This window comes from Pseudoalteromonas sp. CNAT2-18.1 (assembly GCF_022347865.1).
Classification (GTDB): domain Bacteria; phylum Pseudomonadota; class Gammaproteobacteria; order Enterobacterales; family Alteromonadaceae; genus Pseudoalteromonas; species Pseudoalteromonas ruthenica.
Genome location: NZ_JAKRFR010000002.1, coordinates 1 through 57,671, shown reverse-complemented (window position 1 = coordinate 57,671; position 57,671 = coordinate 1). Strand labels below are relative to the sequence as shown.

The window sequence follows — 57,671 nt, the reverse complement described above, 5'->3', positions numbered from 1 at the left end:
TTTCGCCCGGTATTTTTTGAGTATTACCGCGACCCTTTTCAAAATATCGATAATAAATACACCCTGGGTGCTGGTTTTGGCTACTACTTAATAGACACAGATAAACTGGAATGGGATATCGGTGCGGGGCCAGCCTATCAACGAACCGAGTTTAGTGATGTTGCTGCGGGGCAAGATACCAGTAATTCCTCCACCTCTTTTTATTTTGAGTCAAATTTGGATTACGAATGGCGCACCAATGTAGATTTAAAGTTTGACTATCGCTTCACCTTTGCCGAGAACGCCTCAGGTGGTAATGCTCAACATGCTCTTGCTGGCGCTTCTATTGATATAACTAACGACATAGATTTGGACTTATCATTGGTGTGGGATCATCTTGCCTCCCCCGTGGCTAATGCCGATGGCAGTATTCCCAAGCAGGATGACTACAAGATGATTGTTTCTTTAGGTGTTGAACTTTAGGAGAGCCAATGAAATTTCTGCCATTTAATGTTGTCACCGCAGCGCTCTTGTCTGCGCTGTGTTACAGCGCCAATAGTCATGCACAAAGTATAGAGCAGCGTCTCAGTGCGCTTGAACAGCGCCTCAGCGAGCTAGAAAAGCAGTTGGCTGCTAAAGATAAAAAAATCGCTGCATTGGAGCGCGAACAAAAACGCACCCAAGTAGTGGCCAATAATGCCAAGGTCTCCGCAATAGAGGCGCAGCAAGTGCTCTTTAATGACACCACCCGACCGAGTCACCGGTTTGCCGCCCCCGCCAAAAGTATTCGCTTAAGCGACTCAACGACGACGTTGCAACTAGGTGGACAAATTTGGCTTGATGCTATCTATAATCACGGCGAAATGACGAATCGTGCCGGCTTTCAAACCTCTTCTATTGCTTATGATGACAACACCACCAACGACAACACGCTGTTGAGCGCCGGCCAATCTAAGCTGTCGTTTCGCAGCCATACGCCCACCCACTATGGTGATATGACCACGCGCTTTGAATTCGATATGTTTGATGACCAGGGTAATGCCGATTTTCACCTGACTCACCTGTGGGGTGAGCTTGGGAATTGGGGAGCAGGACAAACCTTTTCCGGGTTTATGGACATTAATTCCTTCCCCAACATCATTGATTATTGGGGTCCCACTGCCATGGTGTTCACCCGTCAGCCACAAATCCGCTATCGCACTGAACAGAGCGCATCGGGGGCAATATGGATGGTGACCATGGAGCGCTCTGACGCCGACTTGGCATTTCCTCGAGATATCGACCCCACGACCCTTTCTTTCAATGAGCAGAACGATTGGCCAGACGCTACGCTCAGTTATCAGCAGCGTTTCACAGATGGCTACATAAAAGCCGCCCTATTGCTACGTAGCTTAGGCTTTGAAACATCGACCCAAGAAGACTCAGTAACAGGATGGGGTATCAATGTCACCGGCAATTATGCCCTTGATAAAGCACATTTATTGAAGTTCCAATTTGCAACTGGCGAAGGCATCGCCCGTTATATCAATGACCCGTGTTGCAGTATATACAGCGCTATCACCGGGGGCAGCGATGCAGGCTTAAACAGCAACGGTGATTTACAAGCAATCGGTATCAGTGGTGGGTTTGTGTATCTCGATAAGCAGTGGAGTGAGCGCTTTACATCTAGCCTAGGGGTAAGCTACGTCGACGTTGATAACCTTGCTACGCAACACGCTAGAGCATTTAATAACAGTCTCTACAGCACTATTAACCTTATTTGGAACCCAACTATGATGTCCCGTTTAGGCGTGGAGCTACAATACGGGGAAGTAGAGAATTTTGCCGGTGAGCAGGCTGATAACCTGCGCCTGCAAACCTCATTTGGCTTTAAGTATTGAAGCGATGATTTACTAGCGTTATCGCTTAGCAAGCATTTAATCTTTGGTTCATAAGGCGCGTGCTTAAATCGCCGCCCTGATGTTATGGCCTTTTTATCGGCCCGGGTGTGTGCTCAACACCCTTAATAGGACAGTGAAACAATGAAAACGTGGATAAGTTCAGCCTTTTTATCATTCATTATTTTGTGCAGTACCGCCTGTTTGGCTCGCCCTTATGACCCACAGAAGGTCGAGCAAGTGCTCAATACTGCTCATGCTTTATACAAAGATACCAATGCAGGAGCCAATGCCGATTATATCCCGGCTCTGGCCAAAGTGGACTCCAGTTTATTTGCCATTGCTATCGTCACCGCTGATGGTCAAGTATTCACTCAAGGGGATATTGACGCCACATTTTCAATTCAGTCCATTTCGAAGGTATTTACGCTCGCCTTAGCCATGGAGCAGCAAGGCAGCGCAGCAATAGTCGATAAAATCGGCGTCAACGCCACAGGGTTGCCATTTAATTCTGTTGCTGCCATCGAGCTGAACCAAGACCGCTCAGTCAATCCACTGGTCAATGCGGGGGCCATGGCCACAGTGAGTCTGCTAGAAGGTGATAAGACGCAGCAAAAATGGCAGTCGATTGCTACTTGGTATGATCAATTTGCTGGCCGAGAGCTGGCGGTGATGAACGAGGTATATCAATCAGAGTCGGCAACCAATGGCCACAACCTCGCTATCGCTGAACTGCTTAAGTCTTATGACCGCTTCTACGGTGATGTGGATATGAATTTAGATATCTATACACGTCAATGCTCAGTGGGAGTGACGACCAAAGATCTCGCGATGATGGCTTCCGTACTCGCGAATGGTGGCACGCACCCAGTCACTGGCGAAGCGCTAATGACAGCAGAAAATGTTCAACGTGTGCTGGCGGTGATGGCTACCGCAGGGCTTTATGAAACCAGTGGCGACTGGGCGTTTCAAGTAGGTTTACCGGCCAAAAGTGGTGTCGGTGGTGGCATTATCGCGGTGATGCCAGGAAAGTTTGCTATCGCTGCTTTTTCACCAAAACTTGATGAGGCTGGCAACAGTGTTCGCGCTCAGCGGGCGATAGATTATATCGCCGATAAGGCCAACGCCAATATATTTAGTCATCTTTATTAATTGTCCCTATCCGCATTGACTTCGTTATCAACGATGCAACGAAAAACGCACCTTTTTCAAGGTGCGTTTTGATATCCAACTTGTGGAAAATGACTGAGCGAGCTCAATCACTCATTAGATTGCAGCATTACGGTAACGCTTAACAAATTCTTTAACCGGCTGGCCGTTACAACGAAGGTTAGATAGACGCTTGTTCTGTAGGCTTAATGTGCTTAAACCTTTTTGCGCAGCTTCCAAACATAGTTGTGTTTCTCGCTGGTTATTTTTAGCGTAAAGGCTCACTGCGGTGTCGCTATTTGCGTTTTCAACCGTCACATTTTTAGCGATATTACGAATATCTTGACCGTTGCAGTACAAGCTAGAAGACACTCGGCTTACACGAATGCCATGTTTTGCACCTAGCTCTTTTGCTGCCGCTAAACCTTGGTTCGCAGCTGCTACGCAGACCTGAGACTCAATACTGTCGTTTTTAGCAAAATAAACACGCTCTGTGCTGGCAAAAGCTGAAGTAGCGAATAAACAAGGGATAACAAGGGCAGTAAGTTTGGTCATGTAAGACTCCACAAAAATGAACGGGTGATCAAAATTTGAACTGAATTTTATATCCACAAAATACGATGTCAACTGCATTAGCTATGCAATTAAAAATATTTTAAAGAATTAACAATTCATATACGTAATCACATTTATCATGTAACAAATGCTTAATAGCTGTACTTTTTGCTCACAATTCAATCATCTTAAAAATGTCGACTTGTTCAGTAAGACTGCATTTTTAATCGAAACAAAAGCCTAGCCATTTTTACTTGTCGACGGGCTTGGTATACTGCCAACAACGCCGTTATTTAGTGCAAAAGGATCTCCGGACATGAAACTTATCTCATTTAATATCAATGGCATTCGCGCAAGGTTACACCAACTGCAGGCGCTATTGGAAAAACACAACCCTGATGTCGTTGGCCTTCAGGAGATTAAAGTACATGACGACTTATTCCCTGTCGCCGATGTTGAAGCCATGGGCTACCACGTGTATTTTCACGGGCAGAAAGGTCATTACGGCGTGGCAATGCTAACCAAAAACCCCGCTAAGCAGGTGAAAAAAGGCTTCTCTACCGATACCGATGATCATCAAAAACGGATGATTGCCGTTACTGTGGAAGATAGCCATGGTGATGATGTTACGGTGCTAAATGGCTATTTCCCGCAAGGCGATAACATCAATCATGAAACCAAGTTCCCTTATAAACGACAGTTTTATGCTGATTTGATGACTGAATTGGATAGCCATTACCACGCTGACAGTAAATTAGCCGTTATGGGGGATATCAACATTTCCCCAACCGACCTAGACATCGGTATTGGTGAAGCGAATAAAAAGCGTTGGCTAAAAACCGGAAAATGCTCATTTCAACCACAAGAACGCGAGTGGCTGGATACACTGCTGGCCTGGGGCTTGGTCGATACCTATCGCCAATGCCACCCAGATACGGACGACCAATTTTCTTGGTTTGACTATCGTTCGAAAGGCTTCGATGATAACCGAGGACTGCGAATTGATGTAATTTTGGCGACCAAGGCATTGGCGAGCACCCTGAGTGACAGCGGCATTGATTATGAGTTAAGAGGCATTGAAAAGCCTTCTGATCACGCCCCAATTTGGAGCACTTTTTAAACGCAGCCATGAGCTATATCATACTTGCAATTATCCTTGCCCTGAGCATCGATAAAGCCAGTTTAACCGGGTTGATAGCGCATCCTGCTCGGCAAAAAGGCTTATTTGCCTGCGCCTTAGTACTGGCACTACTTTGGCGTATCAAGGCAGGTATATTCCCGGGCCTAGATATCCATATTCTTGGCGTCACTGCGGTCACTCTGATCTTAGGCTGGCGCCTAGCGACACTGGCCAGTGTATTAGCAACGGCCTTGTTGCTGGCGTTTTCCGTGGTCAGTATTGAAAGTGCAGCAACCTTCATCATACTGACGGCGCTGATCCCTATTTATTTTAGCTATTTATTATTTATTGTGGTGTATCACGCCCTTCCCCGGCATCTGTTCATCTATATTTTTGTTTGTAGCTTTTTGTGTGCAGCACTGGCTAATTGCCTGAAAATTTTTATCGGTGCCGGCTATTTTTGGTTTATCGGTAGTTATGATTGGGTAACGCTCACTGAAAACTACCTATTTTTAAGCGCCCTGATCTGGTTTCCCGAAGCGATGCTAAATGGCATGGCCATGACGTTGATGGTGATCTATCGGCCACACTGGGTGCGCACCTTTTATGATAAGGAATACCTCTCTCAATGAGTGCTTACTGTTGTCCTCTTTGCCAGCAACCGCTGCAACGTCAAAACCAAGCATTGGTGTGCGCCAAGGGCCATCAATTTGACTATGCCAAAGAGGGATACGTCAACTTGCTCCCGGTACAGTTTAAAAAATCCAAACAACCTGGAGATAATCAGGACATGGTGCAGGCGCGAAGACGATTTTTAAATGCGGGCCACTACCAATTTATGCGCGATGCGCTGGCAAAAGAAGTCTCGGCGTGTTACTCGGGAACAGGTTATGTTGTCGATATGGGCTGCGGTGAAGGCTACTATAGCGCAGCGATGGCAGCGCAATTTCAAGACCCAGAGCTTGTTCATGGCATTGACATTGCAAAACCTGCCGTGCGTTATGGAGCCAAGCGCTACCCTGGTTGTCAGTTTGCCGTGGCGTCAACCAAACAAATGCCCATGGCCAGTGGCTGCGCCAGTGTGGTGAGCAGCGTATTTGCTCCTATTTTCGCCGATGAAAGTGCACGCTTGTTACAGGACAACGGCCACCTTATTGTTGTTTCGCCAGGGCCAAGACACTTAGCGCAGTTAAAAGCGCTCATATATCAACAGGTGCGCGAGCACACTGCTCCTGACACACCGCCCGGATTCAATCGGCAACGGCAACAGTTGTTACAACAGCAAATTTCATTACCTGGAGAAGATGCCAGAGATTTAGCCCTGATGACACCCTTTGCATGGAAGTTCAGTGAAATTCAAATGGCAGATTTGGCAAGCGCCGATGAGGTGACTATCGACGCCGAGTTTTTCATTACGGTGTATCAGAAAATATCCTGACGAAAGGCTTTGTCCATTTTTTCAAACATATCACGGAGCAACTTAGCCAACTCCATATAGCAAGGTTTAGTTTTTGCTGGTGCTCCTTGATATCCTTGTGCAGCCATCTTCTCGTGAAGTTCACGATACCACAGTGCCATACTTGGTGGCAGCGGTGTCTCAGCACGTTTTCCGAGCCATAATAAACCTTGCACCGGTAAAGACAAGATCAGTAAGGCGCATGCAAGAGCGGGCCCCAAAAACTGTTGCCCCAACACCTGAAGTTGAATCACTAAACTTGTCAGTGCCACCGCAGGCATGATTTTGATAGCGAAGGCCGTGGCATTCACCACCCTGTTTTCTATAAACAGCGGCGCTAGCTCACGCCGTAGCGGCCACACTTTAGTGTACTGGTGACCTTGCTGTATTTGCGAAATAAGACTTTTTTGCATTTGCGCCTCTAACAACTAACGCTATGTCTGAAATTAAGGTAAAATATATATCACCTATCAATTATACCTTAGTCTAGTTTTGCACTAGGTTCACCTAAGGATTATAGCTAATCTTTTGGCGCCCGACTAAGTTCATTGATGGGTTCACGTTCCTACATTCAACCACAGGTCTATTTAATGTCTGTACAACACGTCCTCGTACTCAATTGTGGCAGCTCAAGTTTGAAGTTCGCTGTTATGGATGCCAACTCTGGCGATGAACTACTCACTGGATTAGCAGAACGTCTGCACAGTGACGACGCCACCTTAAAGTATAAATTTGCTGGCGACAAGCATACTAACGCCTTACCTAAGGGCGCCGATCACCAAACAGCGATCGATACCTTGGTCACGCTTATTGGTAATTTCTCTTTGAGCCAACATTTAATCGCCGTAGGTCATCGTGTGGTGCATGGCGGCGAACAATTCACTGGCTCGCAGATTATCACTCCCCATATTATTGATGCCATTACTCAAACGGCACAATTAGCGCCATTGCATAACCCAGCAAACCTAACGGGCATTCGGGCTGCACAGGCGGCATTTCCTGAGCTCGTTCAGGTTGCCGTATTTGATACCGCCTTCCATCAAACGATGCCTAAGCATGCTTATTTGTATGCCTTGCCTTACTCATTATATGAGCGCCATGGTGTACGACGTTACGGCTTTCATGGTACCAGTCATGCGTATGTGAGTTTAATGGCTATTAAAGAGCTTGGATTAGATGCAGATAACAGCCGCATCATTAGTGCCCACCTCGGCAATGGCTGCTCGGTGTGTGCGATAAAAAATGGCCGCAGTGTTGACACCAGCATGGGGCTCACTCCTTTAGAGGGCGTGGTGATGGGCACTCGCAGTGGTGATATTGACCCGGGACTGTTTGACTTTCTGACTAACCAACTAGGTTATGCCAGTGCAGAAGTCAGCGACATACTCAACAAGCAAAGTGGCTTGTTGGGGATCAGCGAATTATCCAATGACTGTCGCACCATAGAAGAGGCGCATGTCGCTGGCAATGCCAAGGCTACCCTGGCCCTGGATATTTTCTGTTACCGACTGGCTAAGCAGATTGCTGCTTATTTAGTACCGCTTGCTGGTCTCGATGCACTTATCTTTACCGGAGGCATTGGCGAAAACTCAGACATTATTCGCGCTAAAGTGCTCGCCCATTTAGCCTTTTTAGATACCCATATTGATCCAGAGAGTAACCTTGCGGCCCGCTTTGGCAACCTAGGCGTTATTACCACGGCAACCAGCCGTGCTCAGGCGGTGGTGATCCCCACCAATGAGGAGTGGATGATTTGCCAAGATGCCGCTCGCCTAGCAAAAGGAGTATCATAATGTCACGTCGTATTATGCTAATTCCCGTCTCCACGGGTGTCGGCCTTACCTCTGTATCCGTGGGCTTAGTGAGGGCCTTGGAACAAAAAGCCATCAAAGTAAACTTCTTTAAGCCCATTGCCCAACCCCGTCGTGGCGAGTGTGGACCTGAGAAATCGACTGCGATCGTGAAAATCGGCTCTAGCATCAATCCACCGGAGCCATTTTCTTTGACCTACGCTGAAAATATGATTGGCGATGGCAAAGGAAATACCTTGCTTGAAGAGATCGTTGAGCGTTTTGAAAGTGCAATTCATGATGATGAAATTGCCATCATTGAGGGCATGGTACCAACCAGAAACCAACCTTATGCGGGGCGTGTGAACCGAGAAATAGCCCAGACTCTTGGCGCTGATATTGTGTTTGTAGTGACCCCCAGTAATGACTCTTTAGAGGAGTTAGAGGACAAAATTGAGATAGCCGCTGGCAATTACGGTGGCATCAGTCACCCGCGTGTGCTTGGTTGTATCTTTAACAAAGTGAATGCGCCGCTTGATGAACAAGGCCGTGCACGGGCCGACTTGGTTGAGCAATTCAACCCGGAGCAACTAGAAAATGAGCTGCACCGTTTAGCCTCGATGCCGCTATTTCGTCGGCAACCCTTTCGCTTGCTCGGTAGCATCCCGTGGGATTTCGAGCTGGTCGCTCCAAGAGCCATCGATTTAGCACAGTATCTTGATGCTAAAGTGATTCATCAAGGCGATTTATTACATCGGCGCTTACGTCGCGTAACCTTTTGTGCGCGCACCGTGTCTAACTTACTTAACCATATCTCTCCCGGAGTGTTACTGGTTACACCGGGGGACCGTTCAGATGTGTTAGTTGCAGGTTGCTTATCGGCGATGAACGGCACCAAGATAGGAGCCATTTTGCTCACCGGTGATATTGAACCTGAACCTCGTATTATGGCGCTGTGCCAACAGGCTATGGAACAAACCGGCCTGCCTATTTTGGCTACCGAGCACGATACGTGGCGCACGTCATTATTGCTGCATAACTTTAACCTTGAAGTGCCCTGCGATGATGAGCAGCGCGTTGATAAAGTTAAGGCGCACCAAGCCACCTATATCGATAGTCAGTGGCTCGATAGCTTGGCGCAAAGTTCGCAGAAAACACGTAAACTCTCGCCGCCAGCATTTCGTTACTTGCTTACCGATAAGGCTCGTAGAGCCAACAAAACCGTCGTCCTGCCGGAGGGCGAAGAGCCACGCACCATCAAGGCTGCGGCTATTTGTGGTGAGCGCGGCATTGCCCGGACTGTGCTATTGGGCGACCCTCAAGAGATCGCGCGTATCGCTGAGCAACAGGGCGTGGAACTCAATGACTATGTTCAACTTGTTGACCCTGACAGCATCCGCGCTAACTACGTTGCACCTATGGTTGAGCTTCGTAAGAACAAGGGTCTTACCCATGTTGTCGCCGAGGAATTGCTGCAAGATAACGTTGTGCTGGGTACCATGATGTTAGCCGAAGGCGAAGTCGATGGGCTAGTGTCTGGGGCTGTCAATACCACGGCCAACACCATTCGCCCACCGCTGCAGTTGATTAAAACGGCGCCAGGCTCATCACTGGTATCATCGGTCTTTTTCATGTTGCTGCCAGATCAAGTACTGGTTTATGGCGATTGTGCTATTAACCCAGACCCAACGGCGGAACAATTGGCAGATATTGCTATCCAGTCGGCAGATTCAGCGGCCGCTTTTGGCATTGAACCTAGGGTGGCGATGATCAGCTACAGCACCGGTAGCTCGGGCGCGGGCGCCGACGTCGAAAAAGTACGGACCGCCACTGAATTAGCGCAACAAAAACGTCCCGACCTTATCATTGATGGGCCCCTGCAATATGATGCCGCGATCATGGAAAATGTAGCGCGCAAAAAGGCCCCAAATAGCCCGGTCGCCGGACAGGCAACAGTGTTTATATTTCCTGACTTGAATACCGGCAATACCACCTATAAAGCTGTACAACGAAGCGCCGAGTTAGTGAGTATTGGCCCGATGCTTCAAGGCATGCGTAAACCGGTGAATGACTTAAGCCGTGGTGCCTTAGTGGATGACATAGTCTACACCATTGCACTGACAGCAATTCAAGCACAACAAGCGGCTGAGCAACTGAGCGACGCCTGAACAATAATCAGGCAGCATAAATAAGTGCTGCCTTTTCATAAAGTTACAGACTATTAACCACGCTACCCCCAAACTTATCCACAGCTTTTGTTAGCAACTTATTTTGTCACCATGGCCCTTACCTCGACCCCACTCTTAATACCCATTTATGTTGGATTTGCTTATAATCTAACTAAGCAAAAGCAAAGTCCCTAGACCCGTCGAGTTATTTTCGGTATAAGTTAACTTTAACCTCAAAGGGGATCGTTATGGCTAAACAAACGCTACAATTGCTTGCGAACGACTTTACGATTCATAGCTTTGAGAGCACCAGCGAGATCCCCAAAGCCATTACCCAAAGCGAGTTTTATTTCGTTGCCAAAACAGCTGAAGAGCTTTCCGTTGTATGCAACAGTGATATTGAGCTTGATAGTTTAGAGCAAGAACCAGGCTGGGTGGCCTTTGAAGTACTCGGTCCCCTTGGCTTTTCGCTTACAGGTATATTGTCTAATATTTCCGGCGTGTTGGCACAAGCGAACATTTCCATTTTTGCTGTATCTACTTTTGATACAGACTATATTTTGGTTAAACGCGTACAGGCAAAAAATGCCATGTCGACACTTAAAAAAGAAGGTTACACCGTTCGCTCATGAGCCAAGTTAGTCAATTTTGCTTGCCAGCTGAGTTACCCCCTTCACCCACCCTAACACTGTGTGCTCCTGTGAGCGGCCAAGTGCACACTTTAAGTTGCCTGCCCAGTGCACTTATGGCACATGGTTTACTTGGCGCTGGGGTGTGTATCGAGATGCATTCACATAAGTTGGTAGCCCCCTGCGACGGTCAGCTACTTAGCGTTGATATGGGTGCCAAACAATGGCGCTTTAAAAGCAATAACGGCGTGCATATATTAGTGCATTTACACAGCGATGAGCCCACGCTAACGAACAAGGCAAAACTATCGGCGCTTAACTGCACCCCTGTACGCAAGGGGATGCAACTCGCTTACTTTGACCTACGCCAGTTTAAATCGGCACCTCGGGTCGCTATGATAGTGACCCACACACGTTTTAGCGCAGAGATATTATTTAGCCACAAGCAGGCACATTGCGCTGAGCCTTTGTTATTCATTTATCACAAGAAGTAGATTTCATGAGCATCATTCTTTACGGCATTAGTAATTGCGACACCATTAAAAAAGCGAAAAAGCACTTAGATAGTTTGGGGGTCGATTATTCATTTCACGATTATCGCAAACACGGTCTCGACAGTGACCTGCTGGCACAACTCGAAGCCCTGTTTGGTTGGCAAACCATGGTCAATAAACGAGGCACCACCTATCGCCAACTCAGTGATGAGCAAAAACAGCAGCTTGATAAAGACAGCGCCATGGCATTAATGGTTGAACACCCGGCGTTAATCAAGCGCCCTATTCTACGCACTGACGATCAGGCATTAATTGGCTATAAAGCGGCCGATTACGACAACATGTTCGCTAAGAGCTAATTATGAGTGATGTCATAAACCTAGCTAAAGAGCTGATGCGCCGGCGCTCGGTGACCCCTGATGACGCCGGTTGCCAGCATGTGATCAGTGAACGTTTAGCCAAGGTGGGCTTTAACAATGAGCCGATGTTTTTTGTTGATACCCTAAACACCTGGTCACGACGTAATAATCAGCCGCCCAATGTCTGCTTTGCCGGGCACACCGATGTGGTACCTACCGGCGATGAGAGCCAATGGCAATTCCCACCCTTTGCCGCCACAGAGCACGATGGTTATTTACACGGGCGCGGTGCCGCTGATATGAAAGGGTCATTGGCGGCGATGGTGGTAGCAACCGAGCGTTTCGTAAAAAAACACCCTAATCATAAAGGTTCAATCTCATTTCTTATCACCTCTGATGAGGAAGGACCCTTTATTAATGGCACCACTCGGGTTATCGACACACTGCAAGCACGTAATGAGCACATAGACATGTGTATTGTCGGCGAGCCTTCATCCACAGATAAGTTAGCTGATGTCGTTAAAAATGGCCGCCGTGGCTCATTAACTGCGTTTTTAACCGTGAAAGGTAAACAAGGGCACGTAGCTTACCCCCATTTAGCCGATAACCCCGTCCATCGCGCCACTGGTTTTCTAGACGCTTTGTGCGCTGAAAAGTGGGATGAGGGAAACGCATACTTCCCTGCCACCAGCATGCAAATCTCCAATATAAATGCAGGAACCGGAGCGGGAAATGTAATTCCAGGGGATTTAGAGGTGCAATTTAACTTTCGCTACAGCACCGAAGTAACGGCACCACAACTACAGCAACGCGTTGTGCAATTGTTACAACAACACCAGCTCCCCTATGAGCTCAGTTGGGTGCACAATGGTGAACCCTTTATCACTGAGCCGGGTGAGCTGATTGACGCTGTCCAACAGGCAATTCATAGCCAATTGGGTTATCAAGCCGAGTTGCAAACCAGCGGCGGTACCTCTGATGGCCGCTTTATCGCCCCCACAGGGGCAAAAGTCGTCGAGCTTGGGCCGCGTAATGCGACTATTCACCAAGTGAACGAGTGCGTCAGTTGTGCTGATTTAGACAACCTTGCGCTCATTTATGAGGGAATTTTGGAACGTTTACTCACATGAATCTAGCGATGTGTGCCACAGGGCGAAGTGACGAGCACTTAGTCAGTTATCAACAGCAATCTGTCCACCATGAGGCGCTACACGATTTGAAGCGGTTGCAGCGCGGGGCTGCAAAGGACGGTATTGATTTACGCGTAGCCTCGGCGTTTCGTTCGTTCTCACGCCAAGCTGCGATTTGGAATGCAAAATTTAATGGCCACCGTAGTGTATTAGATATCAATGAGCAGGTAGTCGAGTTGTCGCACCTCAATACTTTGCAACGATGCCAAGCTATTATGTTATTTTCAGCTCTCCCCGGTGCCAGTCGGCATCATTTTGGTACTGACTTTGATGTCTGGGACAATAGCGCTGTCAGCGACGACTATGCGCTGGCATTAACGCAGCAAGAATATGCACCCACAGGGCCTTTTGCACAGTTATCTCAATGGTTGGATGAGCACATGGCCGAGTACGGCTTTTACCGACCTTACGATTGTTATCGCGGAGGCGTAGCGCCAGAGCCGTGGCACATTAGCCATATAACCAGCGCCAGTATCTTGCTGCCATGGCAAAATCCGAGCACCATCACCGATGCCCTGCGCGACAGTGACGTGGCTGGCAATGAGACAATCATGGCGCACCTCGATACCCTGTGTACGCAGTTTGTTACTAATGTTGGCCCTGTTTTTGCCGCGCGATAATAAACACGCCGATTGCAGCCACTAATACGGCGGCACTGATCATGGCAGTGCCGTCAATGCGCTCACCGAGCAAGACAGCCCCACCTACCATAGCCAGCGGCGGTACGCTGAGTTGCATCACCGCCGCTTGACTGGCTTTAATGCGCTGGATAACCCGATACCACAAGGCATACCCGAGCGCTGACGTTATAGCGCCCGAGACGAAAGCAAGCACAAGCCCTTTGGGGTGAGCAAATAATGTTTGTTGTGATACCAATACTCCAACCATAATTAGCACTGAAAGCATTGCCGCACGTTGAAAATTATCTGCACTTGCCAAAGTCGCGTCTTTGCGGCCTTGCCCGAGTATACTGTAGCTGCCCCACGCGACACCGGCGACTATCATAATTCCGCTATACCCTAAATGCACATCCGTGCCCTGTGGGCTCAGCAAAATGAAAAAGGCTGTCATCGCCACCAGTAGCATCACCCATTGCAAAACGCTGAAGCGCTCTTTGTGTAACAGGGCCCAAGAGATCATGCAAAACTGCACTGCACTGAACAGTAGCAAGGCGCCTAGGCCAGCATCTAAGCTAATGTATGCAATCGAAAAAGCAAACATGTAAACGGTTAAGCTTATTGCCCCGAGCCAACTGCCCCCTGCTGCCCGCACCGATTTCTTTTGGCCTTGCCGACCCGTAGAGCACATCACCAGGAGTGTTAACATTAAGGCGCCGCTAACGGTGCGAACGGCGGCAAAGCTCAACGGATCAATATGCACCATGGCCAAAGCCTCACGATTGAGTAAGGAATTAGCAGCAAATGCGAGCATGCTCAGCAGCGCATACAACCAAGGAGCATACCGAGAGAGTGAGGGCATAGTGGTTTCCATGTGTGCTTAATTATTTAGTAGCAGACAGGCAAAAACGGTAAAATTTTTCACGGCTAAGGGCATTAAAAACCCAATGGTGCTTCACACCAATGATAGGCTGGCGTGATAACCCCCACTAGCTTTGCCGATACCGACTGAAAAAGCGCCCGATGCGCTCCATCGCTGGTCGTAACTCATCTTTGTGCGGCAGGAACACAATGCGGAAATGATCCGGCTCAGGCCAGTTAAAACCGCGCCCATGCACCAACAGAATTTTCTCTTGCGTAAGCAAATCTAACACCATGGTCTCATCATTAGTGATATTAAAGCGCTTTGTATCGACCTTAGCAAAGCCATACAACGCGCCTTTGGGTTTGACACAACTAATGCCGTCAATATCGTTCAACCCTTGCCAAGCAATAGTACGCTGCTCGTACAAACGACCACCCGGCTCGATTAACGCATCAATGGATTGCACGCCCCCTAACGCTTGTTGAATTGCGTTTTGTGCTGGCACATTGGCACATAAGCGCATCGAGGCAAGCATCTCTAGGCCTTTAATTAAGTCTGCCATCCTTTTGGTGGGCCCGCTTAGTACCATCCACCCCATACGTAAACCCGCTGCGCGATAAGTTTTCGCCAAGCCATTAAAGGTGATCACCGGGACATCGTCACACAACGCTGCAATAGAGCTATGTGGCGTATTATCAAATAGGATTTTCTCGTAAATCTCATCACTTAATAGTAATAAGTTGTGCTCGCGAGCGAGTGCGATAAGTTCATGCAAGAGCGCATTGCTATACACAGCCCCGGTGGGATTATTGGGGTTAATTAATACCAGTGCTTTGGTCTTATTGGTGATTTTACTACGAATATCGTCGATATCAGGAAACCAATCAGCCTGCTCATCACAGCGATAATGGACAGCTTTGCCTCCTGAGAGCGTCACACAGGCACTCCACAAGGGGTAATCAGGGGCAGGAATAAGGATTTCATCGTCATTGTTAACCAGCGCCTGCGTCACCATTTGGATGAGCTCGCTGACCCCGTTACCAATAAAGATATTATCAACACTAAGGTTGTGTAGGCCGCGTTGTTGATAATGCTGATATACGGCTACACGCGCCGAGTATAAACCCTTTGAATCGCAATAACCTTGTGCTGAGCTCAGGTTACGGATGATGTCTCGAAGCATGTCCTCTGGCATGTCAAAGCCAAACGCGGCAGGATTTCCGATATTGAGCTTAAGGACTTTTTGCCCTTCATCTTCCATGGCCTTTGCGGCTTGTAAAACCGGACCACGAATATCGTAACACACACCCTGTAACTTCTGGCTTTTGAGTATCTCGGACATACTTCCCCCTTAATCGAAATGCTCAGTTAGATTATCGGGCCCAAAGGGAAATTACCAGTAGCGACAGGGGGTTATTAATGAATTAATTTCAACTCTGTTGCTGCCACTGCTTCATTTGCACGACGCTACTGGCGATGACCTCATCCAAACTATCAATATCCTGCTGTAGTGACTGGCGCTCACCTTGAGATAACCCCTGCTCAATACGTCGCGCGGTATCTGCTAAGGTGATAGCACCGAATTGCGCCGCATTCGACTTTAAGCTGTGAATGTTACGTATCGCTTCACTATCTTGGCTATCTAAGCTTTGCAAAAAAGCACCATGTAAGCGGGTAAATTCACTAAAGCAAAAGGTCAACGTCGCATCAAATTGATCGGCCAATAAACTTTTCATGGCAACCAGCGCATTCTCATCTATTTTTATTTCCATGATACTAATTCCTAAGGTTATTTCTTAAAGCATAAGCTGAGATTAGCAAATGGACAACTTGGAGCAAGCACTTAAAGCAATTACAATAGCGGTGTTTGCAATTTAATGGGGCATCTATGGCTCGGAATCTGTGCGCTCAGTGTCACTACCCAAGCTCTCACTGCGTGTGTAAATATGTTATTGCGGTTGAAAATACCATCACTGTGTGGATTTTACGCCATCCCCACGAGCTTAGCCAAGCTAAGAGCACCACGCCGCTTCTTCAGCTCGCTTTAAAGCGAATGAATGTCTGTACCGGTGAAAACCCTGAAGATTTTTTGGCTGTGCAAAGTATCCTTGATCAGGGCGTTGCGGTTGTCTACCCCAGTGAGCAAGCAAACGCCATTGAGCAACTTAGCGAGCAGCGCGGTGCCATCAAGCATATTATTCTACTCGATGGCACCTGGAGTAAAGTACATCGGTTGTGGCAGCTGAACCCCTGGCTCCATGCCCTGCCCAGCCTGACCTTCGCGCAGCCACCGGCAAGCGAGTACCGGATCCGTAAAGCAAACCGTGACGATAGCCTGTCGACGTTGGAAGCGACGAATTATTGTTTGGCTCAGCTTGAGGGCCTATCAACACAGCCCCTAAAGCAACTATTGGCTGGGTTCGTCCAGGAGCAGCTCAAAAACATGCCTGCGCATGTTCGTCAGCGGTACTCATCATGAGTCAGTTAATGGCAAAAAAGTACCGCCGAGGGCCTGATTACCGCTTTGGTGTTGATGTCGATTTTGCTGAAGTGCGTGCCACATTTGGCTTTCGAGCCATATCTCTTGGCCGCTGGGTGAGCGCTGAGGAATGTCAGCGCGCCGCTAATCTAGTGTACGATGCGCTTGCGGACCTAACCCAGATTTTAGCCATCCCTCCCGAAGCGATTGGCCTGCGGCAAACCTTAACGCTGGCATTCGGTCAAGGCGGCCAGCTCGGTGTCCAAGCCCATTATCAAAGTACCACCCGGACCTTGGCATTGGCGAAAAACGCAGGCTGTGGTGCATTGGCTCATGAATGGTGGCATGCATTTGATCATTACATTAGCCGCTTTTTGTTCACTTCGCAGGTCAGCCGGCTCGCCTTTGCCAGCAAACTATGGCTGACGCGCGAAGATATCAATACACACCCCATGAACCAAGCGTTAAACTCTTTGTTCCGGCATTTATTTCTTGATGCCAGCGCGCATCATAGCTCCGATTACATGAAGCGCGCCATTGACCTTGATAATTCTGCTGGACGCCTTTACTTTGCGATGCCTGAAGAGCTTAGCGCACGCGCTTTTGAGCATTATATTCAAAGCCATACGCTGCAAAACCAGTATTTGGTCAATGGTACTAAACAAGGTGAGTTGGCAAAGCTTGGCGGCTACCCTACTGACGATGAAGCGCGCCTGCTAGCGCCCTATTTCAGCCGTTACTTTGCGATTTTGGGTCAAGCCCTAAGCCGAAGTCATGATGCTGACTAAGCCATTGCATGTACTGAGCAACCGGCATAGGTTTAGCAAAATAATACCCTTGACCGATGTCACAACCATAGCTACGCATGTACTGCGCATCGCTCAGTGACTCAATCCCTTCTGCGACCACCATCGCTTGAAGACTTTGCGCAAGGTCGCAGGTGGCTTGGCATATTGACTGATCTTTTGGAGAGTCAGCAATATTGTGCACAAACTGCTTATCGATTTTGAGTTCGTTAAAGCCTAAGTAACTTAAATATGACAATGATGAGTAGCCGGTGCCAAAGTCATCAATGGCTAATTTCACACCAATGCGTCGGAATTCATCAAACACCGTTTTAGCGTTACGTTGACCGCCTATTGTCGCCGACTCTGTCAGCTCCAACATAATGCTCGATGGTGCGACCCGTTGCTCTTGTAGTGAGGTGAGAATATGCGTCGGCAAACTCTTATTGCTTAAGTCTCGACCAGAGATATTAATCGACATAACATGCTTGGGGGCGAACTCATGGAGTTTAGCCTGCAATGCAATACATTCGCTTAGCACCCATTCGGTTATTTCCATAATTTGCCCTGCCGACTCTGCAATGGGTATAAACTGGTCGGGGGTGATTAAGCCATTGCTAGGGTGTTGCCAACGCAGTAACACCTCGGCACCATAGACACTCTGATCTTGCAAACATATTTGCGGCTGCAAATAAATACGAAATTGGTTATCGCTGATGGCGGTCTTTAAATCTGAGGCTAAGCTTAAGCGCCGCTGCGAGCGAATACTGTCTTCCAAAGAGTACAGGTGCCACAACTGCCCGGGTAACCGGTCACGATATAAAGCTTGCATTGCGTAACGCACCAACTGCTCATGAGATTGGGCATGAAGTGGATAATTCGCAACACCAAAATCAACCTGGTCTATCAAGTGGGTATCATCAATCTCGACGCCCTCATTAAATACCGAATTGATCACGCATACCGCTTGCTCAATAGTGCTGAGCTCCAGTGTGCCACAAATCCCCAAAGCAAAAATATCGTCACTAAAGCGACACACCACAGCAGAATTCTGATGCCCCAGCGCCAATAGCGGTAACCCATCAAGTTGGTGCTCAACATGGTGGATCACCGATTTAATGTAACGGTCCGCGTGGCTAATACCGAAATTAGCGCGCGACTGCACCAACCCCCGAGGCTTAAACATAACCAGCGTGATGGCCTCGTGACGAGCGCTCTTCAAGGTTTTATTGAGTAATTGCTTATTTGCCAGACCGGTTCCAGAATCTGTATACACTATCTGGCGATGGGCCATCATTTGCCCACGCTCTCGCAGCGTCATCGCAAAGCCTATCAGCAAACAGTTCAATACTAAGGCAAAGGCAAACGCAGCGTACAAATAAATACCCACTTCATAAGGTCGCAGATAAAATAACGCTAACGCCAGGACCACGGTGGCCAAAGGTAGCCAACTAAACGCCAATAACCTGCCCCAGCGCTGCATCGGACTGTATTTGACACTAGCAATAATGGCTAACACTAGGGTTGCGGCAAACAACACCTCCATGATTACTCCTTGGTGAGCCAAGGACATAAAGGGACTCACACTCGCGGCAATACAGCCAACCCACAACGCGGCTATAAACACTTTATGCAGGGTTTTCGCACGCTCATCTAGCCTGAGTAATCGCGATAAGAAAAGTAATAAAGAGATGCATATAATCACACCGTTAAGCGCCGTGTAGTGAACCAAAAAGCTGTGCACACTCTGGGGAGTTAAAAATCTAGTAATGCCAACTTGGGCCAGTAGAAATATGCTGCTACTGGCGATGTACAAGGCAAAAAATCCATAGTAACCAGCGCGATAGGCAAGCCACACAGCGACGCAGTAGATCACAAAACCAAGCATCAACCCTGAAAAGGACGACCACCCAAGCCAATGCTGCTGTTGCTCTTTATTAAATGCGAGTTCTGCTTGATGCTCGAGGGCAAAAAGCGCATGACGCTGCGCCCGCACGTGCACATACACAATACGGTCTTGTGCACCACTAATGGCCATTGAGGCGCCAATATCACGCCCCGGTGGCCAAGCCAATGACCCTGCGGCACTGTGGCTCAGCAACCGGCCATTATCAAAAAGATAAAAGTCGATATTAAAAATGGCGGGGTTTTGCGCGCGCAAGTAACAGCTTGAACTGGGACAGCTATCAGCAGGCAGAGCAATCTTGAACCAATAATCCCCTCCCGCATTAAGCAGCATCGCTTCGCCCATCGCTACCATGCGACTTCCTACAAAGGGCTGTTGAGTTACCTGAGCTAATGACAGGGGCTGCTCGCTTTGCATCATCTCGACGCTGACATGCTGTTGGTCATCAGCCAGCGCACCACTATGCTCTGGAGCCAAAAATCCCAGCATAACGATAACCATGACCCACAAATGTGCGCTCAGTTTATGCTGCTTTACCATTAAGCCCCCGTGCAACTTCTTCCTTGTACAGTATGGAAGAGGTGCACGATTTTTCCATGAAATTTAAATACTTTGTATTACAGCATAGGGTTATTGCTGACCATCATCACCAATACGACTGGCGATGGCACCGTCTTGTCCTTTGTATTTTGCATCTTCACGGGCATTATATGGCTTCTCAGCTGGGCTGGTGAGTGTTTCAAAGCTCATGGCACCAATTTTCATGTTCGGGCGCAGCGCCAGCGGCAGCTTGCCTGAATTATAAAACTCAAGAACAATATTACCCGACCATCCCGGATCAATACGGTGAGCAGTCACATGAACCATTAAGCCCAAACGTGCGAGCGATGACCGTCCATCGAGCCAGCCAACAATATCAGCCGGTAAGGTCACTGATTCGTAAGTGATTGCCAAGGCGAGTTCCCCTGGGTGAAGGAAGAAGGCTTCTCCTTCACCAAGCACGATTTCATCACTCATAATAGATTCCATGGCCGCGTTTAGCTGCGCTTTGGGGCCACTGAGATCAACATACGGGGCGGCATGATCTTGAAATACTCTAAATTTATTACCCAATCGCAAATCAACGCTGACGCCAGAGATGGCTTGCTCACCTGGTGTAGGGGTAATTTGAATTCGCTGCTCGGCCAAGTACTGTTTTATATGGGTATCTGATAAACGCATGGTTAGTCGTCCGTAAAAATAATCTCAACGCGCTGCTTAGCGCCCTGTTGGTAATAAAGCTCACTGGCACTGATACGCGCCGCATGAGCAAAGTAGTGGCCTAACTCAGGATATTCATCACCCAAGTCCGCGCCTTGTTCCGAACATTGACGAATGCCCATCTCGAGCGGCAGCTGCGCTAATATAGGCACGCCATAACGCTGTGCCAGCTGTTGCGCTCCATCGGCACCAAAAATGTGGCTGGTTTCGCCACAGTGCGGGCATTGGAACTGACTCATGTTTTCGATCAAACCGAGAATGGGGACGTTCACTTTTTCAAACATCTTCACGCCCTTGTGGGCATCGGCAAGGGCTAGGTCTTGTGGTGTTGTGACGATAATGGCTGCGCTGGCCGGTACTTTTTGTGACATAGTCAATTGAATGTCGCCAGTACCTGGAGGCATGTCAACCAACAAGTAGTCAAGCTCGCCCCAGTCTGTTTCCATGAGCAGTTGCGACAGAGCTTGCGAGGCCATCGGTCCGCGCCAGACGGTGGCATCATCGGGGTCTACCAAAAAGCCGATAGACTGCGCTTTGATGCCATGAACTTCAAATGGCAGCAAAGTATTTTCATCCTTAGCCTGAGGTTTTTCACCTTGCAAGCCCAACAACAGCGGGATAGAAGGGCCGTATATATCGGCATCGAGAATACCCACTTTCGCTCCCTCTCGGCGAAGCGCCAACGCCATATTGACAGCACAGGTCGACTTGCCAACCCCACCTTTGCCAGAGGCCACGAGAATAATGTGCTTAATGGCTTTAAGGCGCGGCGATTCTTGCAGTGTTACGTCGATGTCAACACGCACATCACGTTGTAGTTGCTCGGCGATATACTGACGCAACGCTGCTGCCTCTTGAGCACATGCAAAAGGAGCATTGATGTGGCAATGCGTCTCGCTACTGTCACCACTAATAGCGTCTGGGGGAACCCCAACTGGAAATGCGGCGCTACGATACGACGCTAAACACTGTTGATATTGAGACGGCCATTTTGCTGGCTTGTGACTACCGAAAAGTGCGGATTTCACTTTTGAACCAAATCCTAACATGATAACTGCATAAATAATTAACGAAGCGTAATGAAAAGTGCCGCCAAATTATGTAACATTCGGGGCATTAACACCAGTCTATTCACCCCACTGATACTCGGGAGACGCTTATGATCATTATAAGCCCCGATATTAGCGGGAGTAACCCTATCTGAGATGGAATGAGCACTTTATGGCAAAGAGAAAAATTCTCATAACAAGCGCCCTGCCTTACGCCAATGGCCCAACACATTTAGGCCATTTGTTAGAGTATATTCAAACTGATATCTGGGCCCGTTTTCAAAAATCCCAAGGCCATGACGCCTACTATGTGTGTGCTGATGACGCGCACGGCACGCCCATTATGCTCAATGCCCAAAAACAAGGCATTACCCCTGAGGAAATGGTCGCCCAAGTCAGTGTTGAGCGCCAGCGTGACTTTGCTGACTTTAACATCGAGTTTGACAATTACCACAGCACGCACTCAGATGAAAATAAAGCGCTGAGTGAATTGATTTATACCCGGCTTGATAATGCGGGCTATATTAAAAAGCGGACCATCTCACAACTGTTCGATCCCGAAAAAGGTATTTTTCTTCCAGATCGTTTTGTTACCGGTACTTGCCCTAGCTGTGATGCCGAAGATCAAAACGGTGATAGCTGTGATGTCTGTGGGGCGACCTACGCACCCACCGAACTGAAGTCACCAAGCTCGGTGATGTCCGGCGCCACTCCAGTGCTAAAAGACTCTGAACACTACTTTTTTGATTTACCGGAATTTGAGGGCATGCTCAAACAATGGCTGCACTCCGGCTCAATTCAACAAGAGATGGCCAATAAGCTGGATGAATGGTTTGCCGATGGTCTACAGCAGTGGGATATTAGTCGTGATGCGCCTTACTTTGGTTTTGAAATCCCCGGTGCACCTGGCAAGTATTTCTATGTTTGGTTGGATGCGCCCATAGGTTACATGGCCAGCTTTAAAAATCTTTGTGATAAAAGCGGCTTAGATTTCGATGCTTTCTGGAAAGAAGGCGCCGACGCCGAACTCTATCACTTCATCGGTAAGGACATCATTTATTTCCACAGCCTATTTTGGCCAGCTATGCTTGAGGGCGCAGGGTTCAGAAAACCAAGCAATATCTTTGCTCATGGCTTTGTTACCGTCAATGGCGCAAAAATGTCTAAGTCAAAAGGTACTTTTATTAAAGCGCGTACTTATTTAGAGCACTTAGACCCAGAGTATCTGCGTTACTACTTCGCCGCTAAACTCGGCAGTGGCATCACTGACTTAGATTTAAATCTCGAAGATTTTGCCCAGCGAGTTAATTCTGATTTGGTAGGTAAGGTGGTTAACATAGCGAGCCGCTGCGCCGGGTTTATAACCAAAAAGTTCGACGGTACACTCTCTAGTGATAACGTTGAAGGTGAGCTTATCGCTGAGTTTGCCGCTGCACGCCAAAGCATCGCTGATCACTATGAAGCCAGAGAATATGGCCGCGCTGTGCGCTTGATCATGGCACTGGCGGATAAAGCCAACCAGTACATCGACGCGCAAGCTCCGTGGGTCTTAATCAAAGACGAAAATACCGCGAAGCAAGCTCATGATGTGTGCAGTGTGGGGATCAACTTATTCCGTATACTGATGACGTACTTAAGCCCTATCCTACCTGGTATGGCCGCAAAAGTGAGCAGCTTCCTCAACGAGGACCTAGCATGGGATAAGGTAGACACCGTTTTGGTTGATCATAAGATCAATAAGTTTAAAGCCTTAATGCAACGTGTCGATATGGACAAAGTGAATGCCATGCTTGAGCAGTCAAAAGAAAGCCTCGCACCGGCTGCTGCCACACCAGCGCCAGATGTCAATAATGGTGAGATTGATAAAGACCCTATTGCCGATGAAATCGAATTTGATGATTTTGCTAAAGTGGACTTACGCATCGCGAAAATTGCCAATGCAGAGCATGTGGAAGGTGCTGACAAGTTGCTCAAGCTAACCCTTGATTTAGGGGGCCCACAGCGTCAGGTTTTTGCTGGTATAAAATCAGCGTACGCACCCGAGCAACTTATTGGCAAGCACACGGTCATGGTCGCAAACCTTAAGCCAAGAAAAATGCGCTTTGGCCTATCAGAGGGCATGGTGTTGGCTGCTGGACCAGGCAAAGAGGACATATATATTCTTGAGCCCCATGATGGCGCCAAACCCGGTATGCGGGTTATGTAATACCGCCAAAAGGCCAGCATATGCTGGCCTTTTCAATTTAGGTCTGTTTTAGCGCTCGCCTAACGATTCATGAGTAAGCACAACTTTGCCTAAATTAGCATTATCTTGTAGAACTTGATGCGCTGACATGGCCTCTTCCCAAGGGAAGATAGAATCAATGACTGGCGCGATGTGGCCACTGTTTAATGCATCGCCAAACGTACGCTTTAGGTTATCAACCAGTTTCGCCTTATAATCGGGTGTACGATTACGCAGCGTCGACCCTATCAGCTGAGCTCGCTTTTGCAATAGCTTGGCACCATCAAATTGCTCACTATAGCGCCCCCCTAGCAGCGCTAAAACGACAATACGACCATCCATATTAAGCACCGACAAGTCGTCATTCAAATACCCACCGGCAACAGGATCAATAATGAGATCGGCGCTGAGCCCTTCGGCCTTCATCACCTCACGCCAATTGTGTTGACGATAATTAATCGCTTTATCTGCGCCATGAGCTAAACAAAATTGTTTCTTTTCATCACTGCCGACGGTCACCACCACCTGCGCTTGCAAATATTTTGCAAGGCTAATAGCCGCAGTGCCCACACCGCTCGCACCAGCATGTACTAAAACCGTGTGCTCTGCGCCAAACTCTGGGTACTGTGCAATGGCATCAAAAGCGGTTAAAAACACCTCACAAAATGCCGCGCCTTGAGCATTGGAGAATGTCGCCGGTTTGACCATACAATGACGTACATCGACTGCTACAAATTCACCGTATCCTCCACCCGCGCAAAGCGCCATCACATGCTGCCCTAACCATTGCGACGCTACGCCCTCACCCAATGCAACCACTTCTCCGCACACCTCGAGTCCGAGGATCTTACTATCACCTGGCGGTGGCGGATATTTTCCTTGACGCTGTAAAAGATCGGCGCGATTCACTCCCGCTGCGTTTACTTTTATTAACACTTGTCCGCGAGCCGCTGCTACAGTGGGCGTTTGCGCTATAACTAGCTGTTTATTTTCGTTTAAGTCAATTGTTAGCATTGTGTAATACCGTTTGATCGTAGTATGATGTAAACGTAATTTTAAAGGGACAAACCTACAACTAAAATAGTAATTACGAGCAGCCAAGGATCTTTTAGCTCCGATATTTTTATTAGAAGCACTTTTTCTTGGCCGTTTTAATGCTATCCTAAATGTCTGTTGGGAGGATAGGTTGATGACACAATATAGTGAAATAAAAGCAGTGTGCGATGAATTGCACCAAGCCGGTACACCAATCACGTTAGCAACATTGCTCGAGCGTGTGGATGGAGATCGCGCTACCGTACTCGAACATTACCGTCAGTGGCGTAGCGAGGATCGCTCGGCCCGGCCACAAGATAGTCAACAGCCTACCAAAGTGACCGACTTAGATATCGAGTTTTCTGAACAGTTTATCCATGCCTTCAAAGCGCAAACGCAGGCCTTTGCTGATGCGCAAGTCGAGCCCGTGCAAGCACAGCTTGACGAGATGCGTGAGGCTGAGCAATTAGCCATTCAAAGCCTTGAAGATCTACAACAGAATTACGATCAACTTGCTGAGCAAAATGAACAACTCCAACAGCAGGTCGATGCTCGCCAGAGCCAGCTCGACGAGCAAGCTGCGCAGTTGGCTGAACAAACAGAGAATATTGAACAGCTACACCAACAGGCGCAAGACACTGAGCAAGAGCATCAGCAGAAACTTGCAGGCTTGCAACAGCGTATTGAGAATTTTGACAACGACTATGCGGCTTTGGCGCAAGAGCGTGATGAAATTCAACGCCAACATGATGAGTTAAACCATCAGCACCAACAGCTCGAGGAGCTTAAAGCTCAGCTTGACGCCAGCGTTGCCCAATTACAGGCGCAACTCGAAGAGCAACAGCCACTTGTTGATAAGTTAAAAAATGAAAACAACCTGCTGAAAGAACAAAGTGCAGTAGCCGCCAAGCACCAAGCTAGCCAACGCGAAGATATTCGTCAGTTGCGTGAGCAAAACAAAGAGCAAGGCGAACAACTCGGCACCATTCAAAGTGAAGCTGAGCAGGCCAAGCAAGATAATGAGAAGTTACACGAGCAAGTACGGTTCTTAAAAACCAACTCCGCTTCTACCATTGAGCGCCTTACTGCAAGTAACGAGCAGTATCAGCACAAGATCAAAGAGCTTGAAGAGCAACTGGTGGCTAAGGACAGCGAGTCTGCAGACACCGTAGCTGAGAATAAACGCTTGAAAGAACAAATCACCTTTCTTAAGCAAAATTCAAGCTCCACGCTCGAGCGCCTATCTAAAAGTGCAACCTTGGCTCAAAGCCGCCTAGGTGAGTTAGAGTTGAGCTTAGCCGAAACTCACGCTGAACTTGAACGCTTGCGTTCTGAGGAAGACGGTGAAAGCGCAAAAAAGAACTCGGATGATGATATGGACTCCATCCAGTCAGCATAGGATAAAAGGCGCTATTACAGCGCCTTTTTAGTGCTCACTGAGCAACTCGTTGCCATACTTCATACTCTACCAGTTCACCTTCTTGATAAAGCGTGTGATGCCATAACTGCTCTTTGAGCTCATAGTCAAAAACCAATTCTTTGCCTAACAAAGAGGGAATGTTGCCATAATCAACATGCTCTATGAATGCATCTTCTGTAATCTCATACCGCCCACCAGCGGCATAATGAAATTCGCCATTTTTTTGCGTGATGTAATTAAAGTGGCCGCCACTTAGGACCTTTACTGAAGTCACATCAGGAGCCTCAGCATAGAACACCTGTCCCTCACTGTAATACTCCCCTTTTACAAATTGCCAGCTCCCCTCTAGCGGGTGGGCCTCGGTGACATGAGCCACAAATACACACGTAATTCCAACAATATATTTCAACATAAACCTTCCTTTTTCTTACAGGATACGGCGCTTTAAGGGTCGGTAAAAGTGAAAATTGCTCACTATCACTGCTGGAAATAGCCGTTATTTTCTAGTGAGTTAGCTATATACAGTAGGCTAAGCTAGAGTAAATAACAGCAGTAATAAGGGGTGCGACCTGAGCATGAACCTAAGACAAATTGATTTAAACTTGCTGGTCTATTTGAACGTGTTGATAGAGGAATGTAGTGTGTCTGCGGCTGCAAACCGCCTCGCTCTTACCCAAAGTGCGATGAGTAACGCGCTCAAGCGGTTGCGTGACTTATTTGCTGATCCACTTCTTGTGCGCAGCGGCAGCACCATGCTTTGCACGCAAAAAGCATTGGCACTCAAACCCGAGCTCGAACAATTCATCGCTCTCGCACAAGGGATCACGTCACAACAGCAGCCTTTTGATGCCAAGACAAGTAGCCACACATTCCGAGTAATGGCCAATGAATTTCTTGTCAGTTCGATGTTGATACCCCTGATCAAAGAGCTCTGTTGTCATTATGCAGACATCCACATAGACTTAGTTAATCCCAGTGATGTCACTCTCAGTGAACTAGAGCAAGGTCAGGTAGACATCGCTATAGACCGTTTCATGCGTCTACCGTCTTCATTCCATCAAAAAACCTTGTGGCGCGACAATTACTGTTGCCTGAGCGATCAATCACACCCAATACAACAGGATACCTGTTTGGAGAGCTACTTATCAGCACCACATATTTGGCTTAACCGCAGTGGTTTTGGGCCTGAACCCTTGGTCAAAAATCGTGAGCCACAAAAGCTTGGCTGGGTTGATCAGGCACTCATGCAACTGGGTGAGCGCCGGAATATCCGTGTGTACGCACGTCAACATAGTTTAATACCGAGCCTGTGCGAACATTCTCAGCTTGTTGCTACGCTACCGAAACGCTTAGCTGAACATCTGGTCGCGACGAGCAGCCAAAAACTCGCTATTTGCCCGGTGCCCTTTCCCATCGTGCCCATCAGTGTATCCATGCTTTGGAGCCCGCTTGTCCATCATAACAATGCCCATATTTGGCTCCGCCAACAACTGCTGCAGTTTGCACATTGATTTCATCAATACTAATAATGGATACCACCCATTTCATAAATAGCACTTTCACCCATACAGTTATAGTGACGCTGACAAAATGAGCCATAACGGAGGCAACTATGCAACAACGACACTACACCCACTATGACTGCATCCACATTAATGCTGATCTTGATACCTTTATTCGTGCTCAGTTAAATGCTTGCGGCAATGCCATCCATATTGAAGAGTTTTACCAAGCACTGGCACAACTGAATGACGAGTTTGGCGGCCATTGTCGTGCCTGTGGCGATAATACTTTAACATTGGATGCGCTGCGCGAGCACTATCCTAACGCTGCTCAAGTCGACTCACGTGCTGCAGATATTCTCGATGAAGACAATTGTCCGGTTCCCGTAAGCATTTTATTTGTCATGCTTGATGAGTTAGGGCTGGCACCGAAATTAGGCAATACCGATGCGGTGCGTTTACGGGCACGACAGTTACTGCGCGGCGCGATTGCGGCTTAGATATTGCTCAATCGCCGTGATCACCGCGTCTGTGGACACCTGTGGCAGTTTATGAGTACGGGTGTCGAGTTGAAACAACTGCGGGTAGTGGCTGATAACATGCTTAAGCGCGTGAAATAACCGCGTACTTGCTTGCTCCAGGCCTAAGTGTTGTAACAATAACACACCCGCCCATAGCGTTGCACAAGGATTGGCAACACCCTGGCCTGCGATTCGTCGAAATGGACCATGACTGGGCTCAAAGATAGCCATCTCGTTATTACAATTAATGCTGGGAATAATGCCTACGCCCCCGACCAGCGCCGCTCCTAAATCAGCAATCAAATCCCCTGCGAGATTATTACACACCAACACGTCAAACTCTGATGCGTACTGCGGTAAACGTTGCATTACCCGATCGAGCATCATGAACTCGACTTCAATACTTTGGCCTGTGTTGCTGCGTAGCTGGTAATACTGCTTGCAGGTACTTAACGTAACCTCATGGTGCTGCTGCAGGTAGGCCAGCGCCCAACGTTGGAATTGCCCTTCAGTAAGCTGCCAAGCATTACTTTTATGTACAATAGTGAGCTTTGTGCGATGATGCGCTAAGGCATAGCTGAGTGCTTGCGCGACCAGTCGCTCGGTCGCGGCTTGCGAGCAGTTTTTTATCGCTAAGGCGCAGTTATCAGCAAAGCGGAGCTTGTAATACCCTAACTCCTGCTCCAACACCTCGATTAAACGTGACGCATCACTGCTTTGGGCAGCCAGTTCAATACTTGCAAAGCTATCCTCACTGCACTCACGAAAGACTATCATATCAATAGCGCCACTGTTTTTCAGAGGGCTTGGCAAACCATCGAGTGCTTTAATCACACGCACATTGCAAAATAAATCGAGCTCTTCACGTAAAGCAATGTTCAAGGAGCGAAACCCACCGCCAATGGCACTGCTCATCGGCCCTTTTAAGGCTACTTTGAGCGCTCTTAGCTGCGTGATTGTGGCCTCAGGAAACCACTCGCCATCGCCTTCTCTAGCCGCTTGCTCACCGAGCAATAAAGCATGCCAGTGAATGCCATACTGACCATGGTAGGTAAGCGCAACCACCTGATCAATCACGGCGCGTACATACGGCATTATCTCCGGGCCGATACCATCGCCATCAATATAGCCCACCTCGAAATTATGCATCATAATGATTGTAATAAAGTTCAGCTTACAGAGATCTTGTTATAACAATCAGCAGTACAATTCGCTAATCAACCGTGACTTTGTTTAGCATTCATAGGATCAATATGCGCATTTATGTTGCCATCATAGTCTTCGCCTTTCTAACTCCCTGCACTAGTGCAGACACGCACTGGCAATTGAACTTCGAAAGCTATGCAAGTGATGAGCGCCAACAACAGCTACAAGCGTGGGTAAATACCGCAGTAGACAATACCCACAAACAGCTTGGAGCCCTTAATTATAAGCATGTTGACGTGAGCATCAGTCAACCTGTGTTTACCACTGAAGCTGTGCCTTGGGGGGAGATAAAACGCGGGCCACCGGTGCAAGTGGTGCTCGAAATTGGACGTTTTGCCGATATAAAGCGTATACGCAAAGACTGGACTATTTATCATGAGTTGGCGCATTTATACATGCCCTACCTCCCCGCCGAAGATAGGTGGTTAAGCGAAGGGTTTGCCACTTTGATGCAAAACTACACCATGCTCCATGCAGGAATATACAATCGCGGGCAATTCGAACACCGCCTACAAGCCGGGTTAGCACGCGGTAAAGCTGACACACGCATTCAGCAAGGGCCGCTTAGTGAAGTCAGTGCTACCATGTGGCAACGCCAAGCCTATCAACGTGTTTATTGGTCTGGCGTGGGCTATTTTATTGAAGTAGAGAGTGAACTCGCACGCCAAAAGCTGAAGCTAAGCGATGTCATTGCACGTTATAATCACTGCTGCTTTCGCCCACGCAGCAGTGCCAAAGAATTTATCAGTGCCCTTGATGGCATCGCAAAGACACCTGTGTTCTCAAATTTGTATAGCCGCTATCGACTGCGCCGTGACTTTCCTACTATCAAACAGGCCCACATAGCGCGCTTAACCATCAGCGAGGTCAATCTGGGCGCCGCCACTGGGCAATAAGAGCGTTGCCGTAATCACGTGCCTGAGCGCTGGAGCTCGATGCAAGTGGATTCATAAAGCCATGCTCATAGGCACTGCGATGGCAATGGATACGCGGGTGTGACAGTTTCGCCATCAGCTGTTTTACGTCAAATGCGCTTTCATGACGAGCAAAAATAATGTCCGTGTTACAGCTTGGCACTAAATCGACATGATGCCTTATTTGCGTTGGGTAAAATAACAGGGCACGAGAGACATTTCGACTTTGACTTATCGCGCGCCATGCGGCACTTGCCCCCGCACTAAAACCAATGACATCAACCTGCCTAAAACGCTCAAGGGTCTGCATAACACGCCGCAAATACTCATCGTGGCCACCTTTTGCAATGAACTGCTGATAGGCTTGATGTTGCTGTGTAGCTGGCAACGCTGTGTCATTGGCACATAGTAATGTCGCATCGAGGCTCTTGGCGAGCGCTTGCGTCGCCTGCGTTTTAGAAAAAATATCGGAGAGTAACAGTAATTTAGCCATCATCGCCCCCCTGCTAGGCAAACAAAGATTATAAAGCAAGCTTGATAAAGTTTATATTTATTTATGTTCTTGATTCTGAAACATAAACAAAGCTGCTACACTCAATGAACAAGGTATTAATAAATGCAGTAAGCTTTATGTTGCGTCGGTATCCACTTATATTGCTCTTAGGCTTCGTGCACTCGCTCACAGCATATGCAAATGAGCGCCAAACGATACACTGGCTGGTGTTTGACTTTGCCCCCTATTATATAATGAGTGACACACATCAAGGTGAAGGGCGAGATGAGCAAACCATCGCCCTGTTGCAGCAACAACTGCCAAATTACCGGTTCGACTATGTGCATATCCCAGGCAGTCGTGCTATCCATGAGCTCAGCAACCCGCAAAATACCTACTGCATATTATCCTTGTACAAAACCCAGCGTCGCCTGGACAAGCTGTTGTTCACTAATAACGCTTCAACTGTGGGACTTTCTCCTGCATTGGTGATGCGTAAGGAGCTTGCTAATACGTTAGGGTTGGTAGAAGGTGAGCCGGTATCGCTGAGCCAATTACTGGCTGAGCAAGGCCTGCGGTTAGGGCTACCGATGAACCGCTCTTATGGCAAAGAGCTTGACCACATCATCAACCACAGTCCACGCGGTAGCCTAGTCACTCGTCCGGGCAAAGACGTACTCGCCAGCCTCACTTATATGTTGATCAAAGAACGGCTCGATATGCTCGTTGGTTACCCGAGCGAGCATTACTACTTGGCATCAAAAATGGGAGTGAAAGAGCAAATGGCTATTTTTCCTATCGCCGAGGTCGCGCCCATTAGTCACGGCTACGTGGGGTGCAGCAATACCGCCTTGGGATCTGAACATATTGATATTATCGATACCGCGTTAGAAAAAATAACAACAACCGATAGCTTCCAGCAAGTAATGATGCGCTGGCTGCCACCACAATTGAAGCCACGCTTACAACAACAGTTGCAAACGCGGCTAAAAGCACAGTAAGTCGAAAATATTACTTACGTACACCTTCTATCGATAGCTCGATGTCAACATGAGTCGATGCTGGTCCGAGGTTATAATCAATATCGTAGTCTTTAAGCGCTAGCTGGGTATGCCCTAAAAAGCCGACACGGTAGCCACCCCATGGATCATCACCTTCACCAATTTTTTCTATATCGAAGCTAATGGTTTTGGTTACACCATTGAGGGTAAATTCGCCCGTTACTTTACCATTAGTATCATCGCTAAAGCTGATATCGGTGCTTTTGAAGGTCGCTTTAGGGTGCTCACCAACATTTAAGAAATCCTCACCACGCAAGTGCTTATCACGCTCAGCATGGTTAGAATCAATACTGCTGGTGTCTATCACGACATTGATCTTTGACTCGTTAGGTTTATCAGCGTCATAGCTGAAGTCGCCAGAGAAAGTATTAAAGCGGCCATATAACCAACTATAACCTAAGTGCTGAATTTTAAAATTAACAAAGGCATGCGCCCCTTTGGTATCGATCACATAATCAGCAGCAAGTGCGGCTGAACTGGATGTGAGTAAAGCGGCACCAAGTGCAAGTTTAGTAAGTGATTTATTCATGATTATCTCCTTTTGTCGCTTTGAGCATACGCGTCAAAGTACGATCTCGATTAATAAAGTGATGTTTTAATGCCGCTAGGGCGTGTAACGCAGCAAAAATAATTAAGCTCCAAGCCACATACTCATGGATCAATCCAGCGATATCCTCTTGGTTATCAATGAATTCGCCCATTGAAGGGACAGTGAATAATGAGAACACTTCGATACCGCGCCCATCTGCGGTTGAGATTAAATACCCGGTCATCAGTAATACAGCTAACAACACATAGAGTAGCCCATGGGCGATGTGTGCTAGGCGGTTTTGCCATACCAAGGTCGGATCAGCGGCGCGCGGAGTCACCTGGGTAATGCGCCACACTAAGCGCAGCGCAAACACCAGTGCTAGGGTGATACCGATGCTTTTATGCAAATCCAATGAGCCTTTGTACCAGCTGTCGTAGTAACTCAAATCAACCATGTACAAGCCCAATCCAAACAGCCCAAACACAGCTATAGCCACTAACCAGTGCAGAAATATAGCTATCCATCCATAGCCATATTGAGTATTTTTTAACATCGCTCATTCTCCTTAATAACTGCTAATAGCTTAAATCAGCCGTTGAGAAAAAAACATGGCGCTGGCGCAATGCTAAGTGTGCATATATGCACAAAACTTTATTCACCATCGCTGAAAGTGCGCTTAAATAGCCAATCCTCCACTTCTTCGCCATTGATATAATAGCCGTTATAGCCTTGGCAGTGCTGAGTGAAACCCTGCTTTAATAAAAGCGCTCGTGACGCCTCATTGCCGGCAGTAACTGTGGCTGTATATTCGCGCAGACTAAACTGACTGTGCCCATGCTCAAGCAACGCATGCAGAGACTCACTCCCCAACCCTTGCCCTTGGTATTGTGGTAGGAGCATAAATCCCAACTCTGCTAGGTGCTCACTGTGACGATAAAACCCCGTGACCCCGATAAGCTCACCGCTTCGCTTTGCAATGGCCCACGTATACCAACAAGGCTGCATACTCGTAGGGTTTAAACGTTGTTGAAAGCGTTCTTGCACCTCATCAATATCCCCTATATCCGCCACATAGCGCATCACCTCGGGGTGTTGATGTAAGGCATAAAACACTGGCCAATGTGCTGCTCGCAATGGCTGATGTTGTAATCGAGACGAGTGAAAATCCATTAATGACATGCTCTAGTGCTCCAAAAAAGCCGAGCGCTAGGCTCGGCTTCGATACGTGTATAACGCGATAAATTATTAAAGCTTTTTAATACCCATGTTGTAGAGAGTAAAGCCATAAATATCGGCGTATTGCTCAATGGTTTTACTGGTTGGTGTGCCAGCACCATGCCCGGCATTGGTTTCAATGCGGATCATCACTGGATTCTCACCTTGGTGCTTATCTTGAAGCTCTGCTGCGAACTTGTATGAGTGCGCTGGAACCACACGATCATCGTGATCGCCTGTGGTAATTAAAGTTGCAGGATAGTGCACACCTGGTTTTACATTGTGAACCGGTGAGTACCCTTTTAGGTAATTAAACATTTCTTTGCTATCTTGCGCCGTACCATAGTCGTACGCCCATCCCGCACCTGCGGTGAAAGTATGGTAGCGCAGCATATCAAGAACACCGACCGCTGGCAGTGCTACTTTGAATAAGTCAGGGCGCTGGGTCATTACCGCCCCCACTAACAAGCCACCATTTGAACCGCCACGTACAGCAAGGCGCTCACTGGAGGTGTAGTCGTTATCGATAAGGAATTCTGCGGCAGCAATAAAGTCATCAAACACATTTTGTTTTTCTAACTGGGTGCCCGCTTTATGCCATTTTTTACCGTATTCGCCGCCACCGCGTAAATTAGCTACCGCGTATACTCCGCCCTGCTCAAGCCATGCAGCCGTTGTGGCGCTAAAGCGCGGCGTCAAGCTAATATTAAAGCCACCATACCCGTATAAAATAGTAGGCGCCTCACCGTTGAGCTTAGTGCCTTTTTTATAGGTGATGATCATGGGTACTTTAGTGCCGTCTTTAGAGGTGTAGAATACCTGTTTAGACTCGTACTGTGAGGGGTCAAATTTAGCACCTGACTCTCTATAAACCTGAGATTCTCCGCTTTGTACATCAAAGCTAAAAATAGTGCCCGGAGTCTTATAGTTAGTGAAGGTGTAATACAAGGTCTGTTGCTCTTGTTTACCGCCAAAGCCAGAGGCCGTGCCGACACCCGGTAACGCGATTTCTCGCACTAGCTTACCGCTTTTATCAAACTGTTTAACTTGTGAAATGGCATCGACCATATAGCGGGCAAAGAAATAACCGCCGCCCTTTGATAGGTTGAGTACATTGTCTGTTTCAGGGATCAAGTCTTGCCAATTTTCAGGAGCTGGGTCCTTCGCATCCACCGTAACCACACGCTTGTTTGGCGCATCTTTGTTGGTCACTAAAAACAGTGTGTCACCTTCGTTGTCAATGACACTGGTGTCATAGGTAATATCATCAATCACCGTGACCAGTTCACTGTTTTCATCTGTCAAATCTTTAATAAAGAGCTTATTACCTGATGTAGATACAGCTGCGGAAATAACCAAGAAACGCTCATCCGAGGTCACCGCTGCGCCAACATAGCGATGTTTTTGCGCTTCAGTGCCACCAAAGATGAGTTGATCGTCTTTTTGCGCCGTACCTAGCTTGTGGTAATACAGTTTATGCTGGTCTGTTTTTGCTGACAGTTCACTGCCCTCTGGCTTGTCATAGCTTGAATAATAAAAGCCGTCGTTGCCTAACCAAGAAATACCGCTGAACTTAACATCCACTAAGGTTTCACCCAGCTGCTTTTTGCTCTCGCTATCAAGCACAATCACTTTACGCCAATCACTGCCGCCCTCTGAGATTTGATACGCTGCTAAAGAGCCATCCTCACTAAAGCTAATGCCAGCAAGCGACGTCGTACCATCTTCACTAAAGGTGTTAGGGTCTAGGAAAATTTCTGCCTCACCCTCTCCTTTTTGACGATAAAGTACATATTGGTTTTGCAAGCCGTCATTTTTGTAAAAGTAGGTGTAGTCACCTTCTTTAAAGGGTGCGCTGACTTTTTCGTAATCCATTAGCGTCTTAAGGCGCTCTTTTAGCTCGTCTCGGTAAGGAATTTGCTCGAGGTAGTCAAAAGTGACTTGGTTCTGTGCCTCAACCCATTTAGCGGTCTCTTCGCTCATATCGTCTTCTAACCAACGATAGGGATCAGCAACTTGCTCGCCAAAATAACTATCGACTACGTCGCCTTTGCGAGTATCCGGGTAGTTTATCTGGGCGACCTGTTTTTCAGGCTGTTCTAGTTGTTCATTTTGCTGTTGTGAAGCAGGCTTTTCGCTGCATCCTGTTAGGGCAATGCATACCGCAACTGCGAGAGATTTTTTAAGCATAATTTTTTCGTATTTTGTTGTTAGAATCGAAGTTAAATTAGCGCTCTAGCTGTCTATTGTCCAGCGAAGCGAGACAGTTTCGCGTTTAAAAGCCCTATAAAAAAGAAAACCAACCTGAGTATTCAGGTTGGCTATCTGGCTGGTTGCATGCCTGTTAACTTATTATTAACTTAAAACTGGCTTTTTTGCTCAACTTTTTCGTTATATAGCGACAGTTAATTATATCGTTGAGTAATTTTGAATAATCATCCTGTACGTCGGCCTTGCCCTCTGCTGACTCAATCAAGCTAACTTTCAGGATTCGATTTACCAGTGAACTTGTCACGCATATCAAGCATTTTGGTAACCCCTGCTCCCAGTTTCATCAACGTTGAGAGTTTTTCAGGGCTTAACCGTTGCAGTTCACCGGCCCACTGGGTGATCATTTCCAACAAATCATGAATTTCCAGCATACGCTGCTGGGCGTATTGCTCTGCCTGGTTATTAGGTTCATCAAGAAGGTTATCGCGCAACAGGCTTAAGGTTGGGTCAATTTCGCGTTTTTGGCGCTGCTCAAATACGCGATTAGCCATTTGCCAAATCGTCCCTGCTGGTTGATAGTACTCTTTACGATCCCCTGGCTTATGTTTGGTGGCGATCAACTGCCACGAATTGAGCTCTTTAATGCCCATACTGACGTTACCACGGGAAATATGAAGCGTCTGCGAAAGCTCATTCGCACTGAGTGGCTGTTCACTGAGTAACAAGAGCGCGTACATTTGCCCTATTGTGCGATTAAACCCCCAGCGGCTTCCCATCTCTCCGCAATGCATGACGAATGCTTGCATCTTTTCAGTCAATTCCATGCGCGCTGCCTTATTTTCTGTATTTTCTGAAATTATCAGCATTTATGGGGTGTAGCGCAAGTGTGAATGTTAACCCTGAGTAAACCACAAAGAAATCGTATTAATTTTAGACAAAATAGTCGTTTTTCCTCTTTACATCACTAGTAAATTGATTAAAATCTCGCCTCTTCAAAAAGGAGTGTGAATGTTTAACTACAACGGTACAAATGGTTCGTATCAGCTCAGCTTACAAGAACAAATCGTCACGGCGTCTTTTGTCGGCGCGATTAATGGCCGCATGCTCGAATCATTCGCATCGCAATTGCAATCAATCATCAACGACAGCGCGTTGACCCATTGGGGTTACATTAGCAACTCTCAGCGTTTAAGCGCCGCAACCCCAGATGCGCAGCAAAAGATGATTGCACTGGCTAAGCACATGCGTGCTCATGGGTGTCAAGCTTCGGCCTTTGTGATTGACTCGGCGATTGCCATTAGCCAACTAGACAAGGTACGTCAATCGTTGCATTTAGAAGGCAACACCCGCGATATCATCTTCAGCTGTTATGATGAAGCTCTGCGATATGTAAAACAGCAGCTTAATCCCTTGGTGCTGGGCAGTTAACATGAATGTGCAAGTCAGCTCGCCAGAGTTGACTTTCACGTACACCTCTCTAAGCTGCGCTCATCACCATAGAGTTTAAGGAAGGGTTATGAGCGAGCAACACACATATCCAATTGGTATCGCCGGGCAACCATGGTCGAGCGAACACCGTCAACAATGGCAAGCACAGCAAACTGTTCAGCGCAGCTACGCCGATGAAGTGGTAACGAAAGTTAAGGCACTAGCCGACAACTGGGATATCATTGAGTATGGGCAACTGCCCTATGAGCAAAGTTACCCCTTGTTCGCACTAAAGCATAAGCAGTGGCAAAAAGGCCGCCCTATCGCCTTAGTGACCGGTGGCGTGCATGGCTATGAAAGTAGTGGTATTCAAGGCGCTCTCGCCTTTGCCAAGCAGGTTGAGCACACGCAAAGCGCTAACTTCAATATTCTCGTTGTGCCCTGCATCAGCCCTTGGGGTTACGAGACGATCAACCGCTGGAACCCCGATGCCAATGATCCGAACCGCTCATTCTTTGAAGGCTCTGTTGTGCCTGAAGCGCAGTTGTTGTTAGACTTTATCGCTCCTTTTAGTAGCGACATTCTGCTGCATATTGATTTGCACGAAACCACTGACAGCGATAATTCCGAGTTCCGTCCAGCACTTGCCGCACGCGAAGGAATCGTAAACCATAATTGGAATATCCCTGATGGCTTTTACCTTGTCGCCGACAGCGAGCGTCCGCAAGCGTCATTTCAGCGCGCCATTATCGATGCCGTGGCCAAGGTCACACACATTGCCCCTGCCGATGAGAATAACCAGCTTATCGGCGCTGATTTGGTGCAACCTGGTGTTATTGAATACGCTGGACGTAAATTAGGTTTGTGCATGGGCTTAACGCCAGCGCCTTACGTCACGACTACGGAGGTGTACCCAGATAGCCCGCAGGCAACTGAGCAAAACTGCATCGATGCCCAAGTGGCGGCGGCCAATAGCGCCATTGCCTTTGTTGCCGCATTGTAATTTGGCACTTGGCGTAAAAAAGGGTCACATCCAGTGGCCCTTTTTTGTCTCTTTACCTTTATAAGCGTGGCAGCTCACACTGCTTATTTGTAAAAGCGTGTTTCTTTGCGCTGCTGCGTACTCGGATCGCTCGCTTGCTCAACAACAAACGTCAAAGTGCTCACTTTTTTGGCCAGTTCGTAGCCATCAATACTGACTGTCACGGGGATCTCTTTTTGCTCTCCCGGAGCTAAAGAAAGGCCGCCATGCACCGCCAGCTTCGCCCCTTCTAAGCCAGCAATACTGATTTGATACGCTTGCTGCTGTTGGGTTTTATTGACCACCGAGATACGGTAGGGATTCTCAACCCAGCCTCGATAATCTGTACGCGACAACTCGCCCCTATCACGACTAACGTACACCTCCAATGGTGTGCGGCTGCTCAACCACCACGCCATGACCACAAATACCAGCACCGTCATCGCTGCATAACCCAATAGCTTCAGCCGCAGTATAGAGGTTTTACCTCCCTCCTGTTGGCGCTCACTGGTGTAACTGATAAGACCACGAGGATAGTTAAATTTATCCATGGTTTGGTCGCAGGCATCAATACATAAACCACAGTTAATACACTCATATTGAAGACCATTGCGAATATCGATGCCAGCTGGGCACACCTCGACACACAGCTTACAATCAACACAATCCCCCAGTGCGAGCTCTTCACGTGCAACTTTACGCTTGCGTGGTCCTCGGGTTTCACCGCGTTCACTGTCGTAACTGACGATCAGGGTGTCTTTATCGAACATTACCGATTGGAACCGCGAATAAGGGCACATATAAATACACATTTTCTCGCGCAGCCAACCGGCATTACCATAGGTGCACAAAGCAAATAAAAACACCCAAAAGCTGGTTAACCCACCCCAAGTAAAGGCTAGCATCTGTGAATAAAGCTCCTTGGCGGGAATAAAGTAGCTCATAAAGGTGGTTGCGGTGAAAAATGCAATGCCAAGCCAAGCTGCATGTTTGGCTGCTTTTTTCATCACTTTGTTAAAGCCCCAAGGCTGTTTATCGAGCTTTATACGTTGATTACGGGTCCCCTCGATGCGATGCTCGACCCAGGTAAACAGTAACATCCACACCGTTTGTGGACACATATAGCCGCACCATACGCGCCCCAGCCAATTAGTCACAAAAAATAAGGCGAAGGCGCCAGCCATAAATACCCAAGCTAGGATCATAAAATCTTGGGGAAAGAACGTAATAGAGAATATCCGAAATTGTTGTTGCGCCACATCCAGCAACACCGCCTGCTGGCCTTGGTAAGAAATCCAAGGAAGGGCAATAAAGGCAATCATCAATGCCCAACTCATAACCCTACGAATGCGTTGGTAACGGCCTTTTTGTTCACGAACATAAATAGGCCCAGACTGCTTATAGGGCTTAATGATGAGATCTTCTTCTTTAATATCGAACTTCATAATACTTGCTTGTCATTGCTTGAGAACAAGCGGGTATTCGCAAGTCTTGTGCCATAACAATAGGTATTAAAAGCTATAAATTTCAGTGAGTTAAAAAATAGTTTGGACGCAAAATAACGATATATCGACACTTTTATCGATATATCGACACCCTGCCTATTTTTTACTCGCGGTTGACGCCCAATTTTTGCATTTTTGAGCGCAGTGTACTCGGTGCCAAACCGAGCCGTTGCGCGGCTCCGCCCTGTCCATTGATACGTCCACCGCACATAGATAACACATATTCGATATAGCGCTTTTGCTCGCTATCAAGAGTTCTTATCTCTGTGCCTTCTTCGCGCGCCGCCTCCGATAATTGCATATCATCGATATGCACAACTGGGCCTTGCGTGAGAATAGCGGCTCGTTCGAGAATATTCTGCAGCTCACGCACATTGCCCGGCCAGTGGTAGGACTTAAGACGGTTAAGACTGCGCGCACTGATACCTGTGAATTGCTTGGCCAACTTCTGTGATAGCTTACTGAGTAACTGCGCCACTAATAACTCTAAGTCCTCAATGCGCTCGCGCAACGCTGGCACCCGTAGCGGAAAGACATTGAGGCGGTAATACAAGTCCATGCGGAAGCTGCCTTGTTCAACCATGGCCCATAAATCGCGGTTAGTGGCGGCGATAAGGCGAATATCTACTTTCAGAGTTTGCTGCCCCCCGACCCGTTCGAACTCTTGTTCTTGTAATACTCGCAGCAGCTTGCTTTGCGCCTCTAGCGGCAGCTCTGCGACCTCATCTAAGAATAACGTGCCTTTGTGCGCCAATTCAAAGCGCCCTTTGCGCCGCTGTTGAGCGCCGGTAAACGCGCCTTTCTCATGACCAAATAACTCGGACTCAATTAAGCTCGCACTAAAAGCCGCACAGTTCACCTTAACCAAGGGTGCATTGCAACGCTGGGAGCGATTGTGTAGCTGTCGCGCAATCAACTCTTTACCAGTGCCATTTTCACCGAGGATCAGTACCGTACTGTCAGTTTTAGCCACCAGCTCAATCTGTTGCATCATTTGTTGAAAAATGACCGATTGACCCACTAAATCACTGTCTTGCCACTGCGCATTGATCTCTTCTAGCAAGTAGCGATTTTCTGCCTGCAACTGTTCGCTAAGCTCATTCACTCGTGAGAGTGCTTCGCGTAACGCCTGCTCAGTACTGCGCTGCTGTGATACGTCACGAAATATCGCCACAGCACCAATCAGCTGTTGATCTTTATAAATAGGTGTGGAGGTATATTCCACTGGGAATTGACTGCCATCTTTACGCCAAAACACCTCGTTGCTGATCGTCCGTGGTTGGCCGTCGACCACAGTGCGATAGATTGGACACTCACAGGCTGGGTAGTCACTGCCATCAGCATGGCTATGGTGGTGAAAACGGTGGATCTGCTGACCGAGGAGCTCACTGGCTTGCCAGCCGGTCATGCGCTCTGCTGCGGGATTGATAAAGACCGCATTACCATCGCGATCAAAGCCATAAATACCCTCTCCTGCAGCATCAAGCAGCAGTCTAGGATCATGAAGAAAGTGTTTGAGTGATTGGTCCATTACTCATTCCAAGCGAGGTAACGACATATCGTTACTATACTCGCTTGGCAAAGAGATAAACAGAGGCGGCTGACTATAATCCGCTGGTTAGGGTAATTTCACCGGGTTTGACAGCCAGAGCAAGGTCAAAGCGCGATAACAAAGCTTGCTTCGGATCTTGGCTATTGAGGGTATAGACCGGGTATTGACGTAGTGCTTGCGTGACGATGTCTTGCACCTGTTGCGACAGCGGTGCTAGCTTGCCTCGGTAGCCCATGGCATCAACGTCGGCATTAATAATAGTGAAGTCTTGCAGATAAACCGCGTCGTCATCATTGTTGAACACTGGCTTTGCGGCAATACTCAAGCGTACACGCACAGGAACTTTTAATGCCAAAGCTTGGACAAATACAGTGTTATCAACACTGAGTTGCACACTGTCGGGGTGTTGCTTAGGGCCAATATCAACGCCGACATCGTTCACTTGCATGCGCATAGGCATGCCCATAAGCTCGACCTCACCTTGCAAACGCTCACTATTAGATTGCAAGTTCTGCTCCAATTGCGTTGCACTGAGCGAATAAACCGACACAGGGGCGTGCGACGCACACCCCGCTAAGCTAAGTAAACAAACGGCGACGATTAAAAACTTTTTCATTGACTCTCCACGGCTTCGAGCACGCTAACAATACGATTAAGCTGTTGTTGTTCCCCTAGGCATAGGTATTGCTCATTAACCCCAACGGCGTTGAGCCAGGCAATAAGCAAATCATCCAGGCTATAAGCCACACCTTGGTGCTTTTCATCAAGCATGGTCACTTGCTCTTGCATACGCAAACTGGCGTCACTCGATGGACTGTCAATATTAGCTGTCACTTCTAGGCGAACAAGTAATTGTTCAGCGGCTAATGCTAGCTTGCTGTCGCTTAACCAACGCTTATCAAGCGCCTGTCCTTGCGACAGTGCACTGCGTAGCTGTCGATAGTGCGCATGGCGCTGTGCCGCCTGAAGTGTATGTAGCGACTGTTGGGCCTGTGCCAGTAGTTGCTTTTTCATATCCTGCAACGGCCGCTCTACGTTGAGCGCCGATACAGTATGCACCACTTCTTGGTAATCCCCAGCTTCCTTACATGCATTCAGTTGTTGTTGCAGTTGCGCTAACTGTGTTTGTTGCTCATTGAGCAAATCATTATGTACCTGCTGGCGCTGTTCTTTGGCCTCATCACGCTGAGCAAAAACGGCATCATTTATACGTCGAAACGCTAACCATAGTTTACGTTCTTTACTCTTACCCGCGAAGCCCACTTGCTGCCATTGTTGTTGCAAGTCCTTCAATGTATGGGTGGCGGCAAACACATCTTGCTGCTGCGCCTGATGAGCCTGCTCTAGCAGAGCCTCTTTGGCACTGGCATTATGCTGGTAATAATCTTGTACGCGCTCAGCAATCGCCGTTTGTGCTTCGTTGAAAGCTTTGTTGAGCTTATGATAAAGCTTGCTCTCTAACCGTTTAGCGCCGCGCCACTGCTTTAGTAGCTGATTAAATTGGGCTTCTAAAGACACAATATCATGATCCGCTTGCTGTGCTTGAGCATCGAGGGTTTGCATCTGTGCAATCAACGCCTCGCGCTCAGCCACCGCCTGTTCCTTTTGTGCCTGCTGCTCAGCAAAATAGTCGCGACAGGGCGCAAACGCGGTTTCGATTTGTTGTTCAAACTCTTGCTTGGCTTGCGCCTCTACGTGCGGGCCCAATAGTTGCCAGCTTTTACGTAACTTTTTCACTGCGGCTAAACGCTCATTGGCATCGTCACAAGGTGATTGCGCCAGCTCGAGCGCAGCCTCGAGCAACTGCGTTTGCTGTGATTGTCCAGCATACTGATGCCAATCTTCAGCCTCGCTCAAGGTTGTCTTCAAGCTTTCATATTCTCGGCTGACTTGTTGGCGGTAATGCTCGGTGAGCTCTTGATACAGCGTCTCTAACCCATTAAACACGCCGAAAGCAACGCGGTAGCGACCTTGATTAATTAAACGACGCAAGTCTTTTGTCTTTTTGCGCGCTTGGTTAAGGGTTTGCTGCTGCGCATCTAATAGTGGCTGCATCTGCGCAAACCATGCCTTTTTGGCTTGCTGGTATGATTGGCGCCATACGCCAGCAAGCTCTTTAGGTAAGGCCGACAAACTCTGTTGAATCTCTTTCGCAAGCTCAGTCTCACGCATAAGTGCTGCATCAAGCTGAGCTGAGGTTTCAGCAACAGCCATAGCTTGATATTCCTTTAGTCGCTCCCGCAACTGCTCCACATCTTGCTCATAGGCACTAAGTTGTTCAACTTGCTTAAATAAACGCTTGAGCTCTTGGCGCTGACTAGTCAGCTCAGCTCCAGGCTGCAAATCGGGGCTTTGCAACATATCTTCAGCTTGCGCTACTTTGGCATGCAACCAATCGGTTTGAATTTGCTCATTTCCATCGAAACGTAACGCCATGGCATTGCTGATCTCTTCCGCTAGCGCGCTTAAATTGGCCAATGCCAACACACTGCGTTGCTGCGCTTGTTGTTGCGCCTGTTGACGCTCATATTGTTCGCCAAGAATAGCGATATGACGCTCAAGCTTGTTTTTCAAAACGGCAAATTTCTCATCGTTTTGCGTTCGCAATTCTTCATCAAGCCAATGCGTCTCTAGTTGAGCAAACTGATGGCTGTACTGAGTGTATTGAGTTGTGACCAGTTGGTAGTCGTTTTTATCGCGCAAAGCGTTCAGCTGCGCCAACAAGAGTTTACTCTGCTGCGCTACCTGTTGTGGCATGTGTGCTGCTAATTGCTGCTCTTCAATGGCCTGTGCCAACCGTGTTTTCGCTTCGCCTTGAGCATGCTTGACTAGCTTATCTGCTAACTGGGCATTAATCACTAACTGGCACAACTGCAGCTGCAAGGCTTCGTCTGCACCTCTGAACACCTGTTCGGTAAGCTGCGGTTTATTAAGGCGATGAATTAATTTAACTTTCGTTGCTGTGGTTTTCTCTGCTAATGCTAGTTGCTCTAACGTTTTCTCATTGGCGAAACGCTCTAAGTATCGCTCTTTATCTGCGCTCGACAAAGCCTGAGGTGAATGCATTAGCACTTCTGCCACTTTTTGATTGGCCAAACGCTTGATACCCGGCTCGGCGTCACTTTGGCAAGCCTGCCACCACAAATCGATGTCATTGAGTTTTTTTAGTGCTGCCGAGCGCACTTTACTGCTCGGGTCTTGGCTGGCTAATTGCTGCAATATAGCATGGTGTTGTTGGTTATCGAGCTGAGACAATGCCCCTAGGCGCGTGCTCTCATTAGGGTGCTTCCACTTTGGTTTGAATAACTGCTTAAAGATCATTTTCACTAAACCTGGCTATCTCATTGTCTGCTTTGAACTGCTTCTTAAGTTCTTGTTTGGATTTTTGTACTAGCTCACCATTTTCACCAACGGTGAACTGCTCGTCGCTTTTAAGTACTTTGGCTTGATACAACATGACCAACTGCACTGTTTGTTGTTTTTGTTCGTCACTTAGGGGTGTCCCATCTGGCCATTTACCAGTGGCGGCACCATACTGCAGGCGCTCAAAGGTTTGCGGAGTAATTGCTTGGACTAACTGCTCAATATTCATAACTTCTTTCTTTTCAAAAATACCAAACGAACGCGATTAATTAGATACCAGATAAACCCGAGAACGATGGCGCCGTAACAGGCATTTTGCTGCCATGAGCCAGGCTCCGGCTGCTGCCAATACAATACTAAGAAGCCACCAAGGAAAAAGATCAAAGCAATGAAAGATTGATTCATCAACCCCTGTTGCTTTTGCAGTTTAGTTCGCGCGGCTAAACGGCGCTGGTCTTGCTCGTTCATTTGTTCTAGAGCGATATTGCAATGGGGACAGGACTGATGTTTGTCGGAAATCGACTTTTGGCACTGTGGACATGAAATGATGGCCATGCTTACTCCTATTTGCAACTACGCGCCCATAAAAAAAGGCGCCTTCTGGCGCCTCATTGTACTGGTTTTAATTGCTCTTGTCTTTTTCCAATTTCTGCCAGTAGTCTTTTACTGAGTCTTTCATTTCTTTACGCAGTAACATGATGCCAAACAAGTTCGGCAAGGTCATCACCACGATGGCTACGGCGGCGAGCTTCCATACCAACGTGGTGTCGGCAAATGATGCCCAAAAGAAACCGGCCACATAAAATACGCGATACGGCATCACCGAGCGCGAACCCAATAAATAGGTCATCGCCCTATCCCCGTAGTAAGACCACGCTATCGCCGTGGAGAAGGCAAACAGTAATAAGCCTATAGACACGATATACTTACCATTGTCGCCCAAGAAGCCACGCGTAAAGGCTTTCGTGGTCAGCTCGGCGGAGTGCACCAGGGATTTACCCATCACACTGATACTGTCATCAACTATCTGGCCATCTTTCACTTCCACTTCACCGGTGTAGACGTGACGCTCAGTAATGCCAAAACGCAGGTCTTCAGCCACTGAACGTGAGTGCAAAATGGTGAAATCTTTATTTATAGCTTTGCCGTTAATTACGTTGATAGTGCCGTTGTAAGGCGCAACGTCACTGCCGTTACCGTTAAGGTAGTTGTAGAGATCGGTGCGGTCTTCATCACTTTGGTCTGAGTAGTTCCCTTGCAGCACGGTCATTGAACTGCGCTCAAAGTGTGTATCAAATTTTTCGTTCCACACCCCTGATGACAAGATCACTAAACCGGTTAACGTACAAATGATAATAGTGTCGATAAACGGCTCTAAAATTGACACCATGCCCTCGGATACAGGCTCATCGGCTTTGGCTGACGCGTGAGCGATAGGTGCCGAGCCCTGACCAGCTTCATTTGAAAATAGACCTCGGTTTACACCTCGGTTAAAGGCATAAGCAAAGCTAGCACCCAAGAAACCACCGGCGGCGGCTGAGCCTGTGAAGGCCTCGGTAAATACCGAAGCAAACGAAGGGCCTATATTCTCAATGTTATAGAAAATGACCAGGAGCGCGCCAATTACATAGACAGCGGCCATTAGCGGTACGATTTTCGAGGTAATCGCGGCGATGCGTTTAATGCCGCCAAGGATCACTAAGGCTAGTAAGATAGATAGAACGGCCCCTGTGGCCATAGGTTCAAAACCAAAAGTGGCTTCCATACCCTGGGCAATATTATTAATTTGCGGCAGACTACCGGTACCAAAGGAGCTAATAACGGTGGCAATGGCAAATAAAATAGCTAACCACTTCATGTTTAGGCGTTTGTCCATGTAATACATGGGACCCCCTGCCATGGTGCCATCTTCGGTTTTCTCGCGATATTTGTGCGATAGCGTTACTTCCACAAATTTTGTGGTCATGCCGAAAAATGCCGTCATCCACATCCAAAACAGTGCTGCGGGGCCACCGATGGAGATGGCCAAAGCAACACCACCGATGTTACCAGTGCCCACTGTTCCGGACAGCGCAGTAGAAAGAGCTTGGAAGTGCGTGGTATCACCCTGGTGCGATTTTTTATCATATTTACCAGAGACGATGCGCACGGCATGTTTGAAGTAGCGAACCTGAGGGAATTTTAGATAAATCGTAAAAAATAAACCCACACCAAGCAAAACATAGGGGAACCAAACGGAACCACCAAGCATGGAGTCGAGGGTATCAAAGAAGTTTCCTAGGGCATCCACGGGTATATTTCCTCTTTTATTATTATGTCTAACTGCGAACTATGACAGCATCTCACAAGGTTGCGAATATGTTAAAGCATTTGTTATTAAAATGAAGCATAAAAAAGGCGCTTAAACGCGCCTTTTTGTTATCTTAGCTTATCAACCACCGCGATAATGGCGGCTAACGTGTCTTGCCCAAACTGATAGGACCGTCTGTCTGACCAGCCGTAGTCTATATCTGGCAAGTTAGCGTTGTCTTTAAATGGCATCTCTACGGTGTAAGCCAAGGCTTTAAACTCCTCACCAACGGCGCAAGAAGCCACTGTTAGGTTGGCCTCGCCAGGAGCATCCTTGTCATAGCCGAATTCATCTTGGAATTCTGGTGTAATAGTCAAAAGTGCATCTTTAAAGGTGTTTTCTAAATCCTCGAGGCGAGCGTCATAGCTTGGGATCCCCTCGCCGCCAGCAACAAAGTTATAAGGCAGTGCTTCGTCACCGTGGATATCGAGATACATATCCAATCCAACTTCGCGCATTTTGTTTAGCACGAGGTAAACTTCTGGGCTCTGGTCCATGCTCGGGGTAGCCCATTCACGATTCAAGTTAACACCAGCAGCATTGGTGCGCAGATGACCACGCACACTGCCATCAGGGTTCATATTAGGAACGATGTAGAATACCGCTTTAGATAGCAGCTTCGCCGCATGAGGGTCCTCGTCGTCGAGTAATTTATGCAATAACCCCTCAACAAACCACTCGGCCATGGTTTCACCCGGGTGTTGACGAGCGGTGATCCAAATCGCCTTCTTATCATCGCTTGGCTCGCCAATACGCAGCACCGTCATATCGCGACCATCCAAGGTGGTACCGAGGTTTTCAGCATCACAGATAGCATGACTTTGCGCCCAATAAATTAAATCAAGATGACGCTCATAACTGTAAGGGGCAAAATAAGCAAAGAACACCTGAGAACACTCTGGTTCAAAGTCGATGATCAAGGTGCCGTTGTCATAACGCGTAGGCACACGGAACCATGTTTGTCGATCATAGGACGCAACGGCTTGGTAGCCATCCCAGCCCTCTGGGTATGCCGACTCTTTTAAATTATTAATATGCAAGCAGTGTTCAACGAAAGGTGTGGTTTCTAGACGAAAGTGAAACCATTGAAAAAACGCGGACTGATTGTCTTTATTAATCTCAAGTTGGATATCCAGTGGCGATTCACAGGCGATAACCTTGATATTACCACTATCGAAATTACTGGTGATGTTCATACTTTATCCTTTCAGACATGAGAAGTAGTGATGCTCGCAGACTAGCACAGCCCCTGCAGAGCAACAATTAACAACAAAAAAGCCGGTGCGCTAAAAAGCGACCGGCTGTGAACTAACTTGGTTTTTATTAGCGCGGCAAACTTGGGTGGGCAATTTCAGCCATGTCTTGCATACAACGCACAACCTGACAGCTGTAACCAAACTCATTATCATACCAAACGTAAAGCACAACGCGCTCACCATCAACAATAGTTGCTTGGGAGTCCACCACACCGGCGTAACGGCTACCAACGAGGTCTGTAGAGACGATTTCTGTTGAAGCGGTGTAATCGATTTGATCGCGTAGCTCTGAGTGTAACGCGGTCTCGCGTAAGAAGGCATTCAGCTCTTCAACACTGGTCCCCTTTTCCAAGTTAAGGTTAAGGATAGCCATTGATACATTCGGTGTCGGCACACGAATAGCATTACCGGTTAGCTTACCTTCAAGTTCAGGCAAGGCTTTGGATACAGCTTTCGCCGCACCAGTAGAGGTAATAACCATATTGAGCGCAGCAGCGCGACCACGGCGCTCAGCTTTATGGTAATTATCAATTAAGTTTTGGTCGTTAGTGTATGAGTGTACGGTCTCAACGTGACCATTTTTAATACCAAACTTATCATTTAAAGCTTTTAGCGTCGGCGTGATGGCGTTAGTGGTACAGCTTGCAGCACACACAATTTTATCTTCAGGTTTGATATCTTGGTTGTTAACACCGTAAACAATGTTCTTGATATCGCCTTTTGCCGGTGCTGTTAGTAATACTTTCGAAGCACCTTTTGACTCTAGGTGTTGGCCTAGGCCTGCTTCATCTTTCCAAATACCAGTGTTATCAACAACTAACGCATCCTCAATACCATATGCAGTGTAATCAACTTCACTTGGCGAGTTGGCATAAATCACTTGGATGTAGCTGCCGTTAGCTTTAATGGCATTACGCTCATTATCAACGGTGATAGAGCCATTGAAGGGACCATGAATTGAATCACGACGCAATAGGCTAGCACGTTTTTCAAGATCCCCATCTTTACCACCACGTACTACAATGGCGCGTAAACGTAAGTCGGCATACGGGCCTGACTTTTCGATTAACAAGCGCGCTAACAAGCGACCAATACGGCCAAAACCATATAAAACCACATCACGCGGTGCTTTTGGCTCACCTGGATTAGTGATTTCTGCAAGCTCGTCTTTTAAAAATTCTTCTAACGAGCGACCTTTGGCCGCATCTTTATATAGGAAGCTGTAAGCCAATTTACCAATATCGATACGGCCAGAGCTAAGTTCCATGTTGCTGATCGCTTCTAACACCGGGTAGCTTTCGCGCAGACGTAGTTTAGAGTCTTCAAATTGCGCCACGGTTTTGTGCGCTTTGATAATATCGATGGTGCTGGCGTTGACCAGAGGGCGGCCATAAACGGCAATTTCGATACCACGGTTGCGATACAGTTTACCAATGATGGGTTGCATACTTTCAGCGTAGTCTTGGCGTTCTTGCCAGCTGTTCAAGTACTCTTGCTCGTGAGATGAGGTCATTGTTTCTGCCTTTGAAATTTGTTTTGAACGGATATAGCCCGAGGAGGGAATGTGTCATCACAAAGTGAGAGCGTGATCAAGGACAATATACCTCCTAGCAGGCGGGCATATTCTAATGCAAAGCGCGAGCAATAACCACCTCTACATTACTCTTGGGTACAAGGTGTCTCCCTATAACGCTTTGAGCTACAATAAAATCAATGACTAAAGCGGTTTTACACCCATTGACGAAAAGTAACGTCAATTTCAGCGCATAACATGATGGTGTGAGCGCACTAATACAAAGAAAAGGAATAACCATGCGACTTATTATCGGCTTGGCCTTAGTTACAACGTTGAGCGGCTGTGACTCAAGCCTGACAGTGCGGGAAGTCTGTGAGCAAACTCCGGCTATGTGTAATGACTTAAACACAGACAGTCACTGCCGACATGAACGCGCAGAAGTGATCATAAGTCGCTTTCATGAGTATGAAAAGCCGACTTTGGAGCGAAAATACCAATTATTAAAAGACTTTGAACGTTACAGCCAATGTGTCAATCTCGCTTCAAAAATTGAACACATAAAGCTTAAAGAAAAGACCGCCTCACGTTATAAGGGCTATCACACGGCACAAAAAGAAATTAATCGCTTACTTTATGAAACCCGTGGTAGTAATCACCCAGGGCTGCTGTATTTTCACTGGTCGCGTAACAACGATAATAGTGCACTGCAAAAACTGCTGTCGATGCAAGAAGACACAAAAGTAAAAAACAGCCGAGATGCACAGTTTTACCTCGCTAGCTATTACATGAAGGTAGACACCGAAAAGACCTTGGATCACTTATACCGTAGTCTTGAGCTTAATGGTGCTGAACAACAGCCTCACCCTGAAGTGCTTACTTCACTGGTCAATATTTTCTATCAGCAAGAACAGTATAATTTAGCGTATACCTTTGCGGTGGTGGCCAAGCAGGCCGGCGTGGAAAACATTGACTTTGCGCCTTTGCGCGCAAGAGCCTTAGATGACGGGCATGATCTCGAGCGCCTAGATACCTTAGCACAAACTACTTACGAGCAAATCATGAGCGGACAATTCCGCTCGCCCCGCTCATAAGTAAATTCCATAAAAAGTAAAAAGCAGCCTTCAGGCTGCTTTTTTATTACTTTAATTTGCTAGTGCCCACTTCAACACGGGTTTTTAGCTTTTGTCCGGGTCTAAAAGTGACCACTCGGCGCGCCGAGATAGGAATATCTTCTCCGGTTTTGGGGTTACGACCTGGTCGCTCTTTCTTATCACGAAGATCGAAGTTGCCAAAGCCGGAAAGCTTAATTTGCTCCCCATTTTCTAAAGCTGAGCGGATTTCTTCAAAAAACGCTTCAACTAGTTCTTTGGCATCCTTTTTATTGATCCCCAACTTCTCAAATAGGTGTTCAGCTATGTCGGCTTTGGTAAGCGCCATATCTAGTCCCTCAACGATGCGTTAAACTCTTTGGCCAATGCGGCCACGACGTTGTCGACAACTAAGTTGATTTCTTTCTCTTCGAGCGTTCTATCAACCGCCTGCAGTGTCAGAGCAATTGCCAAACTCTTATAATTTGGCTCGATACCTTTGCCCTTATACACATCGAATAAGTTTAGGTCAACCAATTGATTTCCGCCAACTTTTTCTATAGTGGCTAAAACATCACCTGCATGAACCTTGTCTTCCACCAAAATCGCGATGTCTCGGCGGTTCGATGGGAACTTGGATATTCCTACAGCTTCTGGAAGAACACGGGTAGCCACTGCGGCTACTTCGATTTCAAAGACATAGGCTGCACCGTTAATACCAAGCTGCTTTTGCAACTGTGGATGCACAGCACCAACAAAACCGACCTGCTGCCCATCAACAAAGATAGCGGCACTTTGGCCCGGGTGCAAACCATCACATTGCTGTGCTTTGAAACTAAAGCGCGCACTGTCATTGCATAACGCCAGTAACGCTTCCACGTCCCCTTTGACATCATAGAAGTCGACCGCGCGGCTTGGTACATTCCAATGCTCGCCATAACTTGTGCCCGAGACAATGCCACCAAATACGGCCTGCTGACGCACGCCATTTTCAGCTTGTTCATCAGCAATGAACTTCAGTCCATGCTCAAACAAGCGCACGCGTGGTTGCTGACGATTTTGGTTGTACACCAACGCATTCAGTAACCCCGGCATCAACGATAGACGCATGACCGACATGTCCGCCGAAATAGGGTGCGGTAAATGCAATGCTTGCTCATCGCCATGAATGGCAGCCTGGACCTTAGGATCAACAAAGCTATAAGTAATGGCTTCTTGATAACCGCGCGTCACTAAGGTATCGCGCAAACGCTTAACCGGCACTGACGCTTCGTTGTGAGCTGTCATGCTAAGTTTCGCCATTGGCGCAACATTAGGAATATTGTTGTAGCCATAGACCCGAGCGACTTCTTCGATTAAGTCTTCCTCGATGCGAATATCAAAGCGATAACTGGGCACATCGGCCTGCCAAGTACCGTTTGTGAATTGGACGTCTAGGCCTAACCGACGCAGGATATTGGTCACGGTTTCATCATCGATATGATAGCCAATCACACGGTCTAAACGTTCACGACGTAAAGTAACCGCTGTGACCTTTGGTAACTGCTCTGTAGCAACAGCCTCAACAACAGGGCCAGCTTGACCTCCGACTATATCAAGTAACAATGCCGTAGCACGTTCCATTGCGTCACGTTGTAGCGCAAAATCAACTCCGCGCTCATAACGGTGCGAGGCATCAGTGTGCAGCCCATAGCTTCGTGCCTGACCGGCAATAGCGACAGGGTTAAAGAAGGCACTTTCAAGTAAAATATCGCTGGTTTTCTCGGTGACCCCAGAGCCCTCACCACCAAAGATACCCGCCATGGCTAAGGCTTTATTATGATCGGCGATCACTAGCGTCGATTCATTGAGTTTCGCAGTGTTGCCATCAAGCAAAACCAGTTCTTCACCGCCATTGGCACTGCGTACCTTAATACCACCTTCAATGGCGGCTAAGTCAAACGCATGCATCGGGTGGCCCAGCTCAATCAACACATAGTTGGTGACATCAACCACAGGGTCAATAGAGCGAATACCACTGCGGCGCAATTTCTCAACCATCCACAGCGGCGTTTGCGCATCAAGATTGATGCCCTTAATTACGCGACCAAGGTAACGAGGGCAACCTTGCTCGTTAACTAGCTCAATGCTGACTTTATCATCAATGGTGGGCTCTACTGGCGCAATCGTCAGTTCATTCACGTCCAGGTTGTTTAGCACCCCTACTTCGCGAGCCAAGCCTTTAATACCCAGGCAATCGCTGCGGTTCGGCGTTAAATCAACATCGATAATATGGTCATCAAGGCTTAGGTACTCACGTAAATCGGTGCCAATGGGCGCATCGGCTGGCAATTCCATAATGCCATCGCCCTCTTCACTGATACCTAGCTCTACAAATGCGCAAAGCATGCCATGCGACGGCTGACCACGCAGCTTGGCCTTTTTGATTTTAAAATCGCCGGGTAATACCGCGCCGACTTTGGCCACTGCCACTTTGATACCTTGGCGACAGTTAGGCGCGCCGCACACAATATCAAGTAACTCATCATCACCGACGTTTACTTTCGTCACACGTAGTTTATCGGCATCAGGGTGCTGACCACACTCGACAACTTCGCCGACAACCACACCACTAAACTGACCTGCAGCTGGCTCTAATGCATCCACTTCCAGTCCCGCCATTGACAGCTGCTCCGCAAGTGCGTCGCTATCGATGGCCGGGTTCACCCATTCACGTAACCACTTTTCACTGAATTTCATTTATCACGACCTCTTAACGGAACTGGTTTAGGAATTTCAAATCATTTTCGAAAAATGCGCGTAAGTCATTAACGCCATAGCGCAACATGGTAAGGCGCTCTACCCCCATACCAAAGGCAAAACCAGTGTATTTTTCAGGGTCGATATTAACTGAACGCAACACATTCGGGTGCACCATACCGCAACCAAGAACCTCTAACCATTTGCCGTCTTTACCTTTCACATCAACCTCTGCCGATGGCTCAGTGAATGGGAAGTAAGAGGGGCGGAAACGAATTTCCATATCTTCTTCAAAAAAGTTACGAAGAAAATCGTGCAGAATGCCCTTGAGTTCAGTGAAGCTAACGTCTGTATCCACCATCAAACCTTCAACCTGATGGAACATCGGCGTATGCGTTTGATCGTAATCGTTACGATACACACGACCTGGCGAGATAATACGCAAAGGCGGTTGCTCAGTTTCCATGGTACGTATTTGTACACCACTGGTTTGCGTACGTAATACTAACTTGGGGTTGAAGTAGAAGGTATCGTGATCCGCGCGTGCCGGGTGATGTGCAGGAATGTTCAAGGCATCAAAGTTGTGGAAATCATCTTCCACCTCTGGCCCTTGCTTCACCGCAAAACCCAACTCACCGAAGAAAGATTCGATGCGTTCAATGGTCCGGGTAACGGGGTGAATGCCGCCGCTGGCCATATTGCGCCCAGGTAAGGTGACATCAATGGTTTCTGCTGCCAGCTTTTGCTCTAATGCTTTTGCGTTCAGCGCTTCACGCTTTTCATTGATCGCTTCAGTCACTTGCTGCTTGGCTTGGTTAATCACTTGGCCGGCGCTCTTACGCTCTTCTGGCGCCATTTTACCAAGCGTTTTCAGTAACCCGGTAATTTCACCTTTCTTTCCAAGGTAGTTTACGCGCACATCTTCTAGGTGCGCGATTTCGCTGGCTGAATCAACCGCCTTTAAGGCGTCAGCCAAAATCGCTTCTAAGTTCATCGGATACCTGACTAGGGTGATAATTTAAAGTGTTTATTTAACCACTTATGATAACCAAAGGGCCGCTCTGATTCTAGCCCTGAGCGGCGCTTTCTATAGCTTTAAAGTGGCTTTTATAAACGGAATGGTAAGCTTTCGCTGCGCTGCCATAGAGGCATGATCAAGTGTGTCCAATACATCGAGTAATGCACGCATGTCACGGCTTAAGCGCGTCAATAAAAAACGCGCACAATCATCAGAAAGTTCTAAACCGCGCATTTTCGCTCTATTTGTTAATGCTTGAGCCTTATCATCATCGCTCATCGAGCGGATTTGTAAGGTAGTGCCCCATTTCAGACGCGATTCTAAATCCGGCAGCGTAATATTAAGCATATCCGGCAATAAATCGGCGGAAATCAGCAACAGCTTGCCCGGCTCATTAAAACGGTTGAAAAAGTTGAATAAGGCTTTTTCCCAGGTCTCATCACCGGCGACTAAGTGCAAATCGTCGATACATACCACATCGAGGGTATCGAGCCCCTCTAACACCTGAGCGCCAAACTGCTGCACTTCACTTAACGACAGCAGCATACTGGACAAGCCCTGCTCTTGGGCATGGATACAGGTAGCATAAAGTAAATGCGATTTACCCGAGTCCCCTAACCCACATAAATAGGTGTACTGAAATTGCTGTGTCAGGTGTTCAAAGGCCGCTTTTAAGTGATTAACCTCTAACGAGTCTTCGCCACCAAAGTAACTGGCGTAGGTTTCATCATCAGGTAAAGTAACAGGCAATGCCAGTTGCGAATGCTGCATCATCAGTTATTGCCACGCATACTCAAGATCGTCATTGCTAGTGGAGTAATAAAACTTATCTGGGTCGCGATAATCACTAAAGTAGGAATCAAGCGTCAGTGCTTTGCGCAAGTCATCAACACTGCCAGTATGACTGACATTTATTTCAATAAACTTTTTAGCAACATGACTGACGTTGGCATCAGTGACCACACTTAGACTACGTAACCGCCGCAAGGCATACTCGATATCAACAAAACTGGTGGTGTTATACAGCTTAAGCATTTGCTGCTGTGCGTCATAGCCAGAAGCCGCATCAATTGCATACTCACTGGCAAGGGCACTGGCTAGCGCGTCGACCATATCGAGAATAACCTGTTGCTTGTCGCCCTTGTGTCGGGTGGCCTCGAACTGATCTTCATTGGTAAAGCGCCAATCGAGCTCCCACGCTCCGGAGCGTTCATCTTGATAGAGTCTCGCTGACACAACGCGTTCTGCCATATAGCGCTGCGAAGCGATGTCCAGCGAGTCACTGAAATTTCCCCATACGTCGGTGACTTCGACATGTTGTCTGTCTTCAAGGTCGAGTAAAGGAGTAACAATGGGGAGCCCGCGACGAGAGGCACGATCTGACAGTAACTCCTCGACTTGCGGGTGGGTATCAGCAGTGAGCAGCTCCCGTCGCCAGCCATCTTCAATCGCCAACCAAATGACCACCAAAGGACGGCGATTGCCCCACAGTGGCAAGCCGGCTTCTCTGACTAAGGTATTGACCTTGTTGCTGTCAAATTGCACGTTTAAGTATGATTGCCCTTCGTTATCGCCGTATTCAAATTTAGTCATATAATCGGAGATATCAGATAATGCGCCCCGCACAACCTGGTTGTTCGTTGCATCAGGCTCGCCCGTGACCTTGATCACTACATTTAATAATGCGTTCTGACTTGCCGTGACCCGGCTGGCACGAGTTTTATCATCTACTGGCTGTTGATACTGGTACAGCCCTTTTACTTCTATCGCCTGACTTGAAAAGGCGATAAACATTGCACATAGCAGGAATAAATTACGGATCACGTTGCTTCATACCTCAATCATAATGCCCTGATCCTAAAGCAAAGACTAAAACAAAGCAAAAGGTTCGCTAAGATTAACAACGGCTATGAAGAGAGCCTGAATATAGGCAGTTTACAATGATTGATGTATCCCTGTGTTGTGACCCTGACTAGATGCTGCAAGGCTGAGGCCTTGCCTACAGGTGCGGTGACAGATGGTGCTGTGTTGTGGGTCAGGGTTTACCCTGACTGGGGTGATGCAAGGCTAAAAGCCTTGCCTACGGATGCGATGAGTGGCGGTGCTGTGTTGTAGGTCGGGATTTATCCTGACTGGGGTGATGCAAGGCTAAAGCCTTGCCTACAAGTGTGGTAAAGGGTGATGCTGTGTTGTAGGTCAGGGTTTTACCCTGACTGGGGTGATGCAAGGCTAAAGCCTTGCCTACAAGTGTGGTAAAGGGTGATGCTGTGTTGTGGGTCAGGATTTATCCTGATTAGGATGACGCAAGGCTAAAGCCTGGCCTACAGGTGTGGTGACAGGGGTTTCGGTGTGTTGTAGGTCAGGATTTACCCTGACTAGGATGATGCAAGGCTGAAGCCTTGCCTACAGGTGTGGGGTTCTTTTCTACACGCATAAAAAAACCCGCTGCACTTCTGCAACGGGTCTCTCTAATTAGGAGCCTGGTGATGACCTACTTTCACATGGGCGAACCCACACTATCATCGGCGCAGTTCCGTTTCACTTCTGAGTTCGGCATGGGGTCAGGTGGGTCCAGAACGCTATTATCACCAAGCATAAACTTGGCCTAACACGGCGTGTTAGTCATTTGGAAAGCTGTACAAGTAAATCTACTTTAGTCTCTTAACTTCTGTGCTTAAACAGTCACATACAAACCACTTTGGCGTTGTATGGTTAAGCCTCACGGGTAATTAGTACAGGTTAGCTTAACGCCTTGCAGCGCTTCCACATCCTGC

At 47.7% G+C, this 57,671-nt stretch carries 55 protein-coding genes and 1 rRNA gene (1 of these 56 running past the window's edge); 24 read left to right on the top strand and 32 right to left on the bottom strand.

All coding sequences use genetic code 11. From position 1 onward, the window contains the following. The 3 genes from MHM94_RS03675 to glsA form a co-directional block, all read left to right on the top strand. Positions 1 to 462, top strand: the 3' end of a protein-coding gene (locus tag MHM94_RS03675; RefSeq protein WP_022943652.1) for a DUF481 domain-containing protein. It extends 630 nt beyond the left edge of the window; the window shows 462 of its 1,092 coding nt (coding positions 631-1,092); its start codon lies beyond the left edge, outside the window; its stop codon occupies positions 460 to 462. A gap of 8 nt (positions 463 to 470) precedes the next feature. Further along, positions 471 to 1,859 (top strand): DcaP family trimeric outer membrane transporter, encoded by a 1,389-nt coding sequence (locus MHM94_RS03670; protein ID WP_235419114.1) that lies wholly within the window; start codon positions 471 to 473, stop codon positions 1,857 to 1,859. Between the two features lie 141 nt (positions 1,860 to 2,000). Further along, positions 2,001 to 3,008 carry a glutaminase A gene (glsA, locus tag MHM94_RS03665; protein WP_235419115.1) on the top strand — a complete coding sequence of 336 codons (1,008 nt, stop codon included), beginning with the start codon at positions 2,001 to 2,003 and terminating at the stop codon, positions 3,006 to 3,008. Between the two features lie 114 nt (positions 3,009 to 3,122). Here the strand turns inward: glsA and MHM94_RS03660 are convergent, their stop codons facing one another. Continuing rightward, the gene (locus MHM94_RS03660) at positions 3,123 to 3,560 is read right to left on the bottom strand and encodes an exonuclease III (protein ID WP_235419116.1); all 438 of its coding nucleotides are present in this window, start codon (positions 3,558 to 3,560) and stop codon (positions 3,123 to 3,125) included. A gap of 316 nt (positions 3,561 to 3,876) precedes the next feature. Here MHM94_RS03660 and xthA point away from each other — a divergent pair, with 316 nt between their 5' ends. From xthA to rlmA, 3 genes are read left to right on the top strand one after another with little or no spacing between them, the layout of a single operon-like run. Next, on the top strand, positions 3,877 to 4,680 hold the full coding sequence (gene xthA / locus MHM94_RS03655) for an exodeoxyribonuclease III (RefSeq protein WP_045978660.1): 804 nt from the start codon (positions 3,877 to 3,879) through the stop codon (positions 4,678 to 4,680). An 8-nt stretch (positions 4,681 to 4,688) separates the two neighbouring features. Next, positions 4,689 to 5,312: an energy-coupling factor ABC transporter permease gene (locus MHM94_RS03650; RefSeq protein WP_235419117.1), complete on the top strand. Its 624-nt coding sequence runs from the start codon at positions 4,689 to 4,691 to the stop codon at positions 5,310 to 5,312. Beyond that, positions 5,309 to 6,118 (top strand): 23S rRNA (guanine(745)-N(1))-methyltransferase, encoded by an 810-nt coding sequence (rlmA, locus tag MHM94_RS03645; protein WP_235419118.1) that lies wholly within the window; start codon positions 5,309 to 5,311, stop codon positions 6,116 to 6,118. Before MHM94_RS03650 ends, rlmA begins: the two co-directional genes overlap by 4 nt. On the opposite strand, the gene yfbV is transcribed toward rlmA, so the two are convergent. After that, positions 6,103 to 6,549, bottom strand: a complete 447-nt coding sequence (gene yfbV / locus MHM94_RS03640) for a terminus macrodomain insulation protein YfbV (RefSeq protein WP_022943645.1) — start codon at positions 6,547 to 6,549, stop codon at positions 6,103 to 6,105. The genes rlmA and yfbV overlap by 16 nt on opposite strands. 177 nt (positions 6,550 to 6,726) lie before the next feature. Between yfbV and MHM94_RS03635 the strand changes: the two genes are divergently transcribed. The 7 genes from MHM94_RS03635 (at position 6,727) to MHM94_RS03605 (ending at position 13,386) form a co-directional block, all read left to right on the top strand. Next, a complete protein-coding gene (locus tag MHM94_RS03635; protein WP_235419119.1) occupies positions 6,727 to 7,929 on the top strand; it encodes an acetate kinase in 1,203 nt (400 codons plus the stop codon). Then, on the top strand, positions 7,929 to 10,094 hold the full coding sequence (pta, locus tag MHM94_RS03630) for a phosphate acetyltransferase (protein WP_138510216.1): 2,166 nt from the start codon (positions 7,929 to 7,931) through the stop codon (positions 10,092 to 10,094). The genes MHM94_RS03635 and pta overlap by 1 nt, the downstream gene beginning before the upstream one ends. A gap of 248 nt (positions 10,095 to 10,342) precedes the next feature. After that, on the top strand, positions 10,343 to 10,726 hold the full coding sequence (locus MHM94_RS03625; protein WP_022943642.1) for an ACT domain-containing protein: 384 nt from the start codon (positions 10,343 to 10,345) through the stop codon (positions 10,724 to 10,726). After that, positions 10,723 to 11,217, top strand: coding sequence for a PTS glucose transporter subunit IIA (locus MHM94_RS03620; protein ID WP_235419120.1), 495 nt, complete (start codon positions 10,723 to 10,725; stop codon positions 11,215 to 11,217). Before MHM94_RS03625 ends, MHM94_RS03620 begins: the two co-directional genes overlap by 4 nt. Before the next feature lie 5 nt (positions 11,218 to 11,222). Next, positions 11,223 to 11,576 (top strand): ArsC family reductase, encoded by a 354-nt coding sequence (locus tag MHM94_RS03615; RefSeq protein WP_235419121.1) that lies wholly within the window; start codon positions 11,223 to 11,225, stop codon positions 11,574 to 11,576. Continuing rightward, positions 11,576 to 12,706: a succinyl-diaminopimelate desuccinylase gene (gene dapE / locus MHM94_RS03610; protein ID WP_171041789.1), complete on the top strand. Its 1,131-nt coding sequence runs from the start codon at positions 11,576 to 11,578 to the stop codon at positions 12,704 to 12,706. Before MHM94_RS03615 ends, dapE begins: the two co-directional genes overlap by 1 nt. Then, positions 12,703 to 13,386, top strand: coding sequence for a M15 family metallopeptidase (locus MHM94_RS03605; protein WP_235419122.1), 684 nt, complete (start codon positions 12,703 to 12,705; stop codon positions 13,384 to 13,386). The genes dapE and MHM94_RS03605 overlap by 4 nt, the downstream gene beginning before the upstream one ends. Here MHM94_RS03605 and MHM94_RS03600 read toward each other — a convergent pair. From MHM94_RS03600 to MHM94_RS03590, 3 genes are all read right to left on the bottom strand, one after another. After that, a complete protein-coding gene (locus tag MHM94_RS03600) occupies positions 13,355 to 14,245 on the bottom strand; it encodes a DMT family transporter (protein ID WP_235419123.1) in 891 nt (296 codons plus the stop codon). The two genes, MHM94_RS03605 and MHM94_RS03600, sit on opposite strands and share 32 nt — an antisense overlap. 127 nt (positions 14,246 to 14,372) lie before the next feature. Continuing rightward, complete coding sequence (locus MHM94_RS03595) at positions 14,373 to 15,590, bottom strand: pyridoxal phosphate-dependent aminotransferase (RefSeq protein WP_022943636.1); 1,218 nt, start codon at positions 15,588 to 15,590, stop codon at positions 14,373 to 14,375. Between the two features lie 88 nt (positions 15,591 to 15,678). Next, a complete protein-coding gene (locus MHM94_RS03590; RefSeq protein ID WP_022943635.1) occupies positions 15,679 to 16,020 on the bottom strand; it encodes an Hpt domain-containing protein in 342 nt (113 codons plus the stop codon). A gap of 116 nt (positions 16,021 to 16,136) precedes the next feature. Here MHM94_RS03590 and MHM94_RS03585 point away from each other — a divergent pair, with 116 nt between their 5' ends. Further along, on the top strand, positions 16,137 to 16,727 hold the full coding sequence (locus tag MHM94_RS03585; RefSeq protein ID WP_235419124.1) for a tRNA-uridine aminocarboxypropyltransferase: 591 nt from the start codon (positions 16,137 to 16,139) through the stop codon (positions 16,725 to 16,727). Beyond that, complete coding sequence (locus MHM94_RS03580; protein WP_045978650.1) at positions 16,724 to 17,515, top strand: CLCA_X family protein; 792 nt, start codon at positions 16,724 to 16,726, stop codon at positions 17,513 to 17,515. The genes MHM94_RS03585 and MHM94_RS03580 overlap by 4 nt, the downstream gene beginning before the upstream one ends. On the opposite strand, the gene MHM94_RS03575 is transcribed toward MHM94_RS03580, so the two are convergent. The 3 genes from MHM94_RS03575 to apbC all read right to left on the bottom strand — a co-directional run bounded on the left by MHM94_RS03575 (position 17,457) and on the right by apbC (position 21,727). Then, complete coding sequence (locus MHM94_RS03575; RefSeq protein ID WP_235419125.1) at positions 17,457 to 19,958, bottom strand: EAL domain-containing protein; 2,502 nt, start codon at positions 19,956 to 19,958, stop codon at positions 17,457 to 17,459. The two genes, MHM94_RS03580 and MHM94_RS03575, sit on opposite strands and share 59 nt — an antisense overlap. 90 nt (positions 19,959 to 20,048) lie before the next feature. Beyond that, a complete protein-coding gene (dcd, locus tag MHM94_RS03570; RefSeq protein WP_022943631.1) occupies positions 20,049 to 20,639 on the bottom strand; it encodes a dCTP deaminase in 591 nt (196 codons plus the stop codon). Between the two features lie 2 nt (positions 20,640 to 20,641). Then, complete coding sequence (gene apbC, locus MHM94_RS03565; protein WP_235419126.1) at positions 20,642 to 21,727, bottom strand: iron-sulfur cluster carrier protein ApbC; 1,086 nt, start codon at positions 21,725 to 21,727, stop codon at positions 20,642 to 20,644. A 172-nt stretch (positions 21,728 to 21,899) separates the two neighbouring features. Here apbC and metG point away from each other — a divergent pair, with 172 nt between their 5' ends. Then, complete coding sequence (gene metG / locus MHM94_RS03560) at positions 21,900 to 23,933, top strand: methionine--tRNA ligase (protein ID WP_235419127.1); 2,034 nt, start codon at positions 21,900 to 21,902, stop codon at positions 23,931 to 23,933. 48 nt (positions 23,934 to 23,981) lie between these two features. Here the strand turns inward: metG and MHM94_RS03555 are convergent, their stop codons facing one another. Continuing rightward, positions 23,982 to 24,965: an NAD(P)H-quinone oxidoreductase gene (locus tag MHM94_RS03555; protein WP_235419128.1), complete on the bottom strand. Its 984-nt coding sequence runs from the start codon at positions 24,963 to 24,965 to the stop codon at positions 23,982 to 23,984. Positions 24,966 to 25,140: 175 nt separating this feature from the next. Here MHM94_RS03555 and MHM94_RS03550 point away from each other — a divergent pair, with 175 nt between their 5' ends. Beyond that, positions 25,141 to 26,385 (top strand): DNA-binding protein, encoded by a 1,245-nt coding sequence (locus MHM94_RS03550; RefSeq protein ID WP_053911267.1) that lies wholly within the window; start codon positions 25,141 to 25,143, stop codon positions 26,383 to 26,385. Between the two features lie 34 nt (positions 26,386 to 26,419). Here the strand turns inward: MHM94_RS03550 and MHM94_RS03545 are convergent, their stop codons facing one another. Further along, a complete protein-coding gene (locus tag MHM94_RS03545; RefSeq protein WP_235419129.1) occupies positions 26,420 to 26,818 on the bottom strand; it encodes a hypothetical protein in 399 nt (132 codons plus the stop codon). Between the two features lie 163 nt (positions 26,819 to 26,981). Here MHM94_RS03545 and MHM94_RS03540 point away from each other — a divergent pair, with 163 nt between their 5' ends. Both MHM94_RS03540 and MHM94_RS03535 read left to right on the top strand, forming a co-directional pair. Then, complete coding sequence (locus MHM94_RS03540) at positions 26,982 to 27,917, top strand: LysR family transcriptional regulator (RefSeq protein WP_235419130.1); 936 nt, start codon at positions 26,982 to 26,984, stop codon at positions 27,915 to 27,917. A 101-nt stretch (positions 27,918 to 28,018) separates the two neighbouring features. After that, positions 28,019 to 28,408 carry a hypothetical protein gene (locus tag MHM94_RS03535; RefSeq protein WP_022943624.1) on the top strand — a complete coding sequence of 130 codons (390 nt, stop codon included), beginning with the start codon at positions 28,019 to 28,021 and terminating at the stop codon, positions 28,406 to 28,408. Here MHM94_RS03535 and MHM94_RS03530 read toward each other — a convergent pair. Continuing rightward, the gene (locus MHM94_RS03530; RefSeq protein ID WP_235419131.1) at positions 28,382 to 29,581 is read right to left on the bottom strand and encodes an isocitrate/isopropylmalate family dehydrogenase; all 1,200 of its coding nucleotides are present in this window, start codon (positions 29,579 to 29,581) and stop codon (positions 28,382 to 28,384) included. The genes MHM94_RS03535 and MHM94_RS03530 overlap by 27 nt on opposite strands. A gap of 101 nt (positions 29,582 to 29,682) precedes the next feature. Here MHM94_RS03530 and MHM94_RS03525 point away from each other — a divergent pair, with 101 nt between their 5' ends. Then, positions 29,683 to 30,531, top strand: a complete 849-nt coding sequence (locus MHM94_RS03525) for a hypothetical protein (RefSeq protein WP_235419132.1) — start codon at positions 29,683 to 29,685, stop codon at positions 30,529 to 30,531. On the opposite strand, the gene MHM94_RS03520 is transcribed toward MHM94_RS03525, so the two are convergent. Then, entirely contained in the window at positions 30,503 to 31,042 is a 540-nt protein-coding gene (locus tag MHM94_RS03520; protein ID WP_235419133.1) for a dienelactone hydrolase family protein, read from the bottom strand. The two genes, MHM94_RS03525 and MHM94_RS03520, sit on opposite strands and share 29 nt — an antisense overlap. Positions 31,043 to 31,146: 104 nt before the next feature. On the opposite strand from MHM94_RS03520, the gene MHM94_RS03515 reads away from it, so the two are divergent. Further along, on the top strand, positions 31,147 to 32,043 hold the full coding sequence (locus MHM94_RS03515; RefSeq protein ID WP_343224262.1) for a TIGR02285 family protein: 897 nt from the start codon (positions 31,147 to 31,149) through the stop codon (positions 32,041 to 32,043). 10 nt (positions 32,044 to 32,053) lie between these two features. On the opposite strand, the gene MHM94_RS03510 is transcribed toward MHM94_RS03515, so the two are convergent. From MHM94_RS03510 to MHM94_RS03490, 5 genes are all read right to left on the bottom strand, one after another. Then, a complete protein-coding gene (locus tag MHM94_RS03510) occupies positions 32,054 to 32,632 on the bottom strand; it encodes a YceI family protein (RefSeq protein WP_235419134.1) in 579 nt (192 codons plus the stop codon). Beyond that, entirely contained in the window at positions 32,625 to 33,188 is a 564-nt protein-coding gene (locus MHM94_RS03505; protein ID WP_152440616.1) for a cytochrome b, read from the bottom strand. The genes MHM94_RS03510 and MHM94_RS03505 overlap by 8 nt, the downstream gene beginning before the upstream one ends. Positions 33,189 to 33,286: 98 nt before the next feature. Then, entirely contained in the window at positions 33,287 to 33,814 is a 528-nt protein-coding gene (locus tag MHM94_RS03500; protein WP_235419135.1) for a GNAT family N-acetyltransferase, read from the bottom strand. A gap of 66 nt (positions 33,815 to 33,880) precedes the next feature. Further along, the gene (locus tag MHM94_RS03495) at positions 33,881 to 36,040 is read right to left on the bottom strand and encodes a prolyl oligopeptidase family serine peptidase (RefSeq protein ID WP_235419136.1); all 2,160 of its coding nucleotides are present in this window, start codon (positions 36,038 to 36,040) and stop codon (positions 33,881 to 33,883) included. A 287-nt stretch (positions 36,041 to 36,327) separates the two neighbouring features. Next, positions 36,328 to 36,885: a MarR family transcriptional regulator gene (locus MHM94_RS03490; protein ID WP_151172903.1), complete on the bottom strand. Its 558-nt coding sequence runs from the start codon at positions 36,883 to 36,885 to the stop codon at positions 36,328 to 36,330. A 184-nt stretch (positions 36,886 to 37,069) separates the two neighbouring features. On the opposite strand from MHM94_RS03490, the gene MHM94_RS03485 reads away from it, so the two are divergent. Continuing rightward, positions 37,070 to 37,489 (top strand): hypothetical protein, encoded by a 420-nt coding sequence (locus tag MHM94_RS03485; protein ID WP_045978637.1) that lies wholly within the window; start codon positions 37,070 to 37,072, stop codon positions 37,487 to 37,489. 88 nt (positions 37,490 to 37,577) lie between these two features. After that, complete coding sequence (locus MHM94_RS03480) at positions 37,578 to 38,492, top strand: M14 family metallocarboxypeptidase (RefSeq protein ID WP_235419137.1); 915 nt, start codon at positions 37,578 to 37,580, stop codon at positions 38,490 to 38,492. A gap of 83 nt (positions 38,493 to 38,575) precedes the next feature. Here the strand turns inward: MHM94_RS03480 and ccoG are convergent, their stop codons facing one another. From ccoG to MHM94_RS03435, 9 genes are all read right to left on the bottom strand, one after another. Then, a complete protein-coding gene (ccoG, locus tag MHM94_RS03475) occupies positions 38,576 to 39,955 on the bottom strand; it encodes a cytochrome c oxidase accessory protein CcoG (RefSeq protein ID WP_138547143.1) in 1,380 nt (459 codons plus the stop codon). A gap of 163 nt (positions 39,956 to 40,118) precedes the next feature. After that, positions 40,119 to 41,546 carry a sigma 54-interacting transcriptional regulator gene (locus MHM94_RS03470; RefSeq protein ID WP_235419138.1) on the bottom strand — a complete coding sequence of 476 codons (1,428 nt, stop codon included), beginning with the start codon at positions 41,544 to 41,546 and terminating at the stop codon, positions 40,119 to 40,121. Positions 41,547 to 41,619: 73 nt separating this feature from the next. Next, entirely contained in the window at positions 41,620 to 42,183 is a 564-nt protein-coding gene (locus tag MHM94_RS03465) for a DUF1439 domain-containing protein (RefSeq protein WP_235419139.1), read from the bottom strand. Beyond that, a complete protein-coding gene (locus MHM94_RS03460; RefSeq protein ID WP_235419140.1) occupies positions 42,180 to 44,888 on the bottom strand; it encodes a DUF349 domain-containing protein in 2,709 nt (902 codons plus the stop codon). The genes MHM94_RS03465 and MHM94_RS03460 overlap by 4 nt, the downstream gene beginning before the upstream one ends. After that, positions 44,878 to 45,159, bottom strand: coding sequence for a DUF1315 family protein (locus tag MHM94_RS03455; protein WP_022943608.1), 282 nt, complete (start codon positions 45,157 to 45,159; stop codon positions 44,878 to 44,880). The genes MHM94_RS03460 and MHM94_RS03455 overlap by 11 nt, the downstream gene beginning before the upstream one ends. After that, positions 45,156 to 45,485, bottom strand: coding sequence for a hypothetical protein (locus MHM94_RS03450; protein WP_022943607.1), 330 nt, complete (start codon positions 45,483 to 45,485; stop codon positions 45,156 to 45,158). Before MHM94_RS03450 ends, MHM94_RS03455 begins: the two co-directional genes overlap by 4 nt. 67 nt (positions 45,486 to 45,552) lie before the next feature. Beyond that, on the bottom strand, positions 45,553 to 47,220 hold the full coding sequence (locus MHM94_RS03445) for an AGCS family amino acid carrier protein (protein WP_026110926.1): 1,668 nt from the start codon (positions 47,218 to 47,220) through the stop codon (positions 45,553 to 45,555). Between the two features lie 128 nt (positions 47,221 to 47,348). Beyond that, complete coding sequence (locus tag MHM94_RS03440; protein WP_130144824.1) at positions 47,349 to 48,476, bottom strand: M14-type cytosolic carboxypeptidase; 1,128 nt, start codon at positions 48,474 to 48,476, stop codon at positions 47,349 to 47,351. Between the two features lie 127 nt (positions 48,477 to 48,603). Then, positions 48,604 to 50,049: a glyceraldehyde-3-phosphate dehydrogenase gene (locus MHM94_RS03435; RefSeq protein ID WP_022943604.1), complete on the bottom strand. Its 1,446-nt coding sequence runs from the start codon at positions 50,047 to 50,049 to the stop codon at positions 48,604 to 48,606. A gap of 299 nt (positions 50,050 to 50,348) precedes the next feature. Here MHM94_RS03435 and MHM94_RS03430 point away from each other — a divergent pair, with 299 nt between their 5' ends. Then, positions 50,349 to 51,143, top strand: coding sequence for a DUF2989 domain-containing protein (locus MHM94_RS03430; protein WP_151172912.1), 795 nt, complete (start codon positions 50,349 to 50,351; stop codon positions 51,141 to 51,143). Between the two features lie 46 nt (positions 51,144 to 51,189). Here the strand turns inward: MHM94_RS03430 and ihfA are convergent, their stop codons facing one another. The 6 genes from ihfA to rrf all read right to left on the bottom strand — a co-directional run bounded on the left by ihfA (position 51,190) and on the right by rrf (position 57,490). Then, positions 51,190 to 51,489 carry an integration host factor subunit alpha gene (ihfA, locus tag MHM94_RS03425; RefSeq protein ID WP_022943602.1) on the bottom strand — a complete coding sequence of 100 codons (300 nt, stop codon included), beginning with the start codon at positions 51,487 to 51,489 and terminating at the stop codon, positions 51,190 to 51,192. 2 nt (positions 51,490 to 51,491) lie between these two features. After that, positions 51,492 to 53,879 (bottom strand): phenylalanine--tRNA ligase subunit beta, encoded by a 2,388-nt coding sequence (gene pheT, locus MHM94_RS03420; protein ID WP_235419141.1) that lies wholly within the window; start codon positions 53,877 to 53,879, stop codon positions 51,492 to 51,494. A gap of 13 nt (positions 53,880 to 53,892) precedes the next feature. Further along, the gene (gene pheS, locus MHM94_RS03415) at positions 53,893 to 54,873 is read right to left on the bottom strand and encodes a phenylalanine--tRNA ligase subunit alpha (protein WP_022943600.1); all 981 of its coding nucleotides are present in this window, start codon (positions 54,871 to 54,873) and stop codon (positions 53,893 to 53,895) included. A gap of 93 nt (positions 54,874 to 54,966) precedes the next feature. After that, positions 54,967 to 55,668 carry a DnaA regulatory inactivator Hda gene (hda, locus tag MHM94_RS03410; RefSeq protein ID WP_235419152.1) on the bottom strand — a complete coding sequence of 234 codons (702 nt, stop codon included), beginning with the start codon at positions 55,666 to 55,668 and terminating at the stop codon, positions 54,967 to 54,969. Positions 55,669 to 55,674: 6 nt separating this feature from the next. Beyond that, complete coding sequence (locus MHM94_RS03405; protein WP_328283029.1) at positions 55,675 to 56,721, bottom strand: DUF2066 domain-containing protein; 1,047 nt, start codon at positions 56,719 to 56,721, stop codon at positions 55,675 to 55,677. A gap of 654 nt (positions 56,722 to 57,375) precedes the next feature. After that, positions 57,376 to 57,490, bottom strand: a 5S ribosomal RNA gene (rrf, locus tag MHM94_RS03400). Positions 57,491 to 57,671: the final 181 nt, after the last annotated feature.

Bases quoted from the DNA above. Each gene is read 5' to 3' on its own strand.
- MHM94_RS03515 (WP_343224262.1), top strand. From the start codon at position 31,147: ATGAACAAGGTATTAATAAATGCAGTAAGCTTTATGTTGCGTCGGTAT.
- dcd (WP_022943631.1), bottom strand. From the start codon at position 20,639: ATGCGTTTATCAGATACCCATATAAAACAGTACTTGGCCGAGCAGCGA.
- MHM94_RS03520 (WP_235419133.1), bottom strand. From the start codon at position 31,042: ATGGCTAAATTACTGTTACTCTCCGATATTTTTTCTAAAACGCAGGCG.
- metG (WP_235419127.1), top strand. From the start codon at position 21,900: ATGGCAAAGAGAAAAATTCTCATAACAAGCGCCCTGCCTTACGCCAAT.
- MHM94_RS03450 (WP_022943607.1), bottom strand. From the start codon at position 45,485: ATGGCCATCATTTCATGTCCACAGTGCCAAAAGTCGATTTCCGACAAA.
- ccoG (WP_138547143.1), bottom strand. From the start codon at position 39,955: ATGAAGTTCGATATTAAAGAAGAAGATCTCATCATTAAGCCCTATAAG.
- MHM94_RS03495 (WP_235419136.1), bottom strand. From the start codon at position 36,040: ATGCTTAAAAAATCTCTCGCAGTTGCGGTATGCATTGCCCTAACAGGA.
- MHM94_RS03440 (WP_130144824.1), bottom strand. From the start codon at position 48,476: ATGAACATCACCAGTAATTTCGATAGTGGTAATATCAAGGTTATCGCC.
- MHM94_RS03650 (WP_235419117.1), top strand. From the start codon at position 4,689: ATGAGCTATATCATACTTGCAATTATCCTTGCCCTGAGCATCGATAAA.
- MHM94_RS03500 (WP_235419135.1), bottom strand. From the start codon at position 33,814: ATGTCATTAATGGATTTTCACTCGTCTCGATTACAACATCAGCCATTG.
- pheS (WP_022943600.1), bottom strand. From the start codon at position 54,873: ATGAACTTAGAAGCGATTTTGGCTGACGCCTTAAAGGCGGTTGATTCA.
- hda (WP_235419152.1), bottom strand. From the start codon at position 55,668: ATGCAGCATTCGCAACTGGCATTGCCTGTTACTTTACCTGATGATGAA.
- MHM94_RS03625 (WP_022943642.1), top strand. From the start codon at position 10,343: ATGGCTAAACAAACGCTACAATTGCTTGCGAACGACTTTACGATTCAT.
- MHM94_RS03460 (WP_235419140.1), bottom strand. From the start codon at position 44,888: ATGATCTTTAAGCAGTTATTCAAACCAAAGTGGAAGCACCCTAATGAG.
- MHM94_RS03670 (WP_235419114.1), top strand. From the start codon at position 471: ATGAAATTTCTGCCATTTAATGTTGTCACCGCAGCGCTCTTGTCTGCG.
- MHM94_RS03580 (WP_045978650.1), top strand. From the start codon at position 16,724: ATGAGTCAGTTAATGGCAAAAAAGTACCGCCGAGGGCCTGATTACCGC.
- apbC (WP_235419126.1), bottom strand. From the start codon at position 21,727: ATGTTAGGATTTGGTTCAAAAGTGAAATCCGCACTTTTCGGTAGTCAC.
- MHM94_RS03600 (WP_235419123.1), bottom strand. From the start codon at position 14,245: ATGCCCTCACTCTCTCGGTATGCTCCTTGGTTGTATGCGCTGCTGAGC.
- pta (WP_138510216.1), top strand. From the start codon at position 7,929: ATGTCACGTCGTATTATGCTAATTCCCGTCTCCACGGGTGTCGGCCTT.
- MHM94_RS03435 (WP_022943604.1), bottom strand. From the start codon at position 50,049: ATGACCTCATCTCACGAGCAAGAGTACTTGAACAGCTGGCAAGAACGC.
- MHM94_RS03590 (WP_022943635.1), bottom strand. From the start codon at position 16,020: ATGGAAATAAAAATAGATGAGAATGCGCTGGTTGCCATGAAAAGTTTA.
- MHM94_RS03490 (WP_151172903.1), bottom strand. From the start codon at position 36,885: ATGGAATTGACTGAAAAGATGCAAGCATTCGTCATGCATTGCGGAGAG.
- MHM94_RS03485 (WP_045978637.1), top strand. From the start codon at position 37,070: ATGTTTAACTACAACGGTACAAATGGTTCGTATCAGCTCAGCTTACAA.
- yfbV (WP_022943645.1), bottom strand. From the start codon at position 6,549: ATGCAAAAAAGTCTTATTTCGCAAATACAGCAAGGTCACCAGTACACT.
- MHM94_RS03455 (WP_022943608.1), bottom strand. From the start codon at position 45,159: ATGAATATTGAGCAGTTAGTCCAAGCAATTACTCCGCAAACCTTTGAG.
- MHM94_RS03480 (WP_235419137.1), top strand. From the start codon at position 37,578: ATGAGCGAGCAACACACATATCCAATTGGTATCGCCGGGCAACCATGG.
- MHM94_RS03505 (WP_152440616.1), bottom strand. From the start codon at position 33,188: ATGTTAAAAAATACTCAATATGGCTATGGATGGATAGCTATATTTCTG.
- MHM94_RS03550 (WP_053911267.1), top strand. From the start codon at position 25,141: ATGACACAATATAGTGAAATAAAAGCAGTGTGCGATGAATTGCACCAA.
- MHM94_RS03635 (WP_235419119.1), top strand. From the start codon at position 6,727: ATGTCTGTACAACACGTCCTCGTACTCAATTGTGGCAGCTCAAGTTTG.
- MHM94_RS03585 (WP_235419124.1), top strand. From the start codon at position 16,137: ATGGCTCGGAATCTGTGCGCTCAGTGTCACTACCCAAGCTCTCACTGC.
- MHM94_RS03555 (WP_235419128.1), bottom strand. From the start codon at position 24,965: ATGCTAACAATTGACTTAAACGAAAATAAACAGCTAGTTATAGCGCAA.
- MHM94_RS03545 (WP_235419129.1), bottom strand. From the start codon at position 26,818: ATGTTGAAATATATTGTTGGAATTACGTGTGTATTTGTGGCTCATGTC.
- xthA (WP_045978660.1), top strand. From the start codon at position 3,877: ATGAAACTTATCTCATTTAATATCAATGGCATTCGCGCAAGGTTACAC.
- pheT (WP_235419141.1), bottom strand. From the start codon at position 53,879: ATGAAATTCAGTGAAAAGTGGTTACGTGAATGGGTGAACCCGGCCATC.
- MHM94_RS03470 (WP_235419138.1), bottom strand. From the start codon at position 41,546: ATGGACCAATCACTCAAACACTTTCTTCATGATCCTAGACTGCTGCTT.
- MHM94_RS03615 (WP_235419121.1), top strand. From the start codon at position 11,223: ATGAGCATCATTCTTTACGGCATTAGTAATTGCGACACCATTAAAAAA.
- MHM94_RS03575 (WP_235419125.1), bottom strand. From the start codon at position 19,958: ATGGTAAAGCAGCATAAACTGAGCGCACATTTGTGGGTCATGGTTATC.
- ihfA (WP_022943602.1), bottom strand. From the start codon at position 51,489: ATGGCGCTTACCAAAGCCGACATAGCTGAACACCTATTTGAGAAGTTG.
- MHM94_RS03605 (WP_235419122.1), top strand. From the start codon at position 12,703: ATGAATCTAGCGATGTGTGCCACAGGGCGAAGTGACGAGCACTTAGTC.
- rlmA (WP_235419118.1), top strand. From the start codon at position 5,309: ATGAGTGCTTACTGTTGTCCTCTTTGCCAGCAACCGCTGCAACGTCAA.
- MHM94_RS03525 (WP_235419132.1), top strand. From the start codon at position 29,683: ATGCGCATTTATGTTGCCATCATAGTCTTCGCCTTTCTAACTCCCTGC.
- glsA (WP_235419115.1), top strand. From the start codon at position 2,001: ATGAAAACGTGGATAAGTTCAGCCTTTTTATCATTCATTATTTTGTGC.
- MHM94_RS03530 (WP_235419131.1), bottom strand. From the start codon at position 29,581: ATGATGCATAATTTCGAGGTGGGCTATATTGATGGCGATGGTATCGGC.
- MHM94_RS03535 (WP_022943624.1), top strand. From the start codon at position 28,019: ATGCAACAACGACACTACACCCACTATGACTGCATCCACATTAATGCT.
- MHM94_RS03430 (WP_151172912.1), top strand. From the start codon at position 50,349: ATGCGACTTATTATCGGCTTGGCCTTAGTTACAACGTTGAGCGGCTGT.
- MHM94_RS03540 (WP_235419130.1), top strand. From the start codon at position 26,982: ATGAACCTAAGACAAATTGATTTAAACTTGCTGGTCTATTTGAACGTG.
- MHM94_RS03660 (WP_235419116.1), bottom strand. From the start codon at position 3,560: ATGACCAAACTTACTGCCCTTGTTATCCCTTGTTTATTCGCTACTTCA.
- MHM94_RS03620 (WP_235419120.1), top strand. From the start codon at position 10,723: ATGAGCCAAGTTAGTCAATTTTGCTTGCCAGCTGAGTTACCCCCTTCA.
- MHM94_RS03595 (WP_022943636.1), bottom strand. From the start codon at position 15,590: ATGTCCGAGATACTCAAAAGCCAGAAGTTACAGGGTGTGTGTTACGAT.
- MHM94_RS03510 (WP_235419134.1), bottom strand. From the start codon at position 32,632: ATGAATAAATCACTTACTAAACTTGCACTTGGTGCCGCTTTACTCACA.
- MHM94_RS03465 (WP_235419139.1), bottom strand. From the start codon at position 42,183: ATGAAAAAGTTTTTAATCGTCGCCGTTTGTTTACTTAGCTTAGCGGGG.